This window comes from Mesorhizobium sp. Cs1321R2N1, from assembly GCF_037179725.1.
Taxonomy (GTDB): Bacteria; Pseudomonadota; Alphaproteobacteria; order Rhizobiales; family Rhizobiaceae; genus Mesorhizobium; species Mesorhizobium salmacidum.
This window is the reverse complement of the sequence record NZ_JAPYKP010000037.1, coordinates 1-44,311: the sequence shown is the minus strand read 5'-3', so window position 1 is coordinate 44,311 and position 44,311 is coordinate 1. Positions and strand designations below refer to the sequence as shown.

41 protein-coding genes, 1 tRNA gene and 2 pseudogenes are annotated in these 44,311 nt (G+C 61.7%); 30 read left to right on the top strand and 14 right to left on the bottom strand.

The window, feature by feature from the left end; all coding sequences use genetic code 11:
- Positions 1 to 135: 135 nt before the first annotated feature.
- The 4 genes from O7A61_RS12715 to O7A61_RS12700 all read right to left on the bottom strand — a co-directional run bounded on the left by O7A61_RS12715 (position 136) and on the right by O7A61_RS12700 (position 2,688).
- The gene (locus O7A61_RS12715) at positions 136 to 1,299 is read right to left on the bottom strand and encodes an isovaleryl-CoA dehydrogenase (RefSeq protein ID WP_337130082.1); all 1,164 of its coding nucleotides are present in this window, start codon (positions 1,297 to 1,299) and stop codon (positions 136 to 138) included.
- Positions 1,300 to 1,374: 75 nt separating this feature from the next.
- Positions 1,375 to 2,022, bottom strand: coding sequence for a TetR/AcrR family transcriptional regulator (locus O7A61_RS12710; protein ID WP_337130081.1), 648 nt, complete (start codon positions 2,020 to 2,022; stop codon positions 1,375 to 1,377).
- A 40-nt stretch (positions 2,023 to 2,062) separates the two neighbouring features.
- Positions 2,063 to 2,365 (bottom strand): acylphosphatase, encoded by a 303-nt coding sequence (locus tag O7A61_RS12705; protein ID WP_337130080.1) that lies wholly within the window; start codon positions 2,363 to 2,365, stop codon positions 2,063 to 2,065.
- 122 nt (positions 2,366 to 2,487) lie between these two features.
- On the bottom strand, positions 2,488 to 2,688 hold the full coding sequence (locus O7A61_RS12700) for a hypothetical protein (RefSeq protein WP_337130079.1): 201 nt from the start codon (positions 2,686 to 2,688) through the stop codon (positions 2,488 to 2,490).
- A gap of 107 nt (positions 2,689 to 2,795) precedes the next feature.
- Between O7A61_RS12700 and O7A61_RS12695 the strand changes: the two genes are divergently transcribed.
- Positions 2,796 to 3,074: a MarR family winged helix-turn-helix transcriptional regulator gene (locus tag O7A61_RS12695; RefSeq protein ID WP_337130078.1), complete on the top strand. Its 279-nt coding sequence runs from the start codon at positions 2,796 to 2,798 to the stop codon at positions 3,072 to 3,074.
- Here the strand turns inward: O7A61_RS12695 and O7A61_RS12690 are convergent.
- Positions 3,071 to 4,183 (bottom strand): pyridoxal phosphate-dependent aminotransferase, encoded by a 1,113-nt coding sequence (locus tag O7A61_RS12690; protein ID WP_337130077.1) that lies wholly within the window; start codon positions 4,181 to 4,183, stop codon positions 3,071 to 3,073. The two genes, O7A61_RS12695 and O7A61_RS12690, sit on opposite strands and share 4 nt — an antisense overlap.
- A gap of 118 nt (positions 4,184 to 4,301) precedes the next feature.
- Here O7A61_RS12690 and O7A61_RS12685 point away from each other — a divergent pair, with 118 nt between their 5' ends.
- Positions 4,302 to 5,969 carry a tetratricopeptide repeat-containing sulfotransferase family protein gene (locus tag O7A61_RS12685; RefSeq protein ID WP_337130076.1) on the top strand — a complete coding sequence of 556 codons (1,668 nt, stop codon included), beginning with the start codon at positions 4,302 to 4,304 and terminating at the stop codon, positions 5,967 to 5,969.
- A gap of 760 nt (positions 5,970 to 6,729) precedes the next feature.
- Here the strand turns inward: O7A61_RS12685 and O7A61_RS12680 are convergent.
- Entirely contained in the window at positions 6,730 to 7,878 is a 1,149-nt protein-coding gene (locus O7A61_RS12680; RefSeq protein ID WP_027143901.1) for a porin, read from the bottom strand.
- Positions 7,879 to 8,328: 450 nt separating this feature from the next.
- Between O7A61_RS12680 and O7A61_RS12675 the strand changes: the two genes are divergently transcribed.
- The 4 genes and pseudogenes from O7A61_RS12675 to O7A61_RS12660 all read left to right on the top strand — a co-directional run bounded on the left by O7A61_RS12675 (position 8,329) and on the right by O7A61_RS12660 (position 11,400).
- Positions 8,329 to 8,419: transfer RNA gene (locus O7A61_RS12675), tRNA-Ser, on the top strand.
- Between the two features lie 176 nt (positions 8,420 to 8,595).
- On the top strand, positions 8,596 to 8,922 hold the full coding sequence (locus O7A61_RS12670) for a GIY-YIG nuclease family protein (RefSeq protein WP_337130075.1): 327 nt from the start codon (positions 8,596 to 8,598) through the stop codon (positions 8,920 to 8,922).
- 39 nt (positions 8,923 to 8,961) lie between these two features.
- Positions 8,962 to 10,077 carry a porin gene (locus tag O7A61_RS12665; protein WP_337130074.1) on the top strand — a complete coding sequence of 372 codons (1,116 nt, stop codon included), beginning with the start codon at positions 8,962 to 8,964 and terminating at the stop codon, positions 10,075 to 10,077.
- Positions 10,078 to 10,322: 245 nt separating this feature from the next.
- A pseudogene (locus tag O7A61_RS12660) lies at positions 10,323 to 11,400 on the top strand (tyrosine-type recombinase/integrase).
- Positions 11,401 to 11,458: 58 nt separating this feature from the next.
- Here O7A61_RS12660 and O7A61_RS12655 read toward each other — a convergent pair.
- Both O7A61_RS12655 and O7A61_RS12650 read right to left on the bottom strand, forming a co-directional pair.
- Entirely contained in the window at positions 11,459 to 12,358 is a 900-nt protein-coding gene (locus O7A61_RS12655; RefSeq protein ID WP_337130073.1) for an alpha/beta fold hydrolase, read from the bottom strand.
- 107 nt (positions 12,359 to 12,465) lie between these two features.
- Complete coding sequence (locus O7A61_RS12650; protein ID WP_337130072.1) at positions 12,466 to 14,496, bottom strand: lytic transglycosylase domain-containing protein; 2,031 nt, start codon at positions 14,494 to 14,496, stop codon at positions 12,466 to 12,468.
- A gap of 409 nt (positions 14,497 to 14,905) precedes the next feature.
- Here O7A61_RS12650 and dapA point away from each other — a divergent pair, with 409 nt between their 5' ends.
- The 3 genes from dapA to O7A61_RS12635 all read left to right on the top strand — a co-directional run bounded on the left by dapA (position 14,906) and on the right by O7A61_RS12635 (position 17,299).
- Entirely contained in the window at positions 14,906 to 15,787 is an 882-nt protein-coding gene (dapA, locus tag O7A61_RS12645; protein WP_337130083.1) for a 4-hydroxy-tetrahydrodipicolinate synthase, read from the top strand.
- A 247-nt stretch (positions 15,788 to 16,034) separates the two neighbouring features.
- Complete coding sequence (gene smpB, locus O7A61_RS12640; protein WP_337130071.1) at positions 16,035 to 16,514, top strand: SsrA-binding protein SmpB; 480 nt, start codon at positions 16,035 to 16,037, stop codon at positions 16,512 to 16,514.
- Between the two features lie 74 nt (positions 16,515 to 16,588).
- Positions 16,589 to 17,299: a glycoside hydrolase family 25 protein gene (locus O7A61_RS12635; RefSeq protein WP_337130070.1), complete on the top strand. Its 711-nt coding sequence runs from the start codon at positions 16,589 to 16,591 to the stop codon at positions 17,297 to 17,299.
- A gap of 61 nt (positions 17,300 to 17,360) precedes the next feature.
- Here the strand turns inward: O7A61_RS12635 and O7A61_RS12630 are convergent, their stop codons facing one another.
- Positions 17,361 to 18,284, bottom strand: coding sequence for a DMT family transporter (locus O7A61_RS12630; protein WP_337130069.1), 924 nt, complete (start codon positions 18,282 to 18,284; stop codon positions 17,361 to 17,363).
- Between the two features lie 147 nt (positions 18,285 to 18,431).
- On the opposite strand from O7A61_RS12630, the gene O7A61_RS12625 reads away from it, so the two are divergent.
- Positions 18,432 to 18,905: an Lrp/AsnC family transcriptional regulator gene (locus tag O7A61_RS12625; RefSeq protein ID WP_337107829.1), complete on the top strand. Its 474-nt coding sequence runs from the start codon at positions 18,432 to 18,434 to the stop codon at positions 18,903 to 18,905.
- Between the two features lie 32 nt (positions 18,906 to 18,937).
- Here the strand turns inward: O7A61_RS12625 and O7A61_RS12620 are convergent, their stop codons facing one another.
- Together O7A61_RS12620 and O7A61_RS12615 are read right to left on the bottom strand one after the other, a co-directional pair.
- Positions 18,938 to 19,594 (bottom strand): uracil-DNA glycosylase, encoded by a 657-nt coding sequence (locus O7A61_RS12620; protein ID WP_337130068.1) that lies wholly within the window; start codon positions 19,592 to 19,594, stop codon positions 18,938 to 18,940.
- A gap of 10 nt (positions 19,595 to 19,604) precedes the next feature.
- Entirely contained in the window at positions 19,605 to 20,186 is a 582-nt protein-coding gene (locus O7A61_RS12615) for a LabA-like NYN domain-containing protein (protein ID WP_337130067.1), read from the bottom strand.
- A gap of 282 nt (positions 20,187 to 20,468) precedes the next feature.
- Here O7A61_RS12615 and rpoZ point away from each other — a divergent pair, with 282 nt between their 5' ends.
- The 19 genes from rpoZ to O7A61_RS12520 all read left to right on the top strand — a co-directional run bounded on the left by rpoZ (position 20,469) and on the right by O7A61_RS12520 (position 39,453).
- Positions 20,469 to 20,870: a DNA-directed RNA polymerase subunit omega gene (gene rpoZ, locus O7A61_RS12610; RefSeq protein WP_027144192.1), complete on the top strand. Its 402-nt coding sequence runs from the start codon at positions 20,469 to 20,471 to the stop codon at positions 20,868 to 20,870.
- Positions 20,871 to 21,116: 246 nt separating this feature from the next.
- Positions 21,117 to 23,345: a RelA/SpoT family protein gene (locus O7A61_RS12605; RefSeq protein WP_027144191.1), complete on the top strand. Its 2,229-nt coding sequence runs from the start codon at positions 21,117 to 21,119 to the stop codon at positions 23,343 to 23,345.
- A 24-nt stretch (positions 23,346 to 23,369) separates the two neighbouring features.
- On the top strand, positions 23,370 to 23,948 hold the full coding sequence (pyrE, locus tag O7A61_RS12600; RefSeq protein ID WP_337130066.1) for an orotate phosphoribosyltransferase: 579 nt from the start codon (positions 23,370 to 23,372) through the stop codon (positions 23,946 to 23,948).
- A 10-nt stretch (positions 23,949 to 23,958) separates the two neighbouring features.
- Complete coding sequence (locus O7A61_RS12595) at positions 23,959 to 24,339, top strand: VOC family protein (protein WP_337130065.1); 381 nt, start codon at positions 23,959 to 23,961, stop codon at positions 24,337 to 24,339.
- A 262-nt stretch (positions 24,340 to 24,601) separates the two neighbouring features.
- Entirely contained in the window at positions 24,602 to 25,192 is a 591-nt protein-coding gene (locus tag O7A61_RS12590; RefSeq protein ID WP_337130064.1) for a DUF2062 domain-containing protein, read from the top strand.
- The gene (gene acpS / locus O7A61_RS12585) at positions 25,189 to 25,602 is read left to right on the top strand and encodes a holo-ACP synthase (RefSeq protein ID WP_015318576.1); all 414 of its coding nucleotides are present in this window, start codon (positions 25,189 to 25,191) and stop codon (positions 25,600 to 25,602) included. Before O7A61_RS12590 ends, acpS begins: the two co-directional genes overlap by 4 nt.
- Before the next feature lie 78 nt (positions 25,603 to 25,680).
- Entirely contained in the window at positions 25,681 to 26,430 is a 750-nt protein-coding gene (gene lepB, locus O7A61_RS12580; protein ID WP_337130063.1) for a signal peptidase I, read from the top strand.
- A 4-nt stretch (positions 26,431 to 26,434) separates the two neighbouring features.
- Complete coding sequence (gene rnc / locus O7A61_RS12575; protein WP_140505997.1) at positions 26,435 to 27,160, top strand: ribonuclease III; 726 nt, start codon at positions 26,435 to 26,437, stop codon at positions 27,158 to 27,160.
- On the top strand, positions 27,157 to 28,077 hold the full coding sequence (gene era / locus O7A61_RS12570; protein ID WP_337130062.1) for a GTPase Era: 921 nt from the start codon (positions 27,157 to 27,159) through the stop codon (positions 28,075 to 28,077). The genes rnc and era overlap by 4 nt, the downstream gene beginning before the upstream one ends.
- Positions 28,078 to 28,092: 15 nt before the next feature.
- Positions 28,093 to 29,001, top strand: a complete 909-nt coding sequence (locus O7A61_RS12565; RefSeq protein ID WP_337130061.1) for an aminoglycoside phosphotransferase family protein — start codon at positions 28,093 to 28,095, stop codon at positions 28,999 to 29,001.
- A gap of 511 nt (positions 29,002 to 29,512) precedes the next feature.
- Positions 29,513 to 30,673, top strand: coding sequence for a porin (locus O7A61_RS12560; protein ID WP_337130060.1), 1,161 nt, complete (start codon positions 29,513 to 29,515; stop codon positions 30,671 to 30,673).
- A gap of 131 nt (positions 30,674 to 30,804) precedes the next feature.
- Complete coding sequence (gene recO / locus O7A61_RS12555) at positions 30,805 to 31,581, top strand: DNA repair protein RecO (protein ID WP_337130059.1); 777 nt, start codon at positions 30,805 to 30,807, stop codon at positions 31,579 to 31,581.
- Positions 31,578 to 32,096 carry a PaaI family thioesterase gene (locus tag O7A61_RS12550; protein ID WP_027144181.1) on the top strand — a complete coding sequence of 173 codons (519 nt, stop codon included), beginning with the start codon at positions 31,578 to 31,580 and terminating at the stop codon, positions 32,094 to 32,096. Before recO ends, O7A61_RS12550 begins: the two co-directional genes overlap by 4 nt.
- 82 nt (positions 32,097 to 32,178) lie before the next feature.
- Complete coding sequence (locus O7A61_RS12545) at positions 32,179 to 34,917, top strand: DUF2339 domain-containing protein (protein ID WP_337130057.1); 2,739 nt, start codon at positions 32,179 to 32,181, stop codon at positions 34,915 to 34,917.
- Between the two features lie 172 nt (positions 34,918 to 35,089).
- Positions 35,090 to 35,608: an RNA polymerase sigma factor gene (locus O7A61_RS12540; protein WP_337130056.1), complete on the top strand. Its 519-nt coding sequence runs from the start codon at positions 35,090 to 35,092 to the stop codon at positions 35,606 to 35,608.
- On the top strand, positions 35,605 to 36,396 hold the full coding sequence (locus O7A61_RS12535; protein ID WP_027144178.1) for an anti-sigma factor family protein: 792 nt from the start codon (positions 35,605 to 35,607) through the stop codon (positions 36,394 to 36,396). Before O7A61_RS12540 ends, O7A61_RS12535 begins: the two co-directional genes overlap by 4 nt.
- A 208-nt stretch (positions 36,397 to 36,604) precedes the next feature.
- Complete coding sequence (locus tag O7A61_RS12530) at positions 36,605 to 37,702, top strand: GNAT family N-acetyltransferase/peptidase C39 family protein (protein WP_140505981.1); 1,098 nt, start codon at positions 36,605 to 36,607, stop codon at positions 37,700 to 37,702.
- Entirely contained in the window at positions 37,702 to 39,165 is a 1,464-nt protein-coding gene (locus O7A61_RS12525; RefSeq protein ID WP_140746684.1) for a RimK family protein, read from the top strand. The genes O7A61_RS12530 and O7A61_RS12525 overlap by 1 nt, the downstream gene beginning before the upstream one ends.
- A 15-nt stretch (positions 39,166 to 39,180) precedes the next feature.
- On the top strand, positions 39,181 to 39,453 hold the full coding sequence (locus O7A61_RS12520) for a DUF3303 domain-containing protein (protein ID WP_149903864.1): 273 nt from the start codon (positions 39,181 to 39,183) through the stop codon (positions 39,451 to 39,453).
- Positions 39,454 to 39,469: 16 nt separating this feature from the next.
- Here O7A61_RS12520 and O7A61_RS12515 read toward each other — a convergent pair.
- A pseudogene (locus O7A61_RS12515) lies at positions 39,470 to 40,388 on the bottom strand (LysR substrate-binding domain-containing protein).
- 112 nt (positions 40,389 to 40,500) lie between these two features.
- Between O7A61_RS12515 and O7A61_RS12510 the strand changes: the two are divergent.
- Entirely contained in the window at positions 40,501 to 41,391 is an 891-nt protein-coding gene (locus tag O7A61_RS12510) for a fatty acid desaturase family protein (protein ID WP_337130055.1), read from the top strand.
- A 16-nt stretch (positions 41,392 to 41,407) separates the two neighbouring features.
- Here O7A61_RS12510 and O7A61_RS12505 read toward each other — a convergent pair whose 3' ends face one another.
- Positions 41,408 to 43,543 carry a putative bifunctional diguanylate cyclase/phosphodiesterase gene (locus O7A61_RS12505; RefSeq protein WP_337130054.1) on the bottom strand — a complete coding sequence of 712 codons (2,136 nt, stop codon included), beginning with the start codon at positions 43,541 to 43,543 and terminating at the stop codon, positions 41,408 to 41,410.
- Positions 43,544 to 43,608: 65 nt separating this feature from the next.
- Entirely contained in the window at positions 43,609 to 44,244 is a 636-nt protein-coding gene (locus O7A61_RS12500; RefSeq protein WP_337130053.1) for an HD family hydrolase, read from the bottom strand.
- Positions 44,245 to 44,311: the final 67 nt, after the last annotated feature.

Sequence of the window (44,311 nt, the reverse complement as noted above, 5' to 3'; positions counted from 1 at the left end):
CGCGCCTCGTCCGAGCCGCCGCGCTCGACCGCCGCGGCCTTTTCAGCGATGTCGGCAACCAGCGCCCGCATGCGCTCGGCATTGGCGCGGAAGGTTTCGGAGGAGGGCGAAATCTGGGTCTGGAGGACAGCCACGCTACACCCCCTCCGCTATGATCTCGCGGCCGATCAGCCAGCGGCGGATTTCGCTGGTACCGGCGCCGATCTCGTACAGCTTGGCGTCGCGCAAAAGCCGGCCGGTCGGATAGTCGTTGATATAGCCGTTACCGCCAAGCAGTTGGATGGCGTCGAGCGCCATCTGCGTCGCTCTCTCGGCGGCAAACAGCACGCAGCCGGCGGCATCCTTGCGGGTGGTCTGGCCACGGTCGCAAGCGGCGGCGACGGCATAGACGTAGGCGCGCGCGGCGTTCATCGCCGTATACATGTCGGCAAGCTTGCCTTGCACCAGTTGGAATTCCCCAATCGGCTGGCCGAACTGCTTGCGCTCGTGAACATAGGGGATCGCCACGTCGAGGCACGCCGCCATCAAGCCGATCGGGCCGCCGGCAAGCACGGTGCGTTCATAGTCGAGGCCAGACATCAGCACCTCGACGCCGCGTCCTTCCTCGTGCAGCACATTGTCGAACGGCACCTCGACATCCGAGAAAACCAGTTCGCCGGTGTTGGATCCCCGCATGCCGAGCTTGTCGAGTTTCTGCGCCACCGAAAATCCCGGCATCGCCTTTTCGACGATGAAGGCGGTGATGCCGCGCGATTCCCTTTCCGGGTCGGTCTTGGCGTAGACAACCAGCGTTTCGGCGTCCGGGCCGTTGGTGATCCACATCTTGGTGCCGTTGAGCACATAGCGGTCATTGCGCTTTTCGGCGCGCAATTTGAGCGACACCACGTCGGAGCCGGCGCCGGGCTCCGACATGGCGAGCGCGCCGACGTGCTCGCCTGAACACAGCGGCGGGAGGTATTTTTCCTTCTGTGCCGGCGTTGCCCAGCGGTTGATCTGGTTGACGCAGAGATTGGAGTGGGCGCCATAGGAGAGGCCGACCGATGCCGAGGCCCGCGAAATTTCCTCGACCGCGATCACATGGGCGAGATAGCCCATGCCGCTGCCGCCGAAATCGGGATCGGCGGTTATGCCGAGCAGGCCGAGCGCGCCGAGTTCTCGCCACAGATGCGCCGGGAATTCGTTCTCCCGGTCGATGTCGGCGGCGATCGGCGCGATCCTGTCCTGCGCGAAGCGCCGGACCAAGTCGCGCAAGGCCTCGACGTCCTCGTCATGCCCGAAGCTGAGCGTGTTCGTGTACATGCCGTTCCTCCTGCCGCATGCCGCCCCAAAAATCGACTTCGACTTTCGGCAAGGATCATGCGCGAAATTAAAGCGCTACAGCATACTTTGCGCATCCGAAGGGACGCGCGACGCTGTAGTATCGGTAGCCAGCCTCGCGCCGACCAGGCGCATTGTCATCGAAAGGTATGTCTCCGTGACCTCGGCGATGGACAATCGCTCGCCCGGCCGGAACCAGACGATGACGCCGGTCATCATCTGGATCAGCGCCATGGCCGTCAGGCCGGTATCCTCGATGCTGAAAATACCCGCCTCGGCGCCGTCGCGCAGGATCGAACGCAGTTCCTTTTCGTAGGCCGTGCGCATGCGCAGGATCTGTGTCAGCCTGTCGGGCGACAGGCTGCGCAATTCCATGTTCGACACATGCGTGGCGTGGCGGCGCCCGATATGAAAGGCGATGTGGTTGCGCACGTAGGCGGCAAGCTGCCGAGCCGGATCCGCGCCGGCCGGCCTAGAGTGCTCCCACGCTTCGCGAAGCCCTTGCATGTGGTCGCGCATCAGCGTGAACAGCAGGTCTTCCTTGGTCGGGAAATAGCGGTAGAGCGCGGCTGCCTGCACGCCCACCTCGGCGGCCAACTGACGCATCGACATCGCTTCATAGCCGTAGCGCGCAATCAGGTTGACCGCCGCCTCGCGGACTGCCGCTTCGGTTCGCTCGCCGTCTGATCCTGTGGTGCGTGCCATCATCGCCTCGTTGACGGCAAATAATAAAACGAACGTTCAATTAATTCAAGGGCGGAGAAAATCCGTCTACGTCATGATCCTGAAATCTCCAGGCGTGGTCCAGGTCTCCAACATCGATCCGCGAGACCGCAGCGCCGGGCGGGCCTTGCCGAAGCCGTTCGATCATGGCCGCGACAGCCGCGTCGGCGCCGGTAAGCCATGCCGTAACCGAGCCGTCTCTTTCGTTGCGTACCCAGCCCAGCAGCTCGAGCCTTGTCGCTTCGCCTCGCGCCCAGATCCTGTAGCCGACGCCTTGGACCTTCCCATATACGCGCGCCTGCACTGCCCTTTTCCGGTCACTCATGGCTCGCTCCCTTGCATAGAGTCTGGCGCAGCGCCGAACGAAGGCAACTGGCTTGAGGTCTATCCAATCGAGAACCTGGATTCTTTGCGGAAAATGAATGACTTGATCTAGTAAATGGTTGACTAGGTCAATTTGATAGCGATCATCTCTGTGGCCTGATAATTTAACGGGAGGCAGCTGGCATGTACGATCGGAATGGCTTGGTCCGCGATATCCGCCACTTCAACCGGTTCTATACCGGCCTGATCGGGTTGCTCGACGAGACGTAGATGCACAGCGCCTATACCCTGACCGAGGCGCGGGTGCTGTTCGAACTCGGCCACCGCCCTCGCCATAGCGCCACCAATCCCGCGGCAAGACAGGTTTTCTGGCGCGAGCGCTTCGGCTCGATGTCGAACCGGTGGCCTCCGCGGTCGCCCGGGACCTCCAAGTGGATCCTGCCTATGTCGCGAGAATCCTTCGCAAATTCTCTGCCGCCGGCCTGACTGAAATGTGCACCGGTCCCGCGCCCCTGCGGCCGCGCGTCCTATCGCTCACCGCGCGCGGCCAGGCCGCGCTTGCAGCCCTTCATGCGGCCACGGATCGTGATCTTGCCCGCCTGACCGCGGGGCTGAATGACAGGGAAGCCGCGGAGTTGTCTGATGTGCTGACGCGTGTCAGGCATCTGCTCGGCGCAGCGATGCCTCCCGAGCGCCGTGAAGCGCCCTAGTTTCCGCGCACCGCTGCCAATGCGCCGGGCAATTCCTCGGCGAAGATATCCAGTTCGTGGTCGAGACCGACACTGACGCGGATGCAGCGGTCGAGCCCTGGCGCCATCGGCTTGCGGATGAAGACGTCGCGCGACAACAATCCCTGCAGCACTTTCAGAGCGAAAGCGCCGTCATGGCCGCAATCGATGGTGACGAAATTGGTCGCCGAGGTGAGCGGCTTCAACCCATTCTGTTCGGCAATATCAGCGATGCGCCGCCGTCCGGCGGCCACCCGGGCCACCACCGTCTCGAGATAGGCCTGATCGGCGAGCGCCTCGACGCCGGCGATCTGCGCCATGCGGCTGACGCCGTAGTGGTTGCGGATCTTCTCGAAGTCGCTGATCACTTGCGTCTCGGCCAACGCATAGCCGCACCGTATGCCGGCAAGTCCGTAGGCCTTCGAAAAGGTTCGCATGCGGATGACGTTTGGCCGCGAGATGTCGATCGGCGGCAGTGCCGAGGCCGGTCCCAGTTCGCCATAGGCCTCGTCGAGCACCAGCATGGTGGTTTCCGGCAAGGCATGTATGAAGCCAATGACCTCGTCCGCTTCCCACCAGCTGCCCATCGGATTGTCCGGGTTGGACAGATAGACCAGCGGCGCCTTCTCCCTGACGACCGCCGCGAGCAAACCGTCCAGGCTTTCGCGATCGTTCTCGTAAGGGACGGTCACCAGCCGGCCACCGACACCGGCAATGTGGAAGTTGAAGGTCGGATAGGCGCCGAGCGAGGTGACCACGGCATCGCCAGGCGCCACATACATGCGCGCCACCAGGCTGAGCAGGCCGTCGATGCCTTCGCCGACAACGACGTTCTCGACCGCCACATTGTGATGAGCGGCCGCCGCGACTTTCAAATCGTAATTGTCCGGGTCACAATACATCCACTGGTCGCGCGCGACACTCTCCATGCGGGCGATGACGCGCGGCGAGGGGCCAAAGCTGCTTTCATTGGCACCGATGCGGGCACGGAAAGCGCGCCCGCGCTCACGTTCCTGCGCTTCGGGGCCGACAAACGGCACCGTCGACGGGAGTGCGGCGATGAGCGGCGAGAGGGCAGGGCGCAGAGGCATGTCGAAGGCTCGCTTGGAAGGAGCCTTCTTGCTAGCGTGACCGGATGGTTGGCGCAAGGTCGCCACGTCCGCGCCCGCAACACTGGATTCCTTCGCTCTTTTTTGATAGCGAGGCTCCATGAACAACCGTCTCCCGCCCGCCTGGTCCAAACACGTCAAGCCTGGCCCCGCGCCGAAGCCAAGATCGCCACAAGCCAATCCGCAGACGGCGAATTCGCTTTCACGTGCGCAGGCCGACGAGGCGCTGCTGAAACAGGCATATGCCCTTCAGCAAGCCAAACGCCTCAACGAGGCTCAGGACCTGTGCCTTCAAGTCCTGTCGCGCACGCCAAACCACCCCCTCGCTCTTTATATCCTGGGGACCATCTGCCTGGGCTACGAGGATGAGGCGGCCTTACGATATTTCGCGCGCGCGGTCGGCGAGGAGCCTAACAACCCTTTTTACCATCTTGGCCTGGCCTCGGCTTATGTGAAGGTGAGCGAATATTCGCCAGCAATCAAACATATACAGCATGCTTTGGAATTGCAGCCAGACCTTATCGAGGCACTTGGCGAATTGGGTGATGCTTATCTTGATTTTGACAAACCCGAAATGGCCTTGCCGTTGTACGAGAAGGCACTGAAAATCAACAGGGATCATCCAAAGGTGCGGATCGGATTGGCTCGCGCGCTCACCAGTGTGGGACGCATGGATGAAGCCGCCATTTACCTCCATGAGGCAATCGAACGTCGCATCGCGGTGCCGACGGCTTACCACGACCTTGTGCAGACGCAAAAGTTCACCGAAGAACCAAAGGAACTCAAATCCATCCTTGGCGAACTTGGAAATTCGAAGCTTGACGCCGATGGCGCGGAGAAGCTCCATCTGGCGGCAGGCAAGGTGCTCAACGACCTTAAGCGCTATCAGGAGGCGTTCGATCATTTCAAGAAGTCGAAACAGGCCTCGGGCCGCAACTTCAATATCGACCTATATCGTCGCTGGGTCGACGCGCTGATCGAGACTTTCACGCCCGAGATGCTGGCTGCCAGGAGCGACTTTGGCAATCCTTCCGAAGTTCCTGTGTTCGTGGTCGGCATGCCTCGCTCGGGAACGACCCTTACGGAACAGATTTGCGCAAGTCATCCAAGTGTTCATGGCGCGGGCGAACTGATGAAGCTTCGGCGGGTCGCGAATGCGATCGGACTCAGAAAGTCGTCGGCCGGAAGCTTGAATCAGGCAATCGCGTCGATCACAAAAAACCTGTCGGCAACATTGGCGCAAGAGCACCTGGCTTATCTGAGCGAGCGAGCACCTGACGCGCCTCGGATCGTGGATAAAATGCCACACAATTTTGAACTGATCGGGTTGATCGGTCTTCTCTTCCCCAATGCGCGGATCATTCATTGCCGTCGCGACGCCATCGACAATTGCGTCTCTTGCTTTGTCTTGAGATTCGGGGAGGGGCACAGCTACAACACCGATCTGAGGACGCTTGGCCTGTACTACCGCGAATATGACCGGCTGATGCAGCATTGGAACAAGATTTTTCCAGGCTTGATCTTTGAAAATCGGTACGAAACGCTCGTTGACGATCAGGAAGCACAGTCACGCCGTCTCATAGACTATCTTGGGCTGCCTTGGGACGACGCCTGCCTGCGCTTTTTCGACAGGGATGGTTCGGTCAACACGCCCAGCCGCTGGCAGGTGCGTCAACCGATTTACAAATCGTCGGTCAAGCGCTGGAAGAACTATGAGACGGAGATTCAGCCCTTGATTGAGGGGTTGGGCGATCTGGCGGACATTTGAAAGTCAGGAGCTGGAAGCTGCCGATAAGGCCGGATTTTGTGGATCCGAGTGGCTTTATTTTTGGCAATCCCAGGAAAATTGCTGAATGGTTTTCCGTCCGGAAGCGCCTAAAAACAAAGAGTTGGAGCGGGTCGGCAATTCTATCAAACGCCGAACCGCTCTTAATGCATGTCGCCCGGAAGTGTCCTCGGCTCCGGGACAACGACATGAATAAAATCAGAAGCTTACATCAGGTCCGGTGGATCCTGTTCGCCGCGACATGCTGTAGTCTGGCCAGACGCGATGAACAATTGACTGCCGCCCGCATGGTCCAGGAAGCTCAATCGCGCCGCTTGATCGACCATCTGACTGCCATAGGGCGACGCCCTGCCTGCGATTCTTTGACAAGGGCGGTTCGGTGAACAGGTTCAGCGGTTGGCAGGTTCGACAACCCACGTCGTCCCTCAGTCGCTGGAAGAACTTTGGCTGCACACTCCAGCCGCTGATCGATGCCTGGGCCGGCGATCTGGCCGGGGCTTGGTCTTGGATCAGGCTCTGCATGCGCTGGGCCCAACCCAACTTGCGCAGGCATATGGTCGAGTTAGACGCGCGGTCCGGGAGCAGACAGAACTGTCAGAGCAGCGCCTATCGGCTTTGTTGGTCCATCTGGCCTCGCAACCTTCAAAAAAGAACAGGCTTACGCGCGGGCTGCGTTTTGACCAGCCCATGAAAAAACCCGGCGGTTGCCCGCCGGGTTTCTATTTCTACAAGTCGAAACTTGTTAGAACGAGCGCTGGAAGCGGAGGATACCGCCGACGTTGCTCTTCTTGTCAGCGCCGAACCAACCCTTCGCAAGGTCGTCGCTGCCGACGTTCTGGTAGTCGACTTCGGCCGTGACCGTGAAGCCAGGAACGACGTCATAGGCAATGTTCGCCGCGATGCCGAGGTTCTTCCAGTCGTCATACGAAACCTGGGCGTTGAACGAGGTCTTCTCGTTGAACTTGTAGGTGCCACCGCCCCACACTGCCCAGTTGCCGCCCCACTGCTTGTACATGGCGCGGCCACCAGCGAACCCGGTCGTCGGAGAGTCGCCAATGTTGTCGTCCGACCCATAGCCGCCCATGACCCACAGCGACAGTTCGTTGGTGACGTTGACGTCCAGGCGAACCTTGCCGGAGACCTCTTCGTAGTTGCTGTCATAGGCGATGACGCCGGTGATCGCGCCCCAGCCCTGCGTCCACTTCACACCACCGACGACATGCGGAACATAGCTGTCGATCGAGTAGGCGCCGTAACCTTCTTCGAGCGAGACCACGGCCGAGAAGCCGTTGCCGGCGTCGAAGTAGTACTGCACGACGTTGGTGTCGAAGCCGCCGTAAGGGACAATCGTATCCTGGATGACGTTGCCGGCGTAGCCGATGAACGTATCGAAGGCCGATTCGTCTTTACCGACGCGGAGACCACCAAGCTGGATCCAGGCGAAGTTGAGGCTGGTGCCCTTGTTGTGACCCTGCCAGTTGCCGCTCGGGTTGTAGGTATAGTCGCCGGGGTTGTTGCCGAAATTGAAGCGGGTCTCGGTGTAGGTCTTCAAGGTGCCGAGTTCGGTTTCCTGGCCGGTCCAGGTCTTCAGCGTGAAGCGAGCCTGCTTGTAGTAGGTGTCGTGATTGCCGTCACCCATGTGGTCCGGAACGTTGTTGACGCCGTCGTTGGTGCCATGGTCGCCCACGCCGATGTCATAGCGGACATAGCCGCCGATGCGCAGGCAGGTTTCGGTGCCGGGGATGTAGAAATAGCCAGCGCCATAGACGTCGCAGATCTTGACGTATTCAGCGGGTTCCGGCTCGGCGACGACGACGGCGTCGGCGGCGCGCGCACCGGAAACTGCGATCAGGGCCGCAGCGGAGCCGAGAAGAAGGCTCTTGATGTTCATTTTCTGACCTCCAGTCAAAAGTTAAAAAACGGGTCTGGGTATTCTTTGCTGAAGGACAGCGTTCCCTGCCCCATCCCCACTACCGAAAAAGATGCGCACCGCGCCGCTTCCTCGAAACCGACATTACCCATGAGCCAGCGGCGTTCAACAACGATCGTACCGGCGAAAGGGCAGTTCGGCTGCTATCCCCCAGCGTTGTTGCACAAATGACACGATTTGGCCTCACTCAGAAAGCTCTCGTTAACCATCGGGGCCGCCGCAACCGCTTGTTTCCAGCCGAATCCGGCGATCGGGGACGGAATCATGGCGAGGTCGCGAGTCGCCAGCCAGGGAATTGCCGCAGATCCGCCGCATCGAGCAAAGCCGCGATCCACTACGCTCTTATTTTTCCATATTAATGACGCGGGCTTGTTGATTGTGCCGCCGCTTTTCTTTATCCAGCGGCTCAACGGAGAGGTGGCCGAGTGGTCGAAGGCGCTCCCCTGCTAAGGGAGTAGAGGTCAAAAGCTTCTCGTGGGTTCGAATCCCATCCTCTCCGCCATCCTGCTTCGCCCTGCGGGCTTCGCAGGACAAGCTCAGAGCTTCTCACGAAGCAGGATGCCCTCCGAAGCCTCGGCGAAGGAGGGCGGCAAGCCTTTCAAAACTCCCGCAAAATAGCGTTGTCAGTCGCTCATCAACGACCCACGATGCTCTTGCCTTGGCGAAGGAGGGCTGACCGTGTGGTATGTATATCTGCTGCAAAGCGAGACTGTGGATAGCGAGCGTTATGTCGGCATCACATCCGACCTGAAGCGCCGGATCGGCGAGCACAATGCCGGGAAATCCACCCATACGTCTAAGTTCCTGCCCTGGCGGATCGTCACATATGTAGCCTTTTCGGACCAAGCCAAGGCAGCTTCATTCGAGCGCTATGTGAAGTCCGGCTCCGGGCACGCTTTCGCCAACAACGCCTTTGGTGAATGTTCGCACAACAGCGGAGAACTCAGCGGACTTCTAAAAAAATTCAACGGTCCCAATCGCTTGGGGCCTAAGTGGGGGCTGTAGAAGCCGCCAATTCGTTCGATTCTGACTGGAGGTCAGAAAATGAACATCAAGAGCCTTCTTCTCGGCTCCGCTGCGGCCCTGATCGCAGTTTCCGGTGCGCGCGCCGCCGACGCCGTCGTCGTCGCCGAGCCGGAACCCGCTGAATACGTCAAGATCTGCGACGTCTATGGCGCTGGCTATTTCTACATCCCCGGCACCGAAACCTGCCTGCGCATCGGCGGCTATCTCCGCTATGACATTGGCGTGGGTGACATCAATGGTGTGCAGAACGTTCCGGACCACATGGGTGACGGTTTTCACGACAGCTACTATAAGCAGGCTCGCTTCACGCTGAAGACCTGGACCGGCCAGGAGACCGAACTCGGCACCTTGAAGACCTTCACCGAAACCCGCTTCAACTTTGGCAACAGCGCCGGCGACTATTTAGGTGGCGGCACGGGTTGGGAGGCCGGCAACAACAAGCCGGACGGAACCAGCAACGTTTCGCTGAACTTCGCCTGGATCCAGCTTGGTGGCCTGCGCGTCGGTAAGGATGAAACGGCGTTCCAGACGTTCATCGGTTACGCCGGCAACGTCATCGACGACGATATCGTTGTTGACGGTCCGTACGATACCAACGTGGTCCAGTACTACTTCGACGCCGGCAACGGCTTCTCGGCCGTGGTCTCGCTCGAAGAGGGTTCTGGCGAAGACACGATCGACAGCTACGTTCCGCATGTCGTCGGCGGCTTGAAGTACACGCAGGGCTGGGGCGCGATCTCCGGCGTCGCCTATGACAGCAACTACGAAGAAGTTGCTGGCAAAGTCCGCTTGGACGTGACCGCCACCAACGAACTGTCGCTGTTCTTGATGGCAGGCTACGGCACTGGCGATGACAATGTCTTCAGCGGCGGTCATGACTTCTACAAGAAGTGGGACGGCAATTGGGCCGTGTGGGGCGGTGGCTCCTACAAGATCAACGAGAAGACCTCGTTCAATGCTCAGCTTGCGTATGATGAGGGCAAGACCTTCGCGTTGGCGGCTAACGTTGCCTACGACATCGTCCCCGGCCTCACAATTACGGCCGAAGTCGACTACGTCAACAAGGGCGACAGCGACTATCACCCCGCCAGCGACGGCTTCGGCGGTATCCTCCGCTTCCAGCGCTCGTTCTAAGGGCTGGTTCTCTACAGGTGAAATCCAGCCCGGGCACTTCGACGCCCGGGCTGTTTTTGTTTCGCGACTGGGCTTGGGCAGATGGAAGGAAAAAGGGGGAATCGGTAGCTGAATAAAGTTCTGCGGAACGGTTTTGTGGGATCCGTCGTCCTGGCGGATGAAATCGTTTTGTCAGACAAAAGCTCTTGAAAGGGCACGTCCAAGCGGGTAGGGCTGACCTATCCACTGGGGGGTGTGGTAAAAAAATGACGAACGAAGCGATTCAAGAGGGAGGGACCTCTGATCATTTTGCGATATTTTCTTCTCAGACTGCAAAAATAAGGTACAGCTACAACAAAATACGAGAAGTAAAGTCGCATAGAGTCAGAGATCTATTTTCAGCATATCGGGACATACTCTGGGATGATGGGCGGCATAAATACAATGTCAGCTCTTTCATCAGCGAAATAGATGAGATTCTCCTTGGGGAGCGTTTCAGTGCCTTTGATCAGAGCACTCTGGATAACCTTATCGGCACCTTGCGCCAGCGCGGCAACAGCAACGCAACCATCAATCGAAAGATGGCTGCCCTCAGCAAACTGCTGCGCAAGGCTCATAAGATGGGGGATATCCACAGCTTGCCCGAGTTCCGCCGCCAGAAGGAGCGGGCGGGGCGGATTCGTTTCCTTGAGAGGGAACGAAGAGGCACGGTTGTTCGCCGCCATCGAGAGCCGCAGCGAAGATGCTTACCGGCTTTCAGTCTTCCTGGTCGATAGCGGATGCCGTCTCGGCGAAGCGCTCGGGTTGATCTGGAACGACATCCAGGAGCATCGCGTTTCCTTCTGGATCACCAAGTCCGGCCGCAGCCGCACCATTCCGATGACCGAGCGGGTCAAGGAGGTGATCAGGCTGCCAGCCACCGAGAGCCGCCGGCCCAAGGGCCCGTTCACCAAGCTCAGCCAGGCACAGTTCCGCGCCATCTGGAACGATGCGAAGGCCGAAGTCGGCCTCGGCGCCGACGACCAGGTCGTGCCGCATATCTTGCGCCACACCTGCGCTTCGCGTCTCGTCCAGGGCGGGATCGACATCAGGCGCGTGCAGATGTGGCTCGGTCATCAGACGCTGTCGATGACCATGCGTTATGCCCATCTGGCCACCAACGATCTCGACGGCTGCGTGGTTGTTCTGGAGAAGCCTCGCTGCGAGCGACCGGCAAGCGACTCCGAAGGCTCCGTATTTTCCTGTCCCGTGACCACGCCTTCTCTCGGCAAGGCCGAGCGGAAACAGACCGGCGCGGAGAAGATGCCGCCGAAGGCGCCTCGGAAAAACTCAAAAGCCACGTAGGCCGGCGAAGACTGGCCTATATTGTAATGGATGCCCAAGACCTTGGTTGGTCTTGGGCTTATCTCGGGTTTTTCCGCGCCTCTGCTTGATCTAGAAAGAGCGCGATGTCGGTGGGCAGATTGCCGGTCTCCAGGAAGGGGGCGTGGCCCTGATCTGGAACGGTGATTGTCCTGGTGCCGGGATGACGCTTTCGCATCTCCTCCAGCGTTTCCTGCGACAATAGCCTAGAATTGGCGCCGCGTAGGACGAGCAGTGGTATGGCCGCCAACGCATCGAACTGCTGCCAGAGAGGCGGCAATGGTTGCGACAGGTCGAGATTGGCAACCGTGTCGACAAGCTTCGGATCGAAATCGGGCAGCAGCCCTTGATTCGTCTCGCGATAGATCGCGCGCACCATTCGTTCCCAGTCGCCCTCGGTTAGCGCTGGAAAATCCTGGCCGTGAACGCTGCGCTGGGCAGCCATCGCCTCGGCGAGGGTTTTTGGCTTCGGCGTGCGTTCGAGATAGGACTGGATGTGAGCGAGACCCGCGGGTTCGATCACTGGCCCGATGTCGTTGAGCACGATGGCTTTCAGCGCCGCCGGCTGCATCGCGCCAAGCACATGGATGATCAGCCCGCCGCGCGAGGTGCCGATGAAGGCCGCCTGTTCGATGCCGAGCGCCGCCAGCCCGGCAAGGACGTCGCCGGCTTCGATGCCGACATTATAGTGGCTGACATCGGGATCGTAGGCCGACTGCCCGCGTCCGCGGTAGTCGAAAGCGACAACCTTGCGCGCAAGGGCGGATCGCGTCGAGAGATGGAGCGCAAGCTCGTGAAAGTCCCGCGCGTTACGCGTCAAGCCAGGCAGACAGACGACCGGCCAATGTGCGGAATTCGCTTCGCCATAGACGCGCGCGTGAAGTCTCAGCCCATCCGGCGCCGTATAGAAGAAGTCGGAGAAATCTGGATTGCTCGACATGGGACGGGCTCTTAGCCGAAGGATCGTCCACGACTGCTACAGACGGAGCGCCGGAGGGTCAAACGGGAAAGGCTCCTCCTTTTCCTCGCAAGGCGAGGGCAAGAGCCTCAGCTGCGCCCGTTCACGAGATCGCCGACGATGTCGTACTTGCCGGAAATTCGCATTTTGTAGACCTCGTAATTCTCCATCACGCGCTGCACGTAACTTCTTGTTTCCGTGTAGGGAATCCGCTCGATCCAGTCCACCACCGCATCGATGTCCTTGCCGCGCGGGTCACCGTATTTCGCCACCCACTGGCTGGCTCGGGTCGGGCCGGCATTGTAGCCCGCGAAGGTCAATACGTACGAGCCATTGAAGCGATCGAGCTGTTCGCCGAGGAACGCCGAACCAAGCGTTGCATTGTAGCCGGCGTCGGTCGTCAGCCTGGTCTGCGAAAACTGTAATCCGGCCTTCTTCGCCAATTGCTTGGCGGTTCCCGGCATCAGCTGCAGCAGTCCGCGTGCGCCGGCACTGGATACGGCGCCGATATTGAATTCGCTTTCCTGGCGGGCGATCGCATAGGCCAGCGCCTTGCCCGAACCGGAAATATTGGCCGAATCGGGGATGACGCCGAGCGGATGCGACAGCGCGCCGACATCGATGCCGCGCGCCCCGGCGATCTTGCCGATTTTCAGCGCCATGAAATGGTTGTCCTGCTTTTCGGCAAGGACAGCGAGCAGCGCCAGTTCACCCGGGCTGGTCAACTGCCCGGCAAGGTCGCGATAGAGCGTTTCGGCATAACGGTCGTAGCCTGCCTCCTGCAGGCGCTTGATGGCCGAGACGGCCTCGCGGCCGGCAAAGTTCTGCCGGTCGGCGGCACTGGGCTGGGGATAGACGATGTTGAGCGCCTGCCGGCCGACGCGTTCGGCGGCTAGCTGGCCGTAAAACGTCGTGCCGTAGGTCGCCGCACGCCCAAGATAGTCCTTAGCATTGCCGGGGCCACCGACTTCCGCCGCGCGGCCGAGCCAGTAATAGGCGCGCGACAGGGTCATCGGCCCTTGGGCAAGGTCGGCGATACGCGCGAAATGCGTCGCCGCGAGCTTGGGATCGTTCAGGCCGCGCAGCGCATACCAGCCGGCATGGAATTCGGCTTCCGCCGCATTGGCCGCGCTTTCGGCGGCATGCGTGGCGACTATTCTGTAGGCGGTCTTTATGTCGCCCTGGTCGACCAGTTCGCGCGACAGCACCCGGCGTTCGACCCACCAGGCATCCGGATCGACCAGGGATTCCCGGTCTGCCGGCGCTTTCATGACGATTGCCGCGGCGCCCGCAAAATCCTTCTGCTTGCGCAGATATTCGGCCTGCGCGAAGAAATAGCCGGCCGAGCGTTGCGCCATCGGCACAGTCTTCAACAGTTTGGCAGCATTGTTGTCGCCCTTGTCGGCCGCCGCCCAGGCGTCGGCAAGCTGCTGGGCGCCGGCGAGGCCGGCGACACGCAAGGCGGAATTCACCCGGTCGGCATAGAACATGCGCTCCATGCGAAAACGGTGATCGGCGGCGGGAACAAGGCTGCCGAACTCCTTGATCAGAGCCGTCTCGTCCTTGGCTTCCAGGATCGCGGTGCGCCAGAACGGCGACAGCACCGATCGCGCCGCCTTGGCGTTGCCCGACGACACATAGGCGCGCGCGAGAACCATCACGCCTTCGACTGTCTGCGGCTGGCTGCCGTCGAATGCCTTGACGACGACATCCGCCGCCGGGTTCTCGCGATAGAGTGCGCGCTCGCTGTTCTTGCGCAATGCAACGGTGCCCGGCCAGTTGGGCAGCATCTTCGCGGCCGTGGCGATGTCGCCGCTCGGAACCTTGTCGCCCCCGTAGAGCGCGATCGCCCAGGCCAATATGTGCTGGTCGAGCGATTGTGCGGGTAGCGCATCGCGCACACCGCGCGCGCCGGGAATATCGCCAGCCGCCAGCGCATCCAGTCCGCTTTTCAGGAGCGTGACGGCCGGTGAGGGGTCCTGTTGCGCCTTGTCCTGTACACCAGGCATCGGGATGGCCGAGGTGACCCGCACATCGACGCTGCCGCTGATCGCCACGCCGGGCATCAGCGCGGCGATGGCGCCAAGAAGCGCGAACAGGTGGGGCCGACTGGGAGGCATGATTTCGTGTCTTTCCTTAATCCAGCATTTTACCTGCGGGCGAAGAAGCCTTGAAGCCTAAGCTTAGGTCGTGAAGGGCTCGTAAACAAAGGGTTATCGAGGCCGTTGGAATTACGCTTGCTGGCACCATGGCAATGCTTGCCGCGCAACAATGTCGAGACTATGGTGCGCCGCTTCGCTTTCGGTTAGAAGGCGCGCACGACAAAACACCGATGCATGTCGCCCAAAAGTGGATACCGGTTTTGGGGCAGCGACATGCATAACCGACAACGTGCATGTCGCCCAAAAGTGGATACCGGTTTTGGGGCAGCGACATGCATAACCGACAAAGTGCATGTCGCCCAAAAGTGGATACCGGTTTTGGGACCACGACATGCGTGAACCAAGAAGTCCCAAGGAGTTGGACGACATGCTGAGAGGCTCGCTTACTGCGCTCGTGACACCGTTCGAAAAGAGCGGGCGTTTCGACGAGAAAGCCTTTCGCGCGTTCGTCGAATGGCAGCTTGGCGAAGGCACCACGGGCCTTGTCCCGGTAGGCACCACCGGCGAATCCCCGACGCTGTCGCATGACGAGCACCGCCATGTCGTCAAGGTCTGCATCGAGGTGGCCAAGGGCAGGGCGCCTGTCGTCGCCGGCGCTGGCTCCAATAACACCGTGGAAGCGGTAGGTTTGGTGCAATATGCCGAAAAGGCCGGTGCCGATGCAGCCCTGGTCGTCACGCCCTATTACAACAAGCCGACGCAGCGCGGCCTGTACGAGCATTTCGCCGCCGTCGCCAGGGCGACCAGCCTGCCGATCATCATCTACAACATCCCGCCTCGCTCGGTGATCGACATGACGCCGGAAACGATGGGCCGGCTGGCGCACGACTTCAAGAACATCGTCGGCGTCAAGGATGCGACCGGCAAGGTCGAGCGCGTGTCCGAGCAGCGCATGACCTGCGGCAAGGATTTCATCCAGCTTTCCGGCGAGGATGCCTCAGCACTCGGCTTCAACGCGCATGGCGGCGTCGGCTGCATTTCGGTGACCTCGAACGTTGCGCCGCGGCTGTGCGCCGAGTTTCAGGAAGCGACGCTCTCCGGCGACAGCGCCAAGGCGCTGGAACTGCAGGACCGCTTGCTGCCGCTGCACAAGGCGATCTTCATCGAGCCCGGCGTGTCCGGCGCCAAATATGCGTTGTCGAAGCTGGGCAAGGTCGAGAACGTCCTGCGTTCGCCGCTGGTCACCATCGAGCAGTCGACGGCCGAAAAGATCGATGCGGCCATGAAGCACGCCGGCTTGATTAATTAACGAATCCGTTTGGAAACTCTACTCCTGCGGCCATCTGAAGGCGCCACCTGCGCTTCCGGTGCTCGCGTACTATATGTACGCTCCGCTCCGGTTCCGCGCGTGGCCCCGAAAGCACTTCGCTTTCGGAAAGGACCATGCGCAAAGTCGGATTTCTAGAGCGTCCTTTGCGCGTTAAAAAACGCGCGGCGCTCTAGTAGCACCATCATCTGACTCGCAGGAGCGAGTTTCGAAACGGATTCTATACGTTATGAACCAAGTCAGAAAAGCCGATCCCAACAACAAGACCGTTGCGGAAAACCGCAAGGCGCGGTTTTCCTATGAAGTGCTCGACACGATCGAGACAGGCCTGGTGCTGACCGGAACCGAGGTCAAGTCGCTGCGCCAGGGCCAGGCCAACATCCAGGACAGCTATGCCTCGGTCGAAGGCGGCGAGATCTGGCTGATCAATTCCTATCTGCCGGAATACCTGCAGGCCAATCGCTTCAACCACGAGCCGCGCCGGCGCCGCAAACTGCTGCTCAACAAGCGCGAGATGGCAAAACTATCGCAGAGCGTCGATCGCGAAGGCATGACGCTGGTGCCGCTGAAAATCTATTTCAACGACCAAGGGCGCGCCAAGCTGCTGCTTGCAGTTGGCCGCGGCAAGAAACTGCATGACAAGCGCGAGACCGAGAAGCAACGCGACTGGTCGCGCGAAAAGGGCCGGCTGCTCAAGGAACGTAGGTGATCAGGTGACAGCCTGAAAAAAGCCAACGATCGGGCTTCAAGGTCGAACACCGGCAAGTCCTACAGGGGATGGTCTTGAAGAAGCGGATTGTTCTCCGGGGCGTGGCCAGTCTTGCCCTGGCATGCGTCGTTGTGGTGGGCGCCGTGGTCTATTTCCACACCTACTCCCCCGACCGAGGCGAATATCCGGTCCGGGGCATCGACGTCTCCCATCATCAGGGCAAGATCGACTGGCGGCGTGTTGCCGCCGATGATGTGGCTTTCGCCGTCATCAAGGCGACTGAAGGCGGCGACCATGTCGATAATGCCTTCGCCGGCAATCTGCGCGAGGCCCGCGCCGCCGGGCTCGCCGTCGGCGCCTATCATTTCTTCACCTTCTGCCGGCCGGGCGCCGACCAGGCCAGGAATTTTATCTCGGTGGTGCCGCACGATCAGCCATTGCTGCCGCCGGTGGTCGACATCGAGTTCGGGGGCAACTGTCCGCAGCGCCTGTCGCCCGAGCAACTGAATGCCGAACTGGAGGCTTTCCTCGGACCCGTCGAGGCTGCCTTCGGCAAGCCGGCGATCATCTATCTGACGGATGAAGCCGAGGCTGCCTATGCCGGGCAAATCGCCGCTCGCCCACTCTGGCTGCGCTCGCTGCTCATGGAGCCGGACCGCCGTGACTGGATTTACTGGCAGTACCACAACAGCGGGCGCGTGGACGGCATAGAGGGGGACGTCGACCTGAACGTTTTGCAGGGTGGGCCGGAGAAACTGGCGGCGCTGCTTGCCTCCGCACCTTGACGGACAGACCCGATCCGATGCCGGCCGGTTCTTCAGAAGCCTGCCATGCCGCTGAAACCATTCACGATCCAACCGATGTCGGGACAGCCAGATTTTCCCTGGTGCCGCGTCGACCCGTCGCCGAATAACCCATCCCGGCGGCCATGATAGCGATGGCCACGCATTGGATCGCCAGCGGGGTCTCGCCAAGAACGATCATGCCGACCATCACGGTGGCGATCGGCACACCCGGCAGGAACAGCGATGCAGCCTGCGAGCCCAATCGGTCGACAATGTAAGTGTAGAGGAACATTGCGGCAGCGCCCGCGAGAAGACCTTGAATGACGATCTGGCTGGCGATTTCGGCGCCTGCGGCGGCATGGAGGCCGCTTGATGCCAACAGGCAGAGAAGCGGCAGCGGCAGGCACGACAAGATCACGACGGTCGCGGTTGCGGTGACGGGTTCGACGCGCCATCGCTGCACAAGAGCCGCATAGGCGGAAAACATCGCGCCCGATCCGATGAACAGCAGATCGCCGAAGAGGACATCGCCGGCACCGCTGCGGGCCGGCGCGATGAACAGCAGCAGCCCAGCGATGATCGTGACGACACCGATGACCCGCTGCCGCGAAGCACTTTCCCTGAACAAGGACAGCAGGAATGAGAAGAACACGATCGAGGCCGGGCAAAGTGCCGCGCCATGGGCGGCGGGCGCATAGGTCAGGCCCCAGTTGATGATGAGTGGGTAGGGCAAACCGGCCAGTGCCGCCAACGTCAGTCCACGTCGCCAGCCCAGCGCCTTCAGGGTCGCCAGGCCGCGCCACCAGACGATCGGCAGGAACACCACGCCGGCACCGGCAAAGCGCAAGCTGGCCATGTCGGTGGGCGTCAGGTGCTCCCTGAGGCTGAAGCGGGCGGCGACGAACTGCGCCGCATAGATGGCGATCATGACGAGGCCGGCGATCACCGCCAGTCTTGTGTTTGCCGTGTCTCGTCCGTCCGCCATGTCAGTTCTGCCGTCATATTCATTGTCGCCAGGAGGAGATAGCCCCGACCTCGCGACGAACCGCAGCCTATTGCCGAAATGGCCGCGACGAAATACGCTGTTTTTCACAACTTCAAGTGTAATTCACGCAAAAGAGGTGGCTTGAACGTGAATTCTGAATCTGGCGACCTGGATGCCATCGACCGCACTCTTCTGCGACTGCTGCAGGAAGATGGACGCCGCACCACGCTTGACCTGGCCGCGCGCGTCGGCCTGTCGCCGACCGGCGCCAGCCAGCGCGTGAAGCGCCTGTTTCGCGACGGGTTCATCACAGCCGTTAGAGCGGTGCTCAATCCGGCAAAGATTGGCCGCGGCATGCTTGTTTTCATCGAGGTGCGGCTCGATCACACGGCCCCGCATATCTTTGACCGCTTCGCAGAGGCGGTCGCAAAGGCGCCCGAGGTTCTGGAATGCCACATGGTCGTCGGCGGCTTCGACTATCTCGTGAAGGCGCGCATTGCCGAGATGGCCGACTATCAGGACTTTCTCAAACGCGTCATCCTGCCCCTGCCGGGAGTGAAGGAAACGCATACTTATGCATCCATCGGCGACGTGAAACCGGATGCCCTGCTGCCGGTGTGAGCCGGCACGGGATACCGCCCGGTGTCCGATCCTCAATCCTTCAGGAATGCCGCGATCTCGCTGAACACCCTGACGAACATGTCTTCGGTCAACACGCCGGTATTGGTGTTGTAGCGTGAGCAATGATAGCTCGAAAACAGCGTAATGCCGCCGGCCGGCAATTGCCCGCCATGTTTGAACGGGTAGGCGGCGACGCGCCCGCCCAATGCCCGTACGGTCGACTGGTGCGCGATCGATCCCAGCGCCAGCACGGCGCGCAGGTTGGGAAAGCGAGCGATCGTCGGCACCAAAAATGTCCGGCATGTGGCGATCTCCGCACCCACCGGCTTGTTCTCCGGCGGCACGCAGCGCACCGCGTTGGTGATCGCCGTGCCGACGAGCTCCAGCCCATCATCGGGCCGCGCCTTGAACTCGCCGCGTGCGAAGCCGTGGGCAATCAGCGTCGAGTAGAGCAGGTCGCCGGCATAGTCGCCGGTGAACGGGCGCCCGGTGCGGTTGGCGCCGCGCAAGCCAGGCGCCAGACCGACGATCAGAAGCCGGACGGTATCTTCGCCGCCCAATGGCAGGAAGGTCGGCACCGGCGCGTTGAACCAGCACGGCTCGCGCTGCCGCCATTCGGCGATGAAGTCATGCAACCGCGGGCAGAGAGGGCAGTCGCGGCTGGGTTCGGAAGCAGGGAGGGCGGTCAAGCGACCGGCCTCAGTAGTCGTCCTCATCGACTTCAGCCGGTTCGGGCCGCCGTACGGGCCGCTCGGAGGGATCGCGACCGACTTCGTTCTTCAGCGTCGCCAGGTCGATGAAATGGTCCGCCTGGCGGCGCAGGTCATCTGAGATCATCGGCGGCTGCGAGGCCATGGTCGAGACGATCGACACCTTGCGGCCACGCCGTTGCAGCGCCTCGACCAGTGTGCGGAAATCGCCGTCTCCGGAGAATATGACATAGTGGTCGACGACGTCGGCGAGTTCCAGCGCATCGACGCTGAGCTCGATGTCCATATTGCCCTTGATCTTGCGGCGGCCGGTCGAGTCGGTGAATTCCTTGGCCGGCTTGGTCACCACCTTGAAGCCGTTATAGTCGAGCCAGTCGATCAGCGGCCGGATCGAGGAGTATTCCTGGTCCTCGACCAGCGCGGTGTAATAATAGGCGCGCAGCAGGTAACCGCGCTTGTGGAAGCTCGCCAAAAGCTTGCGATAGTCGATGTCGAACCCGAGCGCGCGTGAGGTGGCGTAGAGATTGGCGCCGTCGATGAACAGGGCGATTTTTTCACGGGGATCGAACATGGAAATAGTCCTTTTCGAAATAACGGCCGTCTAACGAAATGCGGTAGCGACGAGCGGTCAGGCCCATAATAAACCGGCCGACCTTGGACCAACCGAGATAACGCCAGTTTGGTGGCAATCCAAGGGCGCGTGGCGCACTGCAAGCAATTGTGATCGCGGCGCCGAACCGTGGACGCGGGCTGCCCTGTGGGCACGCATTGCCATGATGCTTGTATTTTGGTGCTGTTCGGGTTATGGACCGCGCCTGTTTTCCATTACATCCAGGCATGAAAGGGGCAATCCATGGCCCGCGTAACCGTTGAAGATTGTATCGACAAGGTCGACAACCGCTTCGAGCTGGTGCTTTTGGCCGGCCACCGCGCTCGTCAGATCAGCCAGGGAGCGCAGATCACCGTGCCGCGCGACAACGACAAGAACCCGGTCATCGCACTGCGCGAGATTGCCGACGAGACGCTGTCGCCCGACGATCTCAAGGAAGATCTGATCCATTCGCTGCAGAAGCATGTCGAGGTCGACGAGCCCGAAGCCGATGGCGAAGTGATCGCCGACCAGACTGGCGGTGCTGTTGCCGCCGCCGACGCGGACGACACCGAGGACAACGTCACCTTCGATCGCATGACCGAGGAAGACCTGCTGGCCGGCATCGAAGGTCTGGTTCCCCCGGAAAAGAGCGACGACTACTAAGAGCTTTTGATAATTCTACCCAGCCGGTCGCCTAGCGCAGTTTTATGCGCTTCCGGTGCTCACGGACCCAGATGTCCGCTCCGAAAACGACGCTATCCGGCTCGGCTGAGCGAATTCTGAAAGCCCTTTGGAATTGGCTGGAACAATCTTCCGGCACTTCCGTCCCGGCGGTTTCGTGGCTATCTATGACATGCGCCGTACAGTAGTGCGGCGCATGATTCATTTCATCGCCGAGAGATTCCGCCCATGATGCGTCAGTATGAGCTTGTCGAGCGCGTCCAGCGCTACAAGCCTGACGTCAACGAGGCGTTGCTCAACAAGGCCTACGTCTACGCCATGCAGAAGCATGGCCACCAGAAGCGCGCTTCCGGCGACCCCTATTTCTCGCATCCGCTCGAAGTCGCCGCCATCCTCACCGAAATGCATATGGATGAGGCCACGATCGCCGTCGCCCTGCTGCACGACACCATCGAGGACACCACGGCGACCAGGGCCGAGATCGATGAGCTGTTCGGTCCCGAAATGGGCAAGCTGGTCGAAGGACTGACCAAGCTGAAGAAGCTCGACCTCGTGTCGAAGAAGGCGGAGCAGGCGGAAAACCTGCGCAAGCTTCTGCTGGCGATCTCGGAAGATGTCCGCGTGCTCCTCGTCAAGCTCGCCGACCGCCTGCACAACATGCGCACCCTCGACCATATGCCCGAGGCCAAGCGCCTGCGCATCGCCGAGGAAACGATGGACATCTATGCGCCCTTGGCCGGGCGCATGGGCATGCAAGGCATGCGCGAGGAGCTGGAGGAGATCGCCTTCCGCTTCATCAATCCGGAAGCCTATCGCGCCGTTACCGCCCGGCTCGCCGAAATCTTCGAGCGCAACAAGGATGTGCTGTCCGAGATCGAGAAGGCTCTTTCGGGCCTGTTCGAGAAACACGCCATCAAGGCCGGCGTCAAAAGCCGCCAGAAGAAACCGTGGTCGGTGTTCCGCAAGATGGAGGCCAAGGCGCTGTCCTTCGAGCAATTGTCCGACATTTTCGGCTTCCGCGTCGTGGTCGACTCTGTCGAAGACTGCTATCGCGCGCTGGGAGCCATCCACACCACCTGGTCGATGGTGCCCGGCCGTTTCAAGGATTACATCTCGACGCCGAAACAGAACGACTACCGTTCGATCCACACCACCATCGTCGGTCCTTCGCGCCAGCGCGTCGAGCTGCAGATCCGCACCCGCGAGATGAACAAGATCGCTGAATATGGCGTCGCCGCCCATTCGATCTACAAGGACACCGGGGGCAAGACGAACGGCGCCGTGCACGCGATCTCGAAGGAGACCAATGCCTATGCCTGGTTGCGGCGCACCATCGAGCAGCTGGCAGAGGGCGACAACCCGGAAGATTTCCTCGAGAACACCAAGCTGGAACTGTTCCAGGACCAGGTGTTCTGCTTCACGCCGAAGGGCATGCTGATTGCCTTGCCGCGCGGCGCCACGCCGATCGATTTCGCCTATGCCGTCCACACCGATGTCGGCGATACCTGCGTCGGCGCCAAGGTCAACGGCCGCATCATGCCGCTGATGACGGAACTGAAGAATGGCGACGAGGTCGAGATCATCCGCTCCAAGGCGCAGGTGCCGCCGGCCGCGTGGGAATCGGTCGTCGTCACCGGCAAGGCGCGCGCCGCCATCCGCCGCGCTACCAAGAATGCGATCCGCAAGCAGTATTCCGGCCTTGGCGCGCGTATCCTGGAGCGTGCTTTCGAACGAGCCGGCAAGACCTTCACCAAGGAAAGCCTGAAGCCCGTCCTGCACCGGTTGGCGCGCAAGGACATCGAGGATGTGCTGGCGTCCGTCGGTCGCGGCGAACTGGCTTCCACCGATGTCATGAAGGCGGTCTTCCCTGACTACAAGGACGAGCGCGTCACCCCTGCGGCTCCCAAACAGCGCGAGGAGGGCTGGTCGAAGATCCGCAACGCCGCCGGCATGCTGTTCCAGATTCCGGGCCGGGCCGCGCGCAAGGACAAGGACCAGCCAGGCGCCGGCGCGGTGCCGATCCGTGGCGTGCGCGGCGACCTGCCGGTGCGCTTCGCGCCGGAAGGCGCGGTCCCTGGCGACCGCATCGTCGGTATCGTCCAGCCGGGCACCGGCATCACCATTTATCCGATCCAGTCGCCGGCGCTGCAGGCTTTCGACGACCAGCCGGAGCGCTGGATCGACGTACGTTGGGACATCGACGAACGCACCAAGGAACGGTTTCCCGCGCGCGTCTCGGTCACCGCCATCAACGCGCCGGGCTCGCTTGCCGACATCGCCCAGGTCGTTGCCTCCAACGACGCCAATATCCATACGCTGTCGATGGTGCGCACCGCGCCCGATTTCACCGAAATGCTGATCGATCTCGAAGTCTGGGACCTGAAGCATCTCAACCGGCTGCTGTCGCAGCTCAAGGACAATTCGAGCGTCAGCGATGCGCGGCGCGTCAATGGCTAGCGATAGCCGACCATGGGGGACGAGATGAATACCGACGAAGTGCTGGGCATATTCCGTGAGGCTGGCGCTGTTCTGGAGGGTCATTTCATCCTGACGTCGGGCCTGCGCAGTCCAGTCTTCCTGCAGAAGGCACGGGTGTTCATGCATGCCGACAAGACCGAGCGGCTGTGCAAGGCGCTGGCCGAGAATATCCGCGCCGCGATCCCAGGCAAGATCGACTATATCGTCGGGCCGGCGATCGGCGGGCTGATCCCGGCTTACGAAACTTCGCGCCACCTTGGCGTGCCGGCGATCTGGGTGGAGCGGGAAGGGGGCGAGTTCCGCCTGCGGCGCTTCGAGATCGACCGAGGCGCGCGCGTCGTCATCGTCGAGGACATCGTCACCACCGGATTGTCGATCCGCGAAACCATCGATTGCCTGCGCGCCCTTGGTGCAGAGGTGGTCGCGGCCGCCTGCATCATCGACCGATCGGCCGGCAAGACCCATGTCGGCGTGCCGCTGATCGCGCTTGCCGAATATGAGGTCCCAGCCTATCCGCCGGACAGATTGCCGCCGGAGCTTGCCGCCATCCCGGCCATCAAGCCGGGCAGCCGCAACATCTGAGGAGGTCGCATTGATCGTCGGTATCGATCATTTCGTGCTGACGGTGGTGTCGCTCGACGCGACCTGCGCCTTTTATCAGCGCGTGCTGGGCTTCGAACGCGTCGACGCGCCGGGCCGGCCGACGGCACTTGCCTTCGGCAACCAGAAGATCAATGTCCACGAGATCAGCCGCACCTTCGAGCCGAAGGCGAAGTCGCCGACGCCCGGATCCGGTGACTTCTGCCTGATCACCGACCGGCCGCTCGATGAATTCCTTGCCGGCCTCGAAGCCAATCACGTAACGGTGGAACTCGGGCCGGTCGAACGCTTCGGCGCGCAGGGGCCGATGATGTCGGTCTACTTCCGCGATCCGGATGGCAATCTTGTCGAAGTCAGCCAGTACCCGCGGTAGCATATCGATCATTGGCTGCGACAATTAGCCGAAACCACTTCTCAAATTCGCCGCGATTGTCCGATGTTGGAGGAGACGGACCTTACCCGAATTTGGCGGTGCGGCCGCTGCGCGGACGGCCTCCAGTTGTTGTCGGGGTTGCGGATGGCTATATCAAAGTCGCGATTGCCTTCTGGCGACCGTAAAGCGCAAGATGTGGTGGTCGAAGCCCGGCTGGAAACAGCGGGCCTGTAAGCTGTGAATTGTCGGGAATAGGAAGAGAGTGCTTTTTCGTCGCCGCAAACCTGATGGTCTTTTCGAGCGGGTGCGCACCTATCTGTGGCCGCGCCGTTCGTTTTCGCGCTCGCTTCAATATTTCTCCAAGCGCATCCTGCGGCTGAAGGCCACCCCGCATGCGGTGGCGGCTGGCGTCGCGGCAGGTGTCTTTGCTTCGTTCTTCCCCGTTGGTTTCCACTTCATCATCGCCGCCGTTCTGTGTTGGGTGATCGCCGGCAATCTGGTGGCAGCGGCTCTCGGAGCCGTGTTTTTCGGCAATCCGCTGACCTTTCCGCTCTTGTGGGGCGCGTCCTGGGAAACCGGCAAGCTCATCTTGCGCGATCGCCTGCCTACGCATGGCCCGCCGGCGCATCTGGGCGAAATGATGCACAAGCTTTCCTTCGCCAAACTATGGCATCCCGTACTGGAGCCGATGCTGATCGGGGCGGTGCCGCTCGGGCTCGTGTTCGGCCTGGTATTCTACGGCATCACGCGCTGGGGCATGAATGTCTTCCGCGAACAGAGGCGCAAGCGGCTGGCAGAGCGCGCGAGACGCCGTGAGCATTCGCCTCATCCCGGCGGAAGCGCCACCCAATGATCATCGGCATCGGCAGCGACCTGATCGACATCACACGCATCGAGAAATCGCTTGAGCGTCATGGCCAGCGCTTCATCCAGAGGATCTACACCGAGGTGGAGCAGGCGCGTTCGGAGAACCGGCGCGCCCGCGCGGCTTCCTACGCCAAGCGCTTTGCCGCCAAGGAGGCTTGCGCCAAGGCACTGGGCACCGGTCTGGCGCAAGGGGTCTTCTGGCGTGACATGGGTGTCGTCAACCTGCCCAGCGGTGCGCCGACGATGGCGCTGACCGGCGGAGCGCTGGCGCGGCTGGAAAAGATCCTGCCGCAAGGTCATCGGGCAGCGATCCACCTGACCATCACGGATGATTTCCCGCTCGCTCAAGCCTTTGTGATCATAGAAGCGCTACCGGTCGAAGAAGCGCCACATTGATTGCATCTGACGACCGGCATTGACGTTGCCCAGCGCGCGCCGAGACTCTATACCATCCAACGCACAATCGAGGACGACATGAGCGTGGCTGAAAAATCCCAGAAGAAATCCGGCGGGCTTGGCGAAACCGTCAGCGTCATCGTCCAGGCGCTTTTGCTCGCCCTGGTCATTCGGACGCTGCTGTTCCAGCCGTTCTCGATCCCGTCGGGCTCCATGCGGCCGACGCTTCTGGAAGGCGACTATCTGTTCGTCACCAAATGGTCCTACGGCTATTCACGCTATTCGCTGCCTTTTGGACCGGACATTTTCTCGGGCCGTATCTGGGGCTCCGAGCCCAAGCGTGGTGACGTGGTGGTGTTCAAGTTCCCGCCGGATCCGTCCGTCGACTATATCAAGCGCGTCATTGGCCTGCCCGGCGACAAGATCCAGATGAAGGATGGCCAAGTCTTCATCAACGGCGTCGGCGTGCCGCGCGTCAAGACCGGCCAGATCGACAATCCCGACATCACGGAAAAGGATTATCCGATCGATGTCTATCGCGAGACGCTGCCCGACGGCGTCAGCTACGACACGCTCGACCTGTCGCCGAACTCGATTGGCGACAACACCCGCGAATTCGACGTTCCCCCCGGCCACTATTTCATGATGGGCGACAACAGGGACAATTCCGCCGACAGCCGCTTCACCGTCGGCTATGTTCCGGCCGAGAACCTGGTCGGCCGCGCCAACCTTGTCTTCTTCTCGATCGCCGGCAAGGCAAGCCCGCTCGAAATCTGGAAATGGCCGTCGCTGATGCGCGCCTCGCGCCTGTTCCATTTCGTCAAGTAGGGTCATGGCGGCACCAAAAAGGTTGACCGCCGATGCGCTCGCCGAAGCGCTTGCGGAACGCACGGGCCATGCCTTTGCCGACCGCCAGCGCCTGCAGCGTGCGCTTACCCATGCCAGTGCGCGAGGCGCCAATGCGGGCGCCGACTATGAGCGGTTCGAATTCCTCGGCGACCGGGTTCTTGGTCTTGTTGTCGCCGATATGCTGCTGGCTGCCTTTCCCGATGCCGCGGAAGGGGAGTTGTCGCTGCGGCTCAATGCGTTGGTCAATGCCGAGGCGCTGTCTGACATCGCCGAAGATATCGGGCTGCCGGACCTGATCCGTGCCGGGTCGGATGTGCGCGGGCTCGAGGGACGCAAGCGCGTCAACCTGCGCGCCGACGCACTGGAATCGCTGATCGCCGTGCTGTATCTCGATGGTGGTCTGGAAGCAGCCCGCGCGTTCATCCATAGATACTGGCAGCCGCGTTCGCGGGCCTCGGGTGCCGCGCGCCGCGACGCCAAGACCGAATTGCAGGAATGGGCGCATCAGGCGGCGAGTGCTGTTCCCGCCTATCAGATCGACGGCCGGGAAGGCCCCGATCACGATCCGCTGTTTACCGTCAGCGTCAAGGTCGGCGCGTTTCAGCCGGCAACCGGCAGCGGCCGCTCCAAGCGCGAGGCCGAACAGGCCGCCGCTGCCGCCCTTCTGGTTCGCGAGGGCGTCTGGGTTCATGAAGGGAGTGCGGCATGACCGCCGAAGACACCGCAGCCGCTCCTGCCACGCATTCCGGCTTCGTCGCGCTGATCGGCGCGCCCAATGCCGGCAAGTCGACGCTGGTCAACCAACTGGTCGGCGCCAAGGTCTCGATCGTCACCCATAAGGTGCAGACGACACGCGCCATCGTGCGCGGTATCGCCACGCACGACAACGCGCAGATCGTCTTTGTCGACACACCGGGTATCTTCAAGCCCAAGCGGCGGCTGGACACCGCGATGGTGACCACCGCCTGGGGCGGCGCCAAGGATGCAGATATCGTGCTGCTGCTGATCGACGCCGAGCGGGGCATCAGGGGCGACGCCGATGCCATCCTCGAACGGCTGAAGGATGTGCGCCAGCCGATGGTGCTGATCCTCAACAAGGTCGATCGGGTGAAGCATGAGGCGCTGCTCGCCCTGTCCGCGGCAGCGAACGAGAAAGTGCCGTTCCAGCGCACCTTCATGGTCTCGGCGCTGACCGGCTCCGGCTGCAAGGACCTGCTCGACTACCTGGCCCAGGCGCTGCCGGCCGGCCCGTGGTACTACCCGGAAGATCAGATTTCCGACCTGCCTATGCGCCAGCTGGCGGCCGAGATCACCCGCGAGAAGCTCTATCTCAGGCTGCATCAGGAACTACCCTATTCCTCGCACATCGAGACCGAGAAATGGGAAGAGAAGAAGGACGGTTCGGTGCGCATCGACCAGACCATCTTTGTCGAGCGCGACAGCCAGAAGAAGATCGTGCTCGGCCACAAGGGCGAGACCATCCGTGCCATCGGGCAGGCCGCGCGGATGGAAATATCAGGCATATTGGAGCAGAAGGTGCACCTGTTCCTGTTCGTGAAAGTGCGCGAGAATTGGGGCGACGACCCCGAGCGCTATCGCGAGATGGGGTTGGAGTTTCCGCATTAGGCGTGATCCCGAGAAGTGAGCGTCGTTTCCGGGAAAGATCAGGTAGCGATCGATGCCGCCTTGGTGCGCCGGCTGATTGCCGCGCAATTCCCGCATTGGAAGAATCTTGCGGTCAGGCCGGTTGATTTTGGCGGCTGGGACAACAGGACCTTTCATCTCGGCGACGAGATGACCGTGCGGTTGCCGAGCGCCGCCGCCTACGCCCTGCAAGTGGAAAAGGAACATCGCTGGTTGCCGAGATTGGCGCCGCTGCTGCCACTGCCCATTCCCGTACCGCTGGCGATGGGCGTTCCGGCCGAGGGCTATCCCTGGCATTGGTCAGTCTATGGCTGGATCGAGGGCGAGATCGCGAAACGGGAACGTATCGCAAATCTGTCGGAATTCGCGGCGGACCTGGCTCGGTTCCTGGTTGCGTTGAAACAGGTGGACGCTACCGATGGGCCCGCGCCTGGGCAGCACAATTTCTTTCGCGGCGGACCGCTGACGGTCTATGACGGCGAGACAAGGCAAGCGATCTCGGCGCTCGGCAACCGCATCGATGCCGGCGCCGCCACCGCCATCTGGGAGATAGCCCTTGCCGCGGCCTGGGAAAGTCCGCCCGTCTGGTTCCATGGCGATGTCAGCCGGGGCAACCTCCTTGTCGAAAAGGGCAGGTTGAGCGCCGTGATCGATTTCGGCACCTCCGGTGTCGGCGATCCATCCTGCGATCTGGCAATTGCCTGGACGCTGTTCGAAGGCGAAAGCCGGTACACGTTTCGCGCCTGCCTCGCGGCAGATGAAGCGACCTGGGCGCGCGGGCGCGGCTGGGCGCTATGGAAGGCATTGATCACCGCCGCCGGGCACATAGGCGTGGCCTCGGCCGAGATCGAAGAATCGTGGCGAGTGATCGATGCGGTGCTGATCGATCGCGAGCGCCAGGCATGAGGCGAGACGCGTGGCGCCGTCATCGGGCGGCGCTGATGGATCAAAAAACCTGCTGTCCCGGCAGCTTTCGCATGGGCCTCTATCGTCGGTTGAGCGCTCAAGAAATTGGCCAGATTTGACTTGAGAATCTGATGTTGAAAAAATAACATATTCGACATTTGTTAGACAGAGTGCGCAATTGACCGAAAACAGATTCGCTAAAAACTGGAAGATTATAGTATAAAGTAGAAGATGTGTGAGATTGTTACATAAAAATGACGATGTGCCATTTGTGCCGATTCGAAAATCGACCTGACTCGGTTAGTGTTATTTGTGCAACACCGATTTAATCTGTGGCGTGAATCCGGCATATTTGCGGAATTGTCATTGAAGGCGGAAGATTGGTGGGTATGTTCGCCGCGAAAAGGGGACGCGATGCGAGCCTTTTTCATTGTGGGGGTGAGGCGGGAAAACATATCCGCCAGCCACAATTCGGAAGCCATTTTAATAACTTGACTGGAGAGGTCAGAAAATGAACATCAAGAGCCTTCTTCTCGGCTCAGCCGCGGCACTGATCGCGGTGTCCGGCGCACGCGCCGCGGACGCTGTCGTCGTCGCCGAACCGGAACCGGCCGAATACGTTAAGATCTGTGACGTCTACGGCGCCGGCTATTTCTACATCCCGGGCACCGAAACCTGCCTGCGCATCGGCGGCTATCTCCGCTACGACATTGGCGTCGGCGATTCCGGCACGTTTGATGGCGTCAACAACGTTCGCGATCACATGGACGGCGGAAACCACGACACCTACTACAAAAATATGCGCTTCACGCTGCGGACGTATACCGGCCAGGAAACCGAGCTCGGCACGCTGAAGACCTTCACCGAGACCCGCTTCCAGTTCGGCAACTCCTCTGGCGACTATGATGGAAGCGCCTCGACCTCCTGGCAGGCCGGCAACAAGACCACCAGCCTCAATTTCGCCTGGATCCAGCTCGGTGGCCTGCGCGTCGGTAAGGACGAGACGGCATACGACCAGTTCATCGGTTACGCCGGCAACGTCATTCAGGACACGATCATCCCCTATGGCATCAAGGACACCAACGTCGTCCAGTACTACTTCGACGCCGGCAGCGGCTTCACGGGTGTGATCTCGCTCGAAGAAGGCACCGGTGCTAACACGATCGACAGCTATGTTCCTCATGTCGTCGGCGGCTTGAAGTACAAGGGCGACTGGGGTGCGATCACCGGCGTCGTCGCTTATGACAGCAACTACGAGGAAGTGGCCGGCAAGGTTCGCTTGGACGTCAACGTCAGCAAGGAACTGTCGCTGTTCATCATGGGCGGCTACGGCACCGACGACAACCTCACGGACGACGCCCACAATGCCATCGACGCACATGGCCGTGGCCAGTACAAGCCGTGGGGCGGCAACTGGGCTGTCTGGGGCGGCGGTACCTACAAGTTCAACGAGAAGACCTCGTTCAACGTCCAGGCTTCGGCTGACGACGACAAGAACTACGCTCTTGCCGCGAACGTCGCCTACACGATCGTCCCGGGCTTCACGATCACGACCGAAGTCGACTGGGATCACTACGGCAATTTCGGCAATCCCTCCATCTACGGCAACTGGTCCAAGGCCGACAAGAAGGACAGCGTCGGCGGCATCGTCCGTTTCCAGCGCAGCTTCTAAATCGACTGACCTCACCAACCGCCCGCAGCACATCGCTGCGGGCGGCTTTTTTATGCGTTGTTGCGAGAGCCGGCCCAGGCGCTCAGGCCCATACCTTGATTTCGCCACCCGATCGGTGAAAAGCTCGTGATATGGAATGGCGCGACGAGGGAATCATTCTCGGCACCCGCAAGCATGGCGAAACCAGCGCCATTCTCGAGGTGATGACGCGTGCCCATGGCCGCCATCTCGGCCTCGTGCGCGGTGGCCGCTCGCGCAAGCTGCAACCCGTTCTCCAGCCCGGCAATCGCGTCGATCTCTTGTGGCGTGCGCGCCTTGACGAGCATCTGGGTACCTTCCAGGCCGAAGCGATCGAGATGAACGCCGCCCGGCTGATGGACAGTGCCATCGCCGTCTACGGCCTTCAGACGATGGCGGCGCATCTGCGCCTGCTGCCCGAGCGTGATGCCCATGGGGGCCTTTACGAGGCGCTTTCGGTGATGATCGTCCACCTGGACGATGCCGACGCCGCCGGCGAGCTGGTGGCGCGTTTCGAACTTCTGATCCTCGATGAACTCGGCTTTGGCCTCGATCTCAGCCAATGCGCCGCCACCGGCACCAAACAGGACCTTGCCTATGTCTCGCCGAAATCGGGACGCGCGGTGTCGCGTGAAGCCGGCGCGCCGTGGCACGACAAGATGCTGGTGCTGCCTGCATTTCTGCAGCGCGGCTCCGGCCTGCGTGCGAATCATGCGGCGATCGCGGACGCCTTCCGCTTGACCGGTTTCTTCTTCACCCGCCATGTCTACGAGCCGCGCGGCATCGATCAGCCCGACGCGCGCGCCGGTTTTCTTGCAGCGTTGCGCAAGCACCACGCAGCGCACAAGCCCATCGCCGGAGAGAACGCGGCCAGAGAAATCATCAGATGAGCGAAGTCGAACTTTATCCAGGCCGGGTCTCGCCGCTCGGCCTCGGCACCATTCCTCACGCCGACATCCTGAAATACACCGGCCTGGAATTGCTTCAGCGAATCATCGACGGCAAATATCCAGCACCGCCGATCTCCTTCCAGCTCAGCTTCGCGTTGACCGAAGTATCGGAAGGTCGCGCCGTATTCCGCGGCGTGCCGAACGAACGTCACCTCAACCCGCTGGGTGGCGTTCATGGCGGCTGGGCGGCGACGCTGCTCGATTCGGCGTTGGCCTGCGCCGTGCAGTCACTGCTCGACAAGGGTGAGGCCTACACGACGGCGGAGTTCAAGGTGAACCTCACGCGGCCGATAACGCCCAGGACCGGTGAGGTGGTCTGCGAAGGCAAGGTGGTCCACAAGGGCCGCACGCTTGCCGTTTCGGAAGCAACGCTGAAGGACGCCAGCGGCAAACTGCTGGCTTTCGGCACCGAGACATGTTCGATATTTCCAGCCGCCAATCTGGCGGCACGTTGAGTTTTCAGCCGTTTGGCCGCCGCATTTGAATGTCAATGAGACGAAATGTCAGTGAAAACTGGCCTGGTTTGGGGGAACCGCCATGTTTGAAAGCCTGATCGGCCTTGTCGCCATCATCGCCTTGTTCGTCATCATTTCGCGCCAGCAGAGCCGCATCGGCCTGATCGAGCGCGAACTTGGCGCGCTGCGCAGTCTCGTGCTTTCGGGCGCGGTGCCGTTCGCGGCCAGGCCGTCGGAACAGGAAGCGGCCGAGGGCGAGGCCAACACGGCACCGGTGGCCGCGCCCGCAGCCGATATCGCCCCGGCAGCAATCAGCGAGCCCGCGCCTGTACGGGCCACCGAGGCGGAAATACCGGCCGCAGAGAGTGTGCCCGGTCCCTGGAGCACCCCCGAGGCAACACGGAAAACGCCAGAGGTCGCGCCGGCCGCGGTCGCCAAAGCCGCTCGCCAGTCCGACGTCGAAACCGCGCTCGGCACGCGTTGGGCGGTCTGGGTCGGTGGCATTGCACTTGCTCTGGGCGGCTTGTTCCTGATCCGCTACACCATCGAGGCCGGCATTTTCGGCCCCGGCGTGCGGCTCACCATGGCGGCCGTGCTCGGTTTGGTGCTGGTCGCCGCCGGCGAGTTCATTCGTCGCACCGGATTCAAGGTGCCGGTGCAAGGTGTTGCCGGCGCTTATATTCCGGCGATCCTCACGGCAGCCGGCGCCTTCATCCTGTTCGGCACCGTCTATGCCGCCCATGGCGTTTACGGCTTCATCGGCCCGGCGCTTGCCTTCACGTTGCTTGGTGCGATCGGCATTGCCACCATCGCCGCCGCTCTGGTCCATGGCCAGGCGCTGGCTGGCATCGGTCTAGTCGGCGCCATGGTGACGCCGGTGCTGATCGCTTCGCAGGCGCCCAATCCCTGGGCGTTGTTCGGCTATCTCGCAATCGTGCTCGCCGCCACCGGCGTCATCGCCCGCATGCGCGACTGGAAAGCGCTGATGGCGGCCGCCTTTTTCGGCACCGGCATCTGGACCATCCTCTACATGACCGACGCACCGGGCGCGAACCTCTCCGCGATCCTGTTCATCGACATTGTGACGCTGGTTGTGCTTGCCCTTGTCTGGCTGAGCAGTCGCGGCGACGAGACCGGACCAGCAAGGTCCTTTGACTGGCCGTCCATCGTGCCTGGACTGTTCGTCGCCTTCTCGGCGCTGGGCCTCTCGGTTGACCCGGTCTTCGCCGCTGCCGGTGATGCCTTGCCGGGCGCGGTGCTGCTTATGGTGATGGTAGCGGTCGCGCTCTACCGCCCGCTGGCGCTGCCACTGCTTTATGCCGCCGGACTGGCGACGGTACTGATCTATCTCGGCATCATCCCGCCGACCTCTATCGCTTCCGATTTTTCGAGCGGCGCTCTGGGTGTTGATGGGGTGCCTTTGGCCCCGGCCAACGCGCTGAGCTTGCGCCTTGGCATCGGACTTGGCGTGGTCTTCGTTGCCGCCGGTCTCTGGGCCGCGCGCCGTTTCGCCGCCTCGGCGCAGATCCGAGCAGCCTCGTGGGCTGCATGGGGTGTCATCGCGCCTCTGGTCATCCTGCTGGCGCTGTGGTTCACCTTCGGCAATCTCGACCGTGACTTTGTCTATGCCGCCGTTGCGGCCCTGCTGGTCGTGGTCTTCGCCGCCAGCGGCGAGTGGATCGCGCGGGCTGACGAACCGCCGCTCAGGGGCGGCGTGGCAGTGTCGTTTGCCTTGGGTGGCGCAGCGGTCGCCGGACTCCTGATGCTGCATATGGCTTTTGATTCCGGCTGGACCACCACCTTGCTCGGTGCCGCGGCAATCGTGCCGGCGCTCGCCACGCGCTGGCGCTATTATCCTGTGCTCGGCTGGATTTCAGTCGCCGCCGTCATCGCGGTGCTTGGCCGCGTCGCCTTCGACCCGACGATCGTCGGCGCCGAGTTCCTGTCAACGACACCGGTCTTCAACTGGTTGCTGCCGGGCTATGGCGTGCCGGCGCTCGCCTTCGGCTTCGCGGCCTGGCAGCTCGCCAACACTACCGATGGCCGACCGCGTCTTGCCATGGAAGCGGCGGCGGCACTGTTCGCGCTGCTGACGCTCGCCATGCTGGTGCGCCACGCCATGCATGGCGGCGTCATCAACAGCGATGCGCCGACGCTCGCCGAACAAGCGATCTACACGCTGATCGCCATCGGTGCCGGCGCCATCCTGATCGCCATCGACAGGCGCTCGCCAAGTTCGGTGCTGCGCTATGGTTCGATGGCGGTGGGCGTGGTCTCGGTCGCCTTCGTCGTCATCCAGCATTTCCTGGTGCTCAATCCGTTGTTCACCGACGAATCGACCGGTCGGATTCCGGTCTTCAATCTTTTGTTCCTGGCCTATCTCGCGCCGGCCGTCGCCGCCGGCGGTCTGGCGCTCTATAGCAGGGGCAAGCGGCCGAAATGGTATTCGGCCATGCTGGCGCTGGTGGCGGCGCTGCTTGCCTTCGCCTATGCCACGCTGTCGGTGAGGCGTCTGTTCAAGGGCGAGTTCATCGGCTTGTGGAGCGGCCTTGGCCAGTTGGAGACCTATACCTATTCGGCACTCTGGCTGGCGATCGGCGTGGCGCTGCTCACAGCTGGCGTCTGGCTGAAATCGCAGGTGCTGCGCATTGCTTCGGCCGGGCTGATCGCGGTTGCCGTACTGAAAGTCTTCCTCTTCGACATGTCGGAACTGGAGGGTGTGCTCAGGGCGCTGTCCTTTATCGGTCTGGGTGCGGTGCTGATCGGCATTGGCCTGTTCTACCAGCGGCTTTTGACGCGGGCGGCGAAGGAAAAAGGATAATCGCCTGCGATCATTGGTTTTCTTTGTCGGTCGGGAATAAACCGGCACCCCCCGGCGTTATCTCGTTGCTTGGGTGACCGGAGCGGTGGACCGCTTCGCGCTGGCCGCTTGCGCCGTGCCGGGAAGGCGCGTTCAATCGAGATCAACAAGGGCGACCTCAGAACCAGCGGTCATGAACGAAAAGAAGGCAGCAATCCTTGGCGAAATACCGCGCCTGCGACGCTACGCACGCTCGCTTTTGCGCGACCGCGATGCTGCCGACGATCTCGTTCAGGACTGTCTTGAGCGCGCGCTGTCGCGGCTCGACAATTGGCAGACAGGAGAAAGCCCCAGGAGGTGGCTGTTTACGATCATGCATCATTTGTTCATCGACCAGATGCGCAAGGTGAATCGCCGCGGCGAAGCGGCGATGCTGCCGCTGGAGGCGGGCGAGACGGTTGCGCAGCCGCCCGAACAGTTGGAGGGCATCGCTTCGCGCGAGATCATCGACGCATTGCAGGCGATCAGCCCGGATCGCCGCGCGGCGCTGGTCATGGTCGCCATCGAAGGCTTTTCCTATGCCGAAGCCGCCAACATTCTGGGTGTGCCCGCGGGCACGCTGATGTCGCGCATCGCGCGTGGCCGTGAGGAACTGCGTGGGTTGCTGGACGACACAGCACGCCGCCGAGCCATAAGGATCGTCGAGAAATGATCCGCCGCGATTTTTCCGAACGGGACATCCACATGGCGCTCGACGGCGAACTGCCGCCCGATGAACGTGCCGCCTACGATGCCTGGCTCGACTCCAATCCCGAGATGAAGGCCAGGAGCGCCCGCTTCACCGCCGACCGGGAGGCATTGCGCTCGGCTTTTGCCGGCGTACTGGATGAGGCTGTACCAGTGCGCCTGCGCAAGGTGGTGCTCGGCGAAGCGCCTGTTAAGGTTGTGGTGCCACGCTCACGCTGGTGGCTTGCCGCCGCTGCGGCCGTGCTTCTCGCCACGGGCGGATTTGGCGGCTACTTTGCCGGCATCGGCGGCCTCGGGCAGGAGGATCCGGCGGAGGATCAGCTCGCCGAACAGGCGATCGCCGCCCACGTCATCTATGCCGCCGAGAAGCGGCATGCGGTGGAAGTTCCGGCCAGCGACAAGGATCATTTGCAGACCTGGCTGTCCAACCGGATCGGCCTGAATCTGGTGGTGCCGGACCTGAGCGCGAACGGCTTCCAATTGGTTGGTGGCCGGTTGCTGCCGGCCGGCGAAAGCAAGGCCGCGATGCTGCTTTACGAAGACGACAAGGGCGAGCGCATATCCCTCTTCGTGACGGCGGAATCGACCGAGAATGCCAAGGGTACCTACGCTTCGGCGCAGGACGGTCCGCAGGCGGTCTACTGGCTGGACAAGGGCTATGGCTGTGCCGTCGTCGGTTCGCTGCCGCGCGAGCAATTGGCGGTCGTGGCCAAGAGCGCGTATGGCCAGCTTTTGGCTGGGCTGGCCAGTTGAGCCGGTTGCGAACTTGCGCGGCCGACTGACTTGAAAACAGCGATTGCGTTCAAAGCTTGCCAGCTTCCCTGTCGTGGCGGAAACTGTCACAATTCGGCCCTAATCAAGGAGCGATAGCGCTTGATGAATACCGGCGCTTCGGCCGGTGTTCGCGACGCTTTTGACCGGGGCCGTTTTCCGCAACGCAATCGAGGTTTTCTCAAGCCGCATGCCTGCCGAGATCCGCAAGGCCCGCGCGTCAGACGTCGATGATCTCGCCGCCATCGAGAAAGCCGTGTTCTCGAGCGACCGCATTTCCCGCCGCTCCTTCCGCCAGTTCATCGAGCGGGAGACCGCCGAGACGCTGGTCGCCGAAATCGATGGCCGCGTAGGCGGTTATGCGATCGTGCTGTTTCGCAAGGGCAGTGGGGTGGCACGGCTCTATTCCATAGCCGTCGGACCGTTCTTCGGCGGGCTCGGCATAGGCCGCCAATTACTGTCCGCGGCCGAAGAGGCAGCCTTCGAACACGACCGCATGATGCTGCGTCTCGAGGCGCGCGAGGACAATGGCCGCGCCATCCATATCTACGAGCAGGCCGGCTACCGCAAGATTGGCCGTGAGCCGGGGTACTACGAAGACGGCGCGACGGCGCTACGCTATGAAAAAACCCTGCGCGGCGACCTTCCGGTCGCCACCAGGGTGCCGTTCTACCAGCAGACCTGCGAGTTCACCTGCGGTCCATGCTGCCTGATGATGGCCATGGCCAATTTCGATGGTGGCTTCGTACCCGACCCGGTGATGGAAATCCGCCTCTGGCGCGAGGCAACGACCGTCTTCATGATGTCTGGACCAGGCGGCTGCGAACCATTCGGTCTGGCCGTTTCGGGGTACGAAAGCGGGCTTGCTGCGGAGATTTACGTTTCCTTCTACGGCGCATTGTTCCTGCAATCGGTGCGTAGCGAGGAAAAGCGCCGGGTCATGGAACTGGCACAGGTCGACTTTCGCCGCCGCGCGGAACTTTACGGCATCCCGGTGAATTACCGTCCGTTCACCATCGACGATATCAGGGCGGCTCTCGCTGGTGGCAAACTGGTGCTGGTGCTGATCAGCGGCTTCCTGATGTTTGGCAAGAAGGTGCCGCACTGGGTGCTGGCCATCGGCGATGATGGCGATCATATTCTGATCCACGATCCGTGGGTCGAGGATGAAAGGCAGGAAACCATCCTTGATGCCGCCAACATTCCCGTGCCTTACGGCATCTTCATGAACATGGCGCAGTTCGGTCGCGACGGACTGCGTGCCGCCATCACTTTGGGAAAGAGATAATGACCTGGGTCATTCTTACCGGCAGGCAGAGCGATCTCGACCAGGTGGCGACACCGCACAAGATCATCACCAATCGTGACTATCTCGCGCATCCCTCGCTGTTCCGCGGCCAGCGGCCGAAGGTCATTAACCTGTCGAACAACTACGGCTACCAGAGCCGCGGTTATTATGCGTCGCTGCTGGCAAGTTCGCGCGGCCACAAGGTCATCCCGACCGTCGAGACGATGATCGACCTGTCGGAGCGCAAGCTCTACGAGCACGCCTTGCCGGAACTGGAACTGGCGCTCAACAAATGCCGCAAGGATCTCGGCGGTATATTCCCGGCGAAGGTCTGCATCTTCTTCGGCATCGGCCCGTCCAAGGTCTGGGACCGTTTTGCCAAGCTGTTGTTCGACTGGTTCCGGGCGCCGGCGCTCGAAGTCCACATCAAGGACAGCGCCGAATGGGCTTCGATCCGCAAGATCGGCTTCCACCCGCTGGCGCGCATGACCGAGGACGAGGAAAAGAGCTTCATCCAGTGCCTGGAGACCTACACCAACCGTGAGTGGCGCGACACCAAGGGCCGCACGCCGGCGCGGTACACCTTCGCCACGCTGGTCGACCCGCATGAGGAATTGCCGCCCTCGGAAATCTCCTCGCTGCGCTACTGGGCCAAGATTGCCGAAAAGATGGGGGTCGAAATCGAGCCCATCACCAGGAAGGATCTCGCCAAGCTCGCGAATTACGATGCGCTGTTCATCCGCGAGACCACCTCGATCTCCAATCATACCTATCGTTTCGCCCGCCGCGCCCAGCAGGAAGGCATGCCTGTCATCGACGACCCGCTGTCGATGATCCGCTGCACCAACAAGGTCTATCTCAACGAACTGATGGCCTACAACAAGGTGCCAGTGCCGCCGACGGTGATGATCGCCGGCGCCTCCGATCTCGAACTCGCGGCGCAGACGCTGGGTTTTCCCCTGGTGTTGAAGATCCCGGATTCGTCATTCTCGCGCGGTGTCAAGAAATGCGCCAATTTCGAGGAGCTGAAGACGCTTGCCACCGAATGGCTCGAGGATTCCGATCTTCTGATCGCGCAGAAATTCATCCCGACCGAATATGACTGGCGTGTCGGCGTGCTCGGTGGCCAGCCGCTGTTTGCCGTGCATTATCTGATGGCCAAGAAGCACTGGCAGATCGTCAACCACAAGGCCAATGGCAAGCCCGACCAAGGCGGCATCAAGACCTTCACGCTGAAGGAGACGCCGCCTCACGTCGTCGAGACGGCAGTGAAGGCTGCGCGCTGTATCGGCGATGGTCTCTATGGGGTCGACCTCAAGGAGACCAAGGACGGCGTCTTCGTCATCGAGGTCAACGACAACCCCAACCTCGATCATGGCTGGGAGGATTCCGGCGAGAAGGATGAGGTCTGGGTGCGGCTGACGCAGTGGTTCCTGGAGCGGCTGGACAGGCCGGGACGGTAATCAACCGAGGGGAACATGCAGTTCATCGTCATCGAGGATTTCACCGGCTGCGACCGCAAGGAAATCTATCGCCGGTTCCGCGACCGTGGTCGCCTGAAGCCGGAGGAGCTTGTCGTGCATCATAGCTGGATCGCGGCCGATATGAGCCGCTGTTTCCTGCTGGTGGAGACCGATGACGTCACGCTGCTGCAGCGATGGGTCATCGAATGGGCTGATCTGGTCGAGTTCGAGATCGTGCCCGTGGCGGCCAACAAGGACATGGTGGCGGCCTTGAGCGGGCACCTCTGACCATCGCCCAACCCGTTCAGCGCAGCGCCGGCGAGCCCACGGCGCGCTGGCATTCATCGATCAGCCAATCGCGGAACGCGGCCACGACGTCGCACCTCGCGCTTCGCTCCGGGACGGTCAGGCAATAGGGCTGTCGCAGGGCAATTGCGCTCTTGGCGGGGCGGACCAGCCGGCCGTCCTCCACCGCCTCGGCACAGTAGATCCCTTGCGCCAGTGCCACGCCCAGCCCCGAAATGGCGAGGTCGAGGGCCGCGCGCGACGAATTGGCCGAGAGGCCGCGCCGTACCGCCCGGCCAGATTGGGCACCCGCCGCCTCGAACCAGTTGCGCCAGGCCGGAAACGATGCGCCGGTCGGTCCCCAATCCGTGTGAATGAGCGGCAGCCCGGCGAGCGGCTCGCCGCCCGCCTTGATCATGCCGGCAAGCTTTGGCGCGCAGACGGGGTAGACCGCATCCCTGGCAATGTCCTCGGTCGGATGCTCGCGATAATGCGGGCCGTAGGAGAGCCTGATGTCGATCAGCTCGCGGTCGAACGGCACCGGGTCGTCATCGCCCCGGAGCGATATGTCGGCGGCGCCATGGCTTGCGACGAAGCCGGCCAGACGCTGCGAAAGCCAACCCATGGCCATGGATGGCGGTACCGATACCACGAGGCGCGGGCGGAATGCGTCGCCGGCAAGCTCGCGCGAGACGCTGCCGATCTCCTGAAAGGCCACGGTCAGCCGCGGCAGCATTTCCACGCCGGCCTCGGTGAGGACAACGCGCCCGGTTGACCCGCTGAAACAGCTTGCGGCCCATCTGCTCCTCCAAGGTGCGGATAAGCTGGCTGACGGCGGCGGCCGAAACCGACAGCTCCTCCGCCGCCGCGGCAAAGCTGCCCGTACGTGCCGCGGCCTCGAAAGCCTGAAGCCCTTTCAGGGATGGAGATGTGACCATTGCCGCCCAATAGATAAGCTTACCTTATCCAAATCGCAGGAATCGTCGTTTTTGGAAAGCTTTTTCGCCGGCTAGAGTGGTCGTCATCAATCTCCAGCCTGGATCGAAGCCGATGGACCATCGCGACATCATCGCGTCACTGACACCGGAAGAGCGCAATCGCCTGACGACCAAATCCGATGTAGCGGGCCTGTTCCAGCTCTGCGCTCACTTGGGCGCGATTGTCATCATTGGATCGTTGATCGCGGCCAAGGTGCCGTTCTGGCCATTGCTGATGTTGCCGCAGGGCATTCTGATCGTGTTCCTGTTCACGCTGTTGCACGAGACGGTTCACCGCACGGCTTTCGAAACACAGCGGCTGAACGACGGCGTGGCGCGGCTGTGCAGCCTGGCGATCGCGCTGCCGGCCGACTGGTTCCGCTACTTCCATTTCGCTCACCACCGATTCACGCAGGATCTGGAGAACGATCCCGAGCTCGCTTTCCCCAAACCCGAGACCTTGCGGCAATACATTGTCCACGTCTCGGGCCTCCCGGTGTGGTGGGGGCATGTCAAGACGCTGTATACCAATGCAGTTGGTGGTAGTCAGGAGAGCTATGTGCCGCCGAAAGGTCGACCCAAGGTACGGGCCGAGGCGCGCGCCATGATTGCCTTCTACGCTGTGGTCATTCTGCTCACCGTCTATTTCCGGCTCACCGTGCTGCTCTATGTCTGGATCATTCCCGCACTACTCGGGCAGCCATTCCTGCGCCTCTATCTGCTGGCCGAGCATGGCCGCTGTCCGTTCGTCGCCAACATGCTGGAGAACACAAGAACCACGCTGACCAATTGGGTGGTGCGCAAGCTGGCCTGGAACATGCCGTTCCATGCCGAGCATCATGCCTATCCCGGAGTGCCGTTTCACCAATTGCCGCGGTTTCACGCTCTGATCGAGCGGCATCTGAAGGTGGTCGAGCCCGGCTACGTCAGCTTCCACGAGAAATACCTGGAAACATTGAGCTGACATTGTCCCGATGCCGTCAGCCGGTTTGGCTGCGCGTCGCACGCGACTTCAATAGGCGCTGGATCTCGGCCGGCTTCGATGGCACGCCGATCAGATAGCCTTGCGCCTCGACACAACCATTGTCGCGCAGCATGTCGAGTTGCCTCTCGGTTTCGACGCCCTCTGCCGTGACCACGATGCCAAGCTCGGCACCCAGCCCGATGATGGTGCGAACGATCGCCGCCGAGTCGCGGTTGCCCATGTCGCGAATGAATGATCGGTCGATCTTGATCTTGTCGACCGGAAAACGTCTGAGGTAGCCGAGCGAGGAATAGCCAGTGCCGAAATCGTCCAGCGCGATGCGGATACCGAGTTCACGCAACTGGCGCAGCGTTTTCAGCACGGCTTTGCTCTCGTCCATCAGCACGGTTTCGGTGATCTCCAGTTCCAGCTGTCCGGCCGGCACGCCGGAAAAAGCCAGCGCCGAGATGACGCTGCGGGCAAATCCGCTGCTTTTGAGCTGCACCGCCGACACATTGACCGCGATGCGCAAACCCGGCGGCCAGCTAGCCGCCACCGCACAGGCTTTCCTCAGCGCCCATTCGCCAAGCGGCACGATCAGTCCTGTCTCTTCGGCGACCGGAATGAAGTCGTCCGGCGCCACCCTGCCGCGCGCTGGTGAATGCCAGCGCATCAAGGCCTCCGCGCCGATGATCTCGCCCGAGGCGATGTTCATGATGGGCTGGAAATCGAGATCGAATTCCTGGCGCGGCAGTGCCGCCTCCAGATCGACTTCAAGCGCCCGGCGGGCCTGCACCACTGCGTCCATTCCAGGTTCGAAGAAGCGATATAGGTTTCGCCCATCGTTCTTAGCCCGATAGAGCGCCGTATCGGCGTTCTTCAGCAGCGTGTCGGCGTCACGGCCATCGGCGGGGAAAACGGCGATGCCCAGGCTGACGCCGACATGCATGTCCCGGCCCTTGTCGCGAAATGGTTTTGCGATTGCCTCGACGATGCGTTTCGCCAGTTTCTCGGCATCGGCAATGCCCACGGAGTTGGATTGGATGACGACGAACTCGTCGCCGCCGAAACGGGCGATCATATCTGCATCATTGCGCAGGCAACGCTGCAGTCTTTCGGCCACACTCTTCAACAGCCAGTCGCCGGCGGGGTGTCCCCAGGTGTCGTTGACCGCCTTGAAGCGGTCGAGGTCGAGCGAGAAGATCGCGAGCGGTGTAGCGGCCACATCCTCCAGCGCAAGGTCGAGCCGCTCGCGAAACATCGATCGATTGGGCAGTCCGGTCAGCATGTCGTGATGCGCGAGATGGGTCATGCGCTCTTCGGCCAGGCGGCGTTCCGTGACGTCGTCGAACGTCGCTACCCAACCGCCGCCACTCATTGGCTGGCGCACGACCAGAAACGTCCTGCCGTCGGCAAGATGGCGATAGGTCGAATGCATTTTTCCCGCCCGCCGGCAGGCTTCGGTCTTGGCGACTTCGCTGTCGACGTCGATCTTCGTGTAGATGCCGAGTTCCAGCAGTCGTTCGAGCGCGTCGCGATGGGTCGTTCCAAGCGGGAAGTCGGCCGCCGTGACGTTGTACAGTTCCAGAAAACGCCCGTTGCGCACGATCATTTTGCCGTCGGCGTCGTACATCAGCAGGCCTTGCGACATGTTGGCGAGCGCTGCGTCGAAGCGGCGATGCTGCTCCTTGAGATCCTGCTCGGCGCGCCGCTGTTCAGTAATATCCTCGTAGATCGAGACCCAGCCGCCCGAAGCCAGCGGCCGGTGCGAGATAAGGATGATGCGGCCGTCCGACAGGATTTCTTCGTAGGTCGAAGGCTTCGCCTGGTCGATATAGGGCTTGCGGATGGCATAGAGCTCGTCGGCGCTTTGCGAGGCGACGCCGAGATCGACGCTGTGCCGCAGGATATCGAGGAAGCGGATGCCTGGCCGTATCAGCTTGGCGTCGAGGTGGAAGATGTCGATGTAGTTGCGGTTGCAGATGATCATGCGTTCATCGGCGTCGAACATGCACAGGCCATGCGACATGTTTTCGACAGCGGCTGAAAAACGTTCGTTCTGCTCGCGCAGCTCATCTTCAATGCGGCGCGACCGCTCCACGCCTCCGGCCACCCGTTCCGGGACGATCGAACCATCCTTGACGACGGGCATGAGGCGCCCCTGCGGTGTTTGATCGAACACCACACTGTTGACGCTTTCGGTTAATTTAGCGTTTTCTACCCTAATGCGGATGTCGCAACGTGATGCCTTGACGTCTCGATCGCCGAAAACCGCTTCAGGAACGCATTCTGTGCCCAGATCACCGAGCGTGGCGTGAAGTCGAAACGTTCGGCTGAAAAACCGCGCGGGCGGCCGAAGAACTCGGTCGCCTCCGCGGTCGAAAAGCCGGCGAGCAGCGTAGCCTCGAAATAGGCGGCGATCTGGTCGGCGCGCTTGATCTCCTTGCGCAGGGCAGCGGCCGGTTCGGGAGGCAGCGAGAAACGCAGATGGATGGCGCGCTGCAGGCGCAATTCGCAGTCCTTGTAGCTGCCGCCCATCACCGACTTGAATGGCGAGATCATGTCGCCGATGACATATTCCGGCGCGTCGTGCAGCAGTGCCGCCAACTGGTCGTCGGCCGAAGCCTGCGGCACCAGCTCGTTGAACAGCGCCTCGACCAGCAGTGAATGCTGGGCCACCGAGAAGGCGTGCTCGCCGCTGGTTTGGCCGTTCCAGCGCGCGACGCGGGCAAGCCCATGGGCGATGTCCGAAATCTCGATGTCGAGCGGCGAGGGGTCGAGCAGGTCGAGCCTGCGGCCGGACAGCATGCGCTGCCAGGCGCGTGGTGGCACACCGGCGCGGTCTGCCGCCATCAGGCTTCCTCCGCGCCGGCGGTTTCCTGCGGGAAACTGAATTTGGCCCAGGCGGGGATGGTGAGCG

Bases quoted from the DNA above. Each gene is read 5' to 3' on its own strand.
- O7A61_RS12525 (WP_140746684.1), top strand. From the start codon at position 37,702: ATGACCTGGGTCATTCTTACCGGCAGGCAGAGCGATCTCGACCAGGTG.
- O7A61_RS12685 (WP_337130076.1), top strand. From the start codon at position 4,302: ATGAACAACCGTCTCCCGCCCGCCTGGTCCAAACACGTCAAGCCTGGC.
- smpB (WP_337130071.1), top strand. From the start codon at position 16,035: ATGAACCAAGTCAGAAAAGCCGATCCCAACAACAAGACCGTTGCGGAA.
- O7A61_RS12535 (WP_027144178.1), top strand. From the start codon at position 35,605: ATGATCCGCCGCGATTTTTCCGAACGGGACATCCACATGGCGCTCGAC.
- O7A61_RS12705 (WP_337130080.1), bottom strand. From the start codon at position 2,365: ATGAGTGACCGGAAAAGGGCAGTGCAGGCGCGCGTATATGGGAAGGTC.
- O7A61_RS12550 (WP_027144181.1), top strand. From the start codon at position 31,578: ATGAGCGAAGTCGAACTTTATCCAGGCCGGGTCTCGCCGCTCGGCCTC.
- O7A61_RS12630 (WP_337130069.1), bottom strand. From the start codon at position 18,284: ATGGCGGACGGACGAGACACGGCAAACACAAGACTGGCGGTGATCGCC.
- O7A61_RS12510 (WP_337130055.1), top strand. From the start codon at position 40,501: ATGGACCATCGCGACATCATCGCGTCACTGACACCGGAAGAGCGCAAT.
- O7A61_RS12665 (WP_337130074.1), top strand. From the start codon at position 8,962: ATGAACATCAAGAGCCTTCTTCTCGGCTCCGCTGCGGCCCTGATCGCA.
- O7A61_RS12655 (WP_337130073.1), bottom strand. From the start codon at position 12,358: ATGTCGAGCAATCCAGATTTCTCCGACTTCTTCTATACGGCGCCGGAT.
- lepB (WP_337130063.1), top strand. From the start codon at position 25,681: ATGAGCGTGGCTGAAAAATCCCAGAAGAAATCCGGCGGGCTTGGCGAA.
- O7A61_RS12520 (WP_149903864.1), top strand. From the start codon at position 39,181: ATGCAGTTCATCGTCATCGAGGATTTCACCGGCTGCGACCGCAAGGAA.
- pyrE (WP_337130066.1), top strand. From the start codon at position 23,370: ATGAATACCGACGAAGTGCTGGGCATATTCCGTGAGGCTGGCGCTGTT.
- dapA (WP_337130083.1), top strand. From the start codon at position 14,906: ATGCTGAGAGGCTCGCTTACTGCGCTCGTGACACCGTTCGAAAAGAGC.
- O7A61_RS12545 (WP_337130057.1), top strand. From the start codon at position 32,179: ATGTTTGAAAGCCTGATCGGCCTTGTCGCCATCATCGCCTTGTTCGTC.
- rnc (WP_140505997.1), top strand. From the start codon at position 26,435: ATGGCGGCACCAAAAAGGTTGACCGCCGATGCGCTCGCCGAAGCGCTT.
- era (WP_337130062.1), top strand. From the start codon at position 27,157: ATGACCGCCGAAGACACCGCAGCCGCTCCTGCCACGCATTCCGGCTTC.
- O7A61_RS12500 (WP_337130053.1), bottom strand. From the start codon at position 44,244: ATGGCGGCAGACCGCGCCGGTGTGCCACCACGCGCCTGGCAGCGCATG.
- O7A61_RS12690 (WP_337130077.1), bottom strand. From the start codon at position 4,183: ATGCCTCTGCGCCCTGCCCTCTCGCCGCTCATCGCCGCACTCCCGTCG.
- O7A61_RS12715 (WP_337130082.1), bottom strand. From the start codon at position 1,299: ATGTACACGAACACGCTCAGCTTCGGGCATGACGAGGACGTCGAGGCC.
- O7A61_RS12680 (WP_027143901.1), bottom strand. From the start codon at position 7,878: ATGAACATCAAGAGCCTTCTTCTCGGCTCCGCTGCGGCCCTGATCGCA.
- O7A61_RS12615 (WP_337130067.1), bottom strand. From the start codon at position 20,186: ATGTTCGATCCCCGTGAAAAAATCGCCCTGTTCATCGACGGCGCCAAT.
- O7A61_RS12650 (WP_337130072.1), bottom strand. From the start codon at position 14,496: ATGCCTCCCAGTCGGCCCCACCTGTTCGCGCTTCTTGGCGCCATCGCC.
- O7A61_RS12540 (WP_337130056.1), top strand. From the start codon at position 35,090: ATGAACGAAAAGAAGGCAGCAATCCTTGGCGAAATACCGCGCCTGCGA.
- O7A61_RS12710 (WP_337130081.1), bottom strand. From the start codon at position 2,022: ATGGCACGCACCACAGGATCAGACGGCGAGCGAACCGAAGCGGCAGTC.
- acpS (WP_015318576.1), top strand. From the start codon at position 25,189: ATGATCATCGGCATCGGCAGCGACCTGATCGACATCACACGCATCGAG.
- O7A61_RS12530 (WP_140505981.1), top strand. From the start codon at position 36,605: ATGCCTGCCGAGATCCGCAAGGCCCGCGCGTCAGACGTCGATGATCTC.
- recO (WP_337130059.1), top strand. From the start codon at position 30,805: ATGGAATGGCGCGACGAGGGAATCATTCTCGGCACCCGCAAGCATGGC.
- O7A61_RS12605 (WP_027144191.1), top strand. From the start codon at position 21,117: ATGATGCGTCAGTATGAGCTTGTCGAGCGCGTCCAGCGCTACAAGCCT.
- O7A61_RS12505 (WP_337130054.1), bottom strand. From the start codon at position 43,543: ATGCCCGTCGTCAAGGATGGTTCGATCGTCCCGGAACGGGTGGCCGGA.
- O7A61_RS12560 (WP_337130060.1), top strand. From the start codon at position 29,513: ATGAACATCAAGAGCCTTCTTCTCGGCTCAGCCGCGGCACTGATCGCG.
- rpoZ (WP_027144192.1), top strand. From the start codon at position 20,469: ATGGCCCGCGTAACCGTTGAAGATTGTATCGACAAGGTCGACAACCGC.